The organism is Lactobacillus acetotolerans DSM 20749 = JCM 3825 (genome assembly GCF_001436775.1).
GTDB lineage: Bacteria > Bacillota > Bacilli > Lactobacillales > Lactobacillaceae > Lactobacillus > Lactobacillus acetotolerans.
Genome location: NZ_AYZC01000002.1, coordinates 1 through 57,671, shown reverse-complemented (window position 1 = coordinate 57,671; position 57,671 = coordinate 1). Strand labels below are relative to the sequence as shown.

Here is a 57,671-nt window from a genome sequence, read left to right as displayed (position 1 = left end):
GCTCTATCCTGACCAATTACGTATTGGTCAAGTTGTTTTTTGATTTCCATTGGCTTTGGTAAATTACGAGCCTTTTTAAGAGAATCAACCCGTAACTCATCGTCAATTATTTTTTTAGACAAGTCAACACATTCGTTACAGATGTATACACCGTTTCCAGCGATCATCTTTTTGACTTGGTCTTGCGTTTTACCACAAAAAGAGCACTTGATCTCTTTTTGATCTGTAAACTGTGTTACCATATTATTCCTCCTAATGTTTATCAAAGTTCAGGTTACCATAAAAAAGCCAACTATGAGAGATTTTTGTTTATAAAAATAAAAAGGTGGTTGCTTAACAACCACCCTGATTATTTAATTATGTTCAATAATTACTTTTTAGACTTTTTGCTGTCTTTTTTACTGGACTTCTTAGTGCTCTTCTTATCATCTTTTTTGTCGTCCTTAAGTTTAGACTTAGCGACTTGCTTTGCGCTATCAGTGATAAGATCCATAGCCTTACGTACAGTAATATCATGAGTCAACATGTCATCAGTTAAGGTGTTACGAACAACCTTTTCCTTCATGTTGTATTCTTTAGCAAGGTCTTTAATTTCCTTGTTCATTTCGTCTTTAGTAGCTTTGAGGCCTTCCTTTTTAACGATGGCTTCAAGTACTAAATTGGTTTTGACTCTTTCAGCAGCATCCTTACCAAATTGTGCACGTAATTGTTGTTCATTACTGTTAGTCAACTTGTAATAAGTTTGTGGGTCAATGCCTTGACGTTGCATGTTTCCTAAGTATTGATTCATTTGTGTATCAACATCTTCTTGAATCATAGCATCAGGAATTTTATCAACCGTGGCATTCTTTACAGCGCCTTCAATAGAGTCTTGTTGAATAGCCTCTTTAGCGTTGTTTTCTTTTTGATCCTTCAAGTTCTTCTTGATCTTATCTTTCAATTGATCAAGTGTATCTACTGAATCATCAACATCCTTAGCAAACTCATCATCTAATTTAGGAAGTTGTTTTGATTTAACTTCATGTAACTTAGTTGCAAAGTGGGCCTCTTTACCAGCCAAATCCTTTGCACCATAATTCTTAGGGAAAGTTACAACAACATCAACATCGTCTCCAGCCATGTGACCAATAAGTTGATCTTCAAAACCAGGGATAAATGAACCTGAACCCAATTCAAGTGAGTAGTCCTTAGCTGAACCACCATCAAAGGTTTTACCATTTATGGTACCTTTGTAATCGATGGTTACAGTATCACCCTTCTTAGCTTCACCCTTCTTAAGAACAAGTTCCGCATTTTGCTTACGACGCTTATCAAGTTCAGCGTCAACGTCCTTAGCGTATACACGGGTATTTTGTTTGGGAACTTCGATACCCTTGTACTTGCCTAATTTAACTTCTGGTTGAACTGTGACAATGGCCTTCATTGTCCAGTCCTTGCCTTTATCCATTGATACTGGTTGAACTTGTGGTTGACCAACTGCTTTAATTCCAGCTTCTTTAACAGCTGCAGAATAAGCATTAGGCAATACAAGGTTCAAAGCATTTTCATATAATGCTTCTTCACCATAATATTGATCGAAGATAACACGAGAAACGTGACCTTTTCTGAAGCCGGGTACACGTAAGTTCTTTTTTACTCTTCTAAAAGCCTGGTCTAAACCCAATTTAACTTCATTTTGTGAAATATCAAAAGTAAGTTCACCGGTAGTTTTACCAGTTTTATTCCATTTTACAGACATTAATTAAATACCTCCAATGTCAAGTTTGAGTTTGCTACTTGCATACTAAATTATCTTACCTTAAACGCTCATAAAAAACAAATTAAGGCAAAAAAAAGATGTACTTCTATGAAGAAGTACATCTTTTTAACTATATTTTAGAAACTAGTCAAGAATATCAGTAACCTGACCAGCACCAACAGTACGACCACCTTCACGGATAGTGAATTTAGTACCTTTTTCAATAGCAGCTGGCTTAATTAAGGTAACAGTGAATTCAGTGTTATCACCAGGCATAACCATTTCAGTACCTTCAGGCAATTCGATTTCACCAGTAACATCAGTGGTGTAGAAATAGAATTGTGGACGGTAGTCAGAGAAGAATGGGGTATGACGACCTCCTTCTTCCTTCTTCAATACATAAACTTGACCCTTAAACTTGCGATGAGTTTGAATAGAACCAGGTGCAGCTAATACTTGACCACGAACAACTTGGTCACGGTCAATACCACGAAGTAAAATACCAACGTTGTCGCCGGCTTCACCTAAGTCCAAAGTCTTGTGGAACATTTCCAAACCAGTAACAACTGATTTAAGAACTTTGTCTACCAAACCAACGATTTCAACATCGTCACCGATCTTAACAGTACCACGGTCAATACGACCAGAAGCAACAGTACCACGACCAGTAATAGTGAAGACATCTTCAACTGGCATTAAGAATGGTTTATCCATCTTACGTTCTGGCGTTGGAATATATTCATCAACGATAGTCATAAGCTTCATGATGGTTTCTTGTTCCTTCTTGTCGCCTTGTAAAGCTTTCAAAGCTGAACCACGAACAACTGGAATATCATCACCAGGGTAATCGTATTCAGTCAACAGGTCACGAACTTCCATCTCGACTAAATCGATAAGTTCTGGATCGTCAACCAAATCCGTCTTGTTTAAGAAGACAACGATGTAGTTAACACCAACTTGACGAGCAAGCAAAATATGCTCACGAGTCTGTGGCATTGGACCATCAGTTGCAGCAACAACTAAGATAGCACCATCCATTTGGGCAGCACCGGTAATCATGTTCTTGATGTAGTCAGCGTGACCTGGAGCATCCATGTGAGCATAGTGACGATATGGAGTCTCGTACTCAACGTGGGCAGTATTAATAGTAATACCACGTTCCTTTTCTTCTGGCGCAGCATCGATTTGTGCATAATCTTCAGCCTTTGCCAAGCCCTTTTCAGATAATACCTTAGTAATAGCCGCAGTTAAGGTTGTCTTACCATGGTCAACGTGACCGATGGTACCAATGTTTACGTGTGGCTTTGTTCTAACGTAATGTTGTTTTTTTTCTGCCATTAAAATGACCCTCCTGTAAATTTGCAAGAAGTCCGTCAAGATAAGTAACGGATAATTCTCTGTTGAATATTGTACTACTTTCACTGGCAAATGCCTAGTATTTAAATGCATAGAGCCATGCCAAATGAAAATATCATCTACTAATTATACTAAATACTTTTAAAATGTAAAGCTTTTCTGCTTAATTTATTGGGGTAAATTAGCATAAATTGCTTTAAATAATTTTTGATGACCTCTGCCGTCATGATTTTCCAAGTACGAAGATAAGTCACTAGCAAAACTGTCAGGCTCATCAACATATTTAGAAAGCTTGGGATAGAGGCTGCCTAAGACTAGGTTCACTTCACCAAGCACTAGTGGAAGTTGGCTTGGGCGGTTGTGATATTTACTCCCCATAGAGGAAACAATCTCCTGATAAATTGTCTCTTTCTCTAATAAAGAAGTGGCAGCGGGGACAAATTCCTCCTGGTTGCCAATTATCCAAACTTTAATTTTATTCTTCACACCTAAGCGCACTAAATCTTCACATAGAGAAAGACGAACCGCAAAGTTTTGGCTTGGATCCAGTAGCATACTTTGAGCAAAAGTTTTAAAGTTGACCAAATCAAGTTTGAGTAGTTGCTCATAATCTGCCTGGCTCACCTGCTTTTTAGTTTTAAAAGCCCGCATAATTTCCTGCTGAGTTTTAAGATCAGCAGGTTTCACTTTCACAGATAATTTTTCTCGACGTAAGTGTTCTAACTCAAGTGCCTCGATCAGAAAGTGGTTAGCCTGCAATATTTTACTGTATTCTGCAAAAATCCGCTCATCAGAAAAAAGATCAGGCTCCTCTTTAATCAAAGCGTATGCCTGATCTTCTTGTTTACTCTTAAGGTAAAGGTCACAAAGTTCAATAACTATTTCAGTTGGTTGGCTATCACGTAGTGCTTCTTCCAAATTCTGAATAGCTGTCTTAGTATCACCCTTTGCTTCGCTTTGCTTGGCAAGTTTCATCAAATTCTTTTGACTTAGAGATGTCATGCTTAATCTTTCTTATTATTCTTGTCTTTTTTAACAATTTTTTTACCAGTCTTATTTACTTCAACTGGATGCTGGTTGTTATTCTTTTTCTTGGAAGGTTCATTTTTATTATTGCGCTTCTGCATTGCACGGTGACGGTTTTGGTTAACTTCCATCACAACTGGCAACACAACCGGACGACGGTTAGTCTTCTTGTAGAGAAACTTCTCTAGATCATTTCTAACATCCTTCTTAAGCTCGGTCCAATCGAACTTCTTGTGTTCAAAGTTATTATTAATGGCTTTTTTAATTACTTCAATTGAATCACGCATTAATTGGTGGTTAGCCTTAATGTAGACGAAACCACGACTCGTAACCTGCGGCTCAGAGATAATCTTCTTTTTCTTTCTGTCAATAGTCACAACAGCAATGAGGATACCGTCATCAGACAGAACTTCCCGGTCACGCAAAACAATGTTACCAACGTCACCAACACCGGAGCCATCGATCATTGTATCCTCTCCAGGAACGGGGTCAGATAAGTAGAATCGCTTTTTCTTGAAATCATAATCCAAGCAATCGCCGTTCTTGGTAATAAAGATATTGTCTTTCTTTATTCCTGCCTTAATTGCTAAATCCTTATGAACTTCAAGCAAACGGTATTCACCAATTACCGGGATCAAGAATTTAGGTTTAATTGTATCAATTAAAAGTTGTAAATCACGGCCTGTTGCATGACCACTAGTATGTTTATCTTTACCCAGTTGAATTACGGTACCGCCTGCGCGATAAACCATATCACTGGTTTGGGCAACCATTGTTTCAACGGCATGAGACGGAGTGGTTACAATAAAGACCAAATCACCCTTATGAATAGTAATCATACTGTGGCGCTTCTTAGCCATCTTTTGCAGCGAATTTAAGGGCTCACCCATCTGACCGGTCTCTAAAATCACAGTCTTATTATCTGGGGTATTCTTTAAGTCCTTAACCCGCATTAACAGTCCTTTAGGTACCTTTAGGTAACCTAATTTCATCGCAGTCCGAACTATCTTGCCGACGTCTCGCCCTGTTAAAAGAACCCGTTTGCCGGTTGCATCAGCCGCGTTTAAAACTTCCTGCACCCTATTCAAATTAGAAGCCTTTGAAGCAACAATAATTCTTCCGGTTGCATTTCTAAAGACACTGGTTACATACTTACCAATATCCTGCTCTGAAGCATTTGGAAATGAAGATTCAGCATTAGATGAATCACTAAGGAGGGCTAATACACCCTTTTCTTCAATTTCTGCTAAACGATCCATGTCTGTACGATAATGCGGAGCAGCAGATGGATCAAACTTAAAGTCACCGGTGTAAACTACCTCACCGGCTGGTGTATGCACATCAATTCCTAATGATTCTGGAATTGAGTGGGTTGTATGGAAGAATGAGATATTCGCATTCTTAAAATCAATCTCAGTATCTGCGTCAATAACGTGGAAGAGACTGTTCTTACAATGTTTATTTTCACGTTTTACCGTAATCTTTGCGAGCTCAATAGTAAGTTTTGAACCAAATACCGGAATATCATATTTACGTAAAATATATGGTAAAGCCCCAATTGAATCCGCATGCCCATGCGTTAAAAAGATCCCAACTACACGGTCACCGTACTGTGCAAAGAAATCGAGGTCAGGGATAACAACATCGATTCCAAACAAAGAACTATCTGGATATTTCAGCCCAGCATCAAGGACAAAAATTTCATCGTTGACTTGAACTGCGAACATATCTTTTCCTTGTTCACGTACGCCGCTCAAAATCATAATTTTAATTTGATCAGCCATTTTATTTCCTTTTCTATCTTTAAATATTTAATTTATTTGTTTTAATTGTTAAATTTATGGATCTTAACGATCACAACGTAAAAAGAATCTTAATCAATTTTAGCATAAAGCAAGTAATTATGACAAAAACAAAAAGCCAGCCCAATAAATGGGCTGGCTTCTTGTTTATTAGTTTGAAGATTAACGACGTAAACCTAATCTCTTAATTAAATCACGGTAACGATTAATATCATTATCCTTCAAGTAACGAAGTAAGTTACGACGGTGACCAATTTTCTTAAGTAAACCAACGTAAGAATGGTGATCATGTGAGTGATTCTTCATGTGATCAGTCAAGTTATTAATGTCTGTAGTTAAAAGAGCAACTTGAACTTCTGTTGAACCAGTGTCACCTTCATGGGTTGCATACTTCTTAATAATGTCATTTTTTTCAGTTTTTGAAATTGCCATAATTAATTTCACCTTTCAATAAATAATTGCCGTTAACAACGTTAGCCGTCAGGTGTGAGCGAGCAAACAGCGTTAGCGGTTCACAACAATATAATATGATACAGACTATTTTTTAAAAAAGCAAGTATAAATTACCTTGCATCTCTCATTATTCTTAAGTATAATCAATTAAGTAAAATTAACGATTATTGGAGGTGAATTTCATGCCACAAATCAAATCAGCTATTAAACGTGTTAAGACTCAAGATGCTGCTAGAAAGCGTAACGCTGCTCAAATGAACAAGTTAAGAACTACTGTTAAGAAGTTCAAGGATGCTCAAGCAGCTGGTGCTGAAGACGCCTCCGAATTACATGTTGCTGCTGTCCGTGCATTGGATAAGGCTGCTTTAAAAGGCTTAATTCATAAGAACAAGGCCAACCGTGACAAGAAGCGTTTAGCTAAATTAGTTAAGTAATTTATTAACTATAAATAAAAGCCAAGGAACAAATTAATTTGTTCCTTGGCTTTTTTGCTTTTTTCAAACATTTAAAACAAACATTTTCAGGAAGTTATTGGCATGATAAGTACCATTCTTATAGTTATAATCTAACTTAATGGCTGCTTCCAAAAGTTCTTCTAATTTTTCTACAGATATTTTATTTCTTAAAGCTAATTTCACACGGTACGGATGAACTCCTAATTCTTTGACAATTTGCGGTTCATTTCGTCCCCTTTTAGCTAAAATTTTAACCACAAGAATTAGCTCAATTTGATTTTCAAAAACTGCCAATAACTGTATGGGATTACTCCCTTCACGCAGTTGATTATCTAATCGTTCTGCAGCTTCCCGATAGCTATGCTTTAACGCAGATTCTAAAATAGCAAAAACATTTTGTGCTAGCGACAAATCAATATTTTGTTCAACCAGCTTTTCGGTGATCTTATTATCTGTGGCTGCCATTTTTAATTTATTATAATTACTCAAAATAGTATCCATTACCTGATCACTGCGTTGAACAAGTAATTGCAAAGCAGGCTGAGAAATAGTATATCCCTCTGCTCCAATTATTGACTTAGCAATTGCTGTAACTTCATAGGTCTTTATTTTAGTCTCTACCACATTAAAATTACTGAGTACTGTTTTAGTTAGCTTCTTTCGCCGATCAAGTTTGTTGTACGAAGCAATTATTATAACTACGTTGTCACTGCCTTGAATATGGGCAAAAATTCTTTCTAATTGGTCAAATTGCTTTTTCATTTTTTTAGGTGCTTTAGAAGTTAAAAAGAAAGGATTCTTCACAACAATTAATTTTTGACTGCTAAACAAACTTGATTCTGTTAAATCCGCAATTAAATTATCTAATCCATCAGTTTCGCAGTCGACTGTTATTCGGTCTAATTCCACAAACTTCTTTTCATGAGCATATGAATGGGCTAAATAATCATTTAAGAAACTATCCTCACCCCAAATTAAGGTTTGAGGATTATTGTTATTCGTATTTTTAAATAAGGAAAGTAAAGTCATTGATCATCCACCGCTAAAAAATGTTTAAATTCTGGTTTTGTAAAACCACCGTAAGCCCAGCTAATCATACCACAGTCCTGAGTTGAAACCCACGGTATCTGCTGCTTTTTCAGCGTAGCTAAAGTTTCCGGATGCGGGTGGCCAAAGCGATTTTTTCGTCCCGCAGAAATAAAAACTTCCTTAGGTTGTAAACTCTTTAAAAATTCAGGATTAGAGGAAGTCTTACTACCATGATGTCCTAATTTAAAGTAATCTACCTGTATCCCAATTTTATTCATAATCTCTTTTTCACCGTCTTGGCCTAAATCGCCGGTGAACATCCACCGTTTATTAGCTAATTCAAATGCCAAAGACAAAGAATCTTCATTCTTCCCCTCACCAGCCTTAAACGGATAAATAACTGAAAAGTTGATTTTAGGTTCTTTTACCTGCATCCCCGCTAATAATTCAACTAATTTCGTATGCCTGATCTTGCCATCAATTCTTTTTTGAAAAGACGGATTGGCAATTAATCCCTGTGCCATATATAATTTTTTTACTTTAACCTGTTCAAGTAATGGCCCCAAATCACCAACGTGATCTGCATCTTGGTGTGACACAAATAATCCATCTATCTGACTAATCCCCTGTGCTTTTAGAAACGGCAACGTAATCTTGTTGACTTGCGGAGTTATTTTTTTACCCGTAAAGTTCAACTTACCACCGGTATCAATCATATAAACCTTACGTGGAAACGGTGTTGTAATAAGAATACTGTCTCCCTGACCAACATCAATAAAAGTTACTTGTCCTTTTATCGGAAAGTGGATCAAGCAGAAGAATACTATATAAATGCATAAAGTTCCGATAGCTATTTTCCGTTTAAGTTTTTTATTTTCTTTCTTTTCATTCACAACAATAAGAAAAATTGCCGTGATAAATAAAAGTAATAAGCATTGCCACCAACTTATTTTGCCAAATGTGAAAAGCCCAATCCTGGTTGCGGAAAGCTCGCCAATTAGCTGCTCACCGTTTTTTAAAATTAATTCTAAGAAATTAGCGCCACTGGGCGTAAGTTTAAATAATATTAAATTAATAAAAGTTACCGGCATTACCACCCAGTTAAAGTACGGCACAATAAGCATATTAAAAATAACCGTAAGCAAATTAAATTGGAAAAAATAGAACAAAAGTAGTGGCGTTAAAAGCAAATTCAACGCAACAGATTGTTTAAAACTAGACAACTTATTGGTTAACTGCAAGCCAAAAACGAGCACATAACTTAAAATTGCACCTACACCCATAAATAAGCGCGGATCAACTAACAAATGCAATAAACAGGTAAGCCCTAGTACATCAGCCTGGACAATTTGCCATTTCTTAAATCTAAATAATTTACTTAAAATATAACTCAAACTTGCCCGAATAAATCCAGCCTGGCCATTACTCAAGAAAATACCAATTAATAAAATAAAGAAGCAACAAAGAAAAGTTTCTTCTTCGGTAAATTTTAGCCAAAAGCAGACCGCACTAACCAGCAAAGTATAAATTCCGACGTGCAGACCGGAAATACTCAATATGTGGATCACACCCAGATCCCGATAATTATTAAGTATCTCTTGATTATCTGTTGAAGGGTTTTCAGCTAAAAGCAATTCACTACTGAAAAAAGCTAGTATTCGCGGCATTTTCTTAAAATAAGATTGTAAGTTAAATCGAAAACTATGCAATTTATCAATTAAATTATTAGGACCCGTTATTAAATCGTAATGCTGCAATTTAATCTTCTGCGAAATGTTTTTGCTGGCATAATACTTTCGGTAATCAAACTCACCATAATTAGTTGCCGGCGTTATCTCAGTTACATCCCCAGCTATATTTGTTAAGAACAGTGTTCGCCCTTGCTCTATTAATTTCTCATCATCTTTAGAAACATTCCCGGAAACTAAGATCTTATCTTTTCCAGCACTCCCGGTGGCAGACATCCAACCGTCTTTAAGCTTAACTTGATCCGGATAAACTTTAATGACCGTATCTTCTTTTAAGGAGAATGCATCTTTCCTATTATTGAGATTTACGCTAATAAAGCCAACAGCAAGCAAGCCAAAGACAATGAATTTCAGAGTATTATATTTTCGCAATAATAAAAACAATAAGTAAGCTGCAATAATTATAGCCGTTAATTTTTGTAACTTCGCATTAGATTGATAAATTAAGAAACTCAAATCTACTAATAAAAGCGCGGTTAATAAGAAAAAGCCCGGACTAAATAGCTTAGATTTCCAATTGATCTTTGAGGGCTGCAAAGGTCTTCTCTCCAATACCTGAAACTTGTGTCAAATCTTCTATTTTCTTGAATTGACCATTTTCTTCACGGTAAGCAATTATCTGTTCCGCTTTTTTCTCTCCAATACCATTTAATTTTTGCAAATCAGCGGCAGCCGCAGTATTTAAATTAACTTTTTCGCCACTTTGCCCACTAGCGCCAGAACCTGTAGCGGAAGCAGAACCATTAGCCGAAGCAACAGTTGTTGCGTTATCAACTTTCTCACCTTTATACGGGATATGAATTTTATCTTGATCTTTAAGCAATAGTGCCCTGTTGACCGCCTTTAATTGTGCTTTTTTAACTGTACCACCAGCTGCTTCGATTAATTCCTGCAACCTTGCACCATTTTTTAAGGTATATACACCCTGATTTTTAACCGCACCAGAAATATCACAAGTAACTGTTTTAGATTTATTTTCTTCTGCCTTACTTGCCACGTTTGCACCTTTAGCTGAAGAAGTTGAAGAACCGACTTTTTCCGTTTTTTCATTGAGCACGTTAGAATTATCGGTCTTGCCACTATCCCCCTGTTTAAACCAGAATAAAAGAACGAGCACAACTAAAGCAATAAGAAAATATTTTTTCTTTTCTATCACGAAATTTTTAATTTTATCAAAATCCACCTTGATCACCTCATTATTAAAGTACGCAAAAAAAGCTCAGACCTTCGTCTGGGCTTTCTAAAAATATAATTAATAATGACTCTTCAAATACTTAAGCGCATCTTCAAATGAGCTCACTGGTACAATCTTCATCTTAGTATGAATCTGTTTAGCAGTCTTCTTGGCAACCACGTAATTCGTCGCAGATTTTTTCACACCGGTAGAATCAGTCGGGGCAAAGAATATTTCTGCACCGGCTTTACTTGCAGACACAACCTTTTTATCGGCGCCACCGATAATTCCAACCTGACCATTGGGAGCAATTGTGCCTGTACCCGCAACTTTATGACCCTTAGTCAAATTGTGATTAGTAAAGACTTCATAACTGGTTAACGTAAACATTAACCCGGCAGAAGGGCCGCCAATTTGTCCCGCATTAATAGTTAATTTAGGTTTAGTTGTGACTTTAACGTGCTCAACTAATTGAATACCAATACCAGCCTTATTTGTTCCTTCAACGTGAACAATTTTTCCTGTAAAAAGTTTCTTTTCATCATTACGTAAAACTGAAATGGTAACCTTTGAACCAATTTTCTGTTTTTGCAAATAGGTCATCATTCCTTCAGTTGAGTGAAAATTGTGACCATTTGCTCCCAGGACAGTATCGCCCACCTGTAGCTTATTCTTAAAGCTAGAGTGCTTCTGTACATTTAACACATAAACACCCTTATAGTTTAACTTAGGCTTAAGACCAGCCTTTTTTGCCGCATAGTAAATGGCATTTTGCTGGCTGGTATCCATAAACCAGCCCTGCAATTCTTGATACTGGCTACCAGTCTGCCCGCCTAGTAATTCAGAACTAGGAATCCGGGTATCAAATTTTCTGGTGTAACTCCACAAATATTGGGCTACCGAAGCCGGCCTACTAGTCTCGCTTACAGTTACTAAATAAAAATTATTGGGCTTTTTATTCTTAGATTTAATAAATTGCCCAACAGGTACAGCTTCACCAGGGCTTTCAATATAATAATTTGTTGGCCAGCAAGCAACAACTGTCACCACGACCAAAACTATGAGGGCAATTAGCCAATTACGAGCTTTATTCCTGTTCTGTTTAGCCTGTTTCGTCTCATTTTGCATGGTTTCGTCGCATCTTTTCTTTCAGTGCTCGGGCAGATTTTTCAGGTAAAAATGCACTCACATCCCCAGAAAATTTGGCTACTTCTTTGATCATGCTGGACGCTACAAAACTATTTTTTGAAGCAGTAAACATTAAAACCGTTTGGACATCTGGATCCAACTGCTTATTTATTCCTGCAATTTGTTGCTCATAGCGAAAATCATCACTATTTCTGACCCCGCGCACAATCACGCTAGCCCCCAGTTCGCGGGCAACATTAACCGTTAAAGCATCAGGTCGTTTCAAGACCACAATTTTGGGATTACCTTTCAGAGCATCCTGAACCAACTTAACCCGTTCATCAGCACTAAATATATACTGTTTGGCAGTGTTGGTCATTACGGCGACATAAACCTTATCAAAAATTTGCGCTGCTTTTAAAGCAACGTCAACATGCCCATTAGTAATTGGATCATAACTACCCGGAAAAAGTGCAACTGTCATTAGTTTCCTTTCCGATAAATTCTGACAATAGTTTTACCTAAGTGATGATCTTTAATCAAAGAAAAATCAGGTATCGCACCTAATTCAGTTTCATCATCAGTTTCAGCCACCACAATTGCCTTCTCATTTAAAAGATTTAATTCATCCATTTTTTTCATATCAGTCGCAATTTTCTGCTTTGCATACGGCGGATCTAAAAAAATCAAATCAAACTTCAAAGCTTTTTTTGCAAAATAATTTAATGCAGTATTACTAGACATCTTATAAACAGAAAAACGCTTATTTTCCTTAGTCAAAGCCACATTTTTGCGAATAACTTCCACAGCTGCATAATTAATATCTACAATCGTGGCATGCTCGCAGCCCCTAGAAACTGCTTCAATTCCTAAAGCACCACTGCCACCATAAAGATCTAATACTTGTCCGCCATTAAAAAACTGACCTAAACTATTAAATAAAGATTCTTTGACTTTATCACTAGTAGGTCTCGTTTTTCTGCTTTTCAACGTATATAAGTTACGCTTGGCATATTTACCTGAAATAATTCTCATTACAGTTGATCCTTATTCTTTTCCTGCACTTTTTGCAACTTGTCTTCAGCTTTTTGTGCTAAATCAGTAATTTGTTGCTCAATATGATCACTGCCTAAATCGATACTCTCTTCTTTAGAAGATTCAACTTTAACCACAAACGGTAAGCTACTTATTTCATTAATTATTTGTTTAGCATCTTTTTTATCAACGTATAAAATGCAGTAACGTAACTTCTTTGAAAAATAGACAATATCACCAAAATGCCGTAACTTGTACTGATCACTAGCTGGCTTGAGGTGGACAATTAAGCCTAACCTTTTAGTTATACCAGTATTTTCTAAATCTTGATTAATACTCATGCGACCGTATCTTCGGCCTCCCTTTTAATCTTTTCATTAGCTGCAACGTTTAGGACTAATCCGATTGACGCTGTTAAAACAATCATCGACGAGCCGCCATAAGAAACAAACGGCAACGTGACCCCCGTGATAGGAAGTAGTCCCAAGACGGCACCTACGTTAAATAGTGTCTCTGTAAAAATAATAGTCGTTACACCAAAACAAATCAAAGCATTGAATTGAGTAGTAGCATGTATACCCACTTCCATAATGCTCCACATCAAGTAGAACAACAGGCCAACGATAAAGATGGCCCCTATGGCACCAATTTCTTCGGCTGCAACAGCCAAAATAAAGTCGGTATATGGTTCTGGCAGATAGCCACGCTTTTGCATGCTGTTACCTAACCCTACACCAAATAAACCACCGTTATGAATTGCATAATAGGAGTTAACCAGTTGGGCACCACCCTTTCGTTCGAGCTTAAAGGGATGCATGAAAGACATCAGCCGCTGAAATTGATAACTGTCTTGCAAAAATTTAGGATTCCAAGATATAACAATGAAAAATACCAGGAATACAATTAGGGCAATTCCCACCAGCCAGCTCAAAGCGATTTTCGTTGGCACACCAGATACGGAGAACATTACCAAAACAATCATGAAGAGAATGGCCGTACCACCAAAATCTGGTTCAACAATAACCAGGCACATCATAAATGCTGAAAGCAATGCTGGATGTGATAAATTTTGCCAAATGTGCCCCTTTTGAAATTTACCGTCACGGCGGTTCAACACATAGGCAAGGTAAATGACCAGTGCCAATTTAGCAATTTCAAGTGGTTGAATGCTAATAAAGCCTAAATTAATCCAGCCAACGGCACCATTAACAGCCGCACTAGACCCCTTAATAACTTTCAAAACCACCAAAAATGCTAAAAGGAAAATACTAATGGCTAAGAACCAGGCAACAAAACGCCTACTTTTGAAAACATTAAGCTTTAACGCAAACATTGGGATGCCAAAAAGGGTAAAGGCTACAATAGCGTAAATAGCTTGCTTAATTCCATAAGTAGCCGGTTTAAAGCCATTAACCAGTAAAATATCTGAACTTGCTGAGTAAACTAAAATTACCCCAAGAATTACAAGCAACAAATATGGTATTAAAATGTGATAATCCAAATAATGAATTTTTCGCCGCACTCGAGCCGTCTCCTTTTGATTAAATAAGTATCTTAGTCATTATAAAACAAAAAAGCCGCCACTTCTATCAAGAAATGACAGCTTTTAAAGTTCATTCATTAATTGTGTTTACGTCTCTTATCAGCCTTTTTACGTTCTGAAGTATTCAAAATCTTTTTACGAAGACGGATAGACTTAGGGGTTACCTCACAATATTCATCATCATTTAAGAATTCGATAGCACTCTCGAGCGTTAACTTCTTAGGTGCTTTAATCGCAGCGGCATGGTCTTTACCAGCAGCACGAGTGTTAGTTAAGTTCTTACCTTTAATAACGTTAACGGCAATATCCTTATCACGAGAAGATTCACCAACAATCATACCTTCGTATACCTGAACACCGGCACCGATGAATAATTCACCACGCTGTTCAACTGTTTGAAGTGAATAAGTGGTTGATTGACCCCTACTAATAGAAACCAAAGCACCATTTAAACGACCAGGCTCCCAGTTCTTAACAACTGGCTTATACGCTTCAAAACTGTGGTTCATAATACCGTAACCACCGGTTTCAGACATAAATTCATTGTTGTAACCAATTAAACCACGTGATGGGATTAGGAAGTCCAAACGGGTTTGACCGTTTCCAGTAGATTCCATATTCTTCATTTTACCTTTTCTCTTTGAAAGAGAATCGATAACTGAACCAATATATTTATCCGGTGCATCTACCTGAACAGATTCAAATGGTTCACACATCTCACCATCAACTTCACGGTAAATAACCTTTGGACGTGAAAGTTGTAATTCAAATCCTTCACGACGTAATTCTTCAACTAAAACAGAAAGGTGAAGTTCACCACGTCCTGAAACAGTCCAAGCATTTAATTGATCAGTTGGTTCTACCTTCAAAGAAACATCGGTCCGTGTTTGACGAATCAAACGGTCTTCCAGCTTCTTTGGGGTAACCTTATCTCCTTCTTGACCAGCAAATGGTGAATCGTTAGCAACGAAGTCCATTTGCAAAGTCGGTGGATCAATCTTAAGAAGTGGCAAAGCTTCTGGATGATCCTCCGAAGCAATTGTTTCACCAACATAAATATTATCGATACCACTAATAGCGATAATATCCCCGGCTTTGGCTTCTTTAATTTCAATTCGTTTCAAACCAAAGAATCCAAACAACTTGGTTACACGGAAGTTTTGCGTTGAACCGTCACGCTTCATAACGGTGATGTTGTCGCCAACTTTAACTTTACCACGATAAATTCTACCAACACCGATACGACCCACGTAGTCATCCCAGTCAAGCATAGTAATCTGGAATTGAAGCGGTTCGTCAGAATTATCAATTGGGGCTGGAATATGCTTGATAATAGTGTCAAAAACAGGCTTCATAGTGTGCTTTTGTTTCTTAGGATCTGGATCATATGATGAAGTACCGTTTAAAGCAGATGTGTAAACAACTGGGAAATCAAGCTGTTCATCATTAGCGCCTAATTCAATGAAGAGTTCAAGAACTTCGTCCAAAACTTTCTTAGGACGGGCACCGGGACGGTCAATCTTGTTAATAACAACAATTGGCTTAACTCCGGCTTCCAAAGCCTTTTTTAACACAAAACGGGTTTGTGGCATGGTGCCTTCATAAGCATCAACTAACAAAAGCGCACCGTCAACCATATGCATGATCCGCTCAACTTCACCACCGAAGTCTGCGTGTCCAGGTGTATCCAAAATATTAATGGTAGTATCACCATATTTAACAGCGGTATTCTTAGATAAAATGGTAATACCACGTTCACGCTCAATTGCGTTTGAATCCATAGCCCGGTCTTCCAAGTGCATATGCTCTGGCAACGTATCAGACTGTCTTAGTAATTGGTTAACTAAGGTAGTCTTACCGTGGTCGACGTGGGCAATAATAGCGATGTTTCTAAGATCGTTTCTTCTTTTTTCTGACAAAAGTATTCCTCCCCACTCCTCAATAAAAAAACTGTGACCTTGTCACAGTTTCGGCGGCGCTTAGAGCGCTGATCGAAGTGTTTTACATTCGTATAGTTACGTTAAGTGATTTTACCACCTAACTATATACCGGTCAACGCTTAAACCTCAGTAAAGTTTTTTTATTCAATATTCATTAAAAATTAAGTCAAGTGGTTCAAGTTATGTTAAAAATATATAGTAAAGACTTTTTATAAAGGAGTAATTCAATTGATTTTAATGAAAGATATTATCCGTGATGGTAATCCAATATTACGGGAAGTAGCAAAACCATTAACTTTCCCACTAAGTGATCATTATAAAAAATTAGGTAATGATATGATGGAATATTTGATTAATTCACAGGATCCTAAAATTGCCAAAAAGCACCAATTACGTGCCGGCGTCGGTTTGGCTGCACCGCAAGTAAATGAAAGTGTGCAAATGGCTTCATTATTAGTACCTGATGACAATGGCAAAATAATTTTTAAAGAAACTTTCGTTAATCCAGAAATAATTTCTGAATCAGTTAGGCAAGCTTGTTTAAGTGAAGGTGAAGGATGCCTAAGCGTTGATAAAGTAATTAATGGTTACGTACCGCGTCCAGATAAATTAACCATCCACTACTACACATTAGATGGTAAAGAAAAAACTATTCACTTAAAAGATTATCCAGCCATTGTTGCTTCACATGAAATTGAGCACTTACATGGCCACCTCTTCTATGACCGCATCAATAAGAAAGACCCATTTAAGTTAAGTGACGACACGATCGTTATTTCTTAATACTTTTATTTTTTTACTTAATTTAAAGCTGCCAGTCGATACTGACAGCTTTTTAAATTATGTTTATTTACATATTTTAATAGGTAAAGCATTTGAACTTGTTTCTATACTTGTATCTATAAGTATGATAGAATTTTTACTAGCTGTTGAATATTTTTTAGTATTCACAATAAGAACGTTTTTAAACAATTAAATAAGGAGAATACAAATATGATCTACAAAGTTTTGTATCAAAAAGACAAAATTGTCAGTCCCCGAAGAGAAACAACTAAAACTCTCTATATAAAGGCTAACAATTTAGTAGATGCTAGAACAATGGTTGAAAATAATACCCCCTACAACATTGAACTCATCCAAGAATTAACGGGTAATTCTTTACAATATGAAAAAGAACACGCTGATAATTTTAAATTAACGTCGTTCGATCAGAAGAAGTAATACAGAGTGCGAATAAAAAATAATGAAGTAGCCGTTTTTGCAATCGGGGGGTTGCATGAAATCGGTAAAAATATGTACTGTGTCCAATACCAAGACGAAATTATCGTTATGGACTGTGGGATTAAGTTCCCAGAGGACGATCTTCTTGGTATCAACTACGTAATTTCTGACTATTCTTACTTAGTTAAGAACAGAAAGAAAATCAAGGCTTTAGTTGTGAGTCACGGGCACGAAGACCACATCGGTGGTATCCCATTCTTACTTGAAAAGATTCCTGAAATTCCAGTATACGCAACCCCATTTGCATTAGCCCTAATCAAAGGCAAACTGGAAGAACATGGGATTCTTAAGACAACTGAACTCCATGAAGAGCACGAAGATACTGTTCTAAAATTTAAGAAATTAAGTGTTTCCTTCTTTAGAACCACCCACTCTATTCCTGATACGTTAGGAATTGCAGTTCACACACCACGCGGTACGGTTGTATTCACTGGAGACTTCAAATTCGATTTGACACCAGTAATGAACCAACCAGCACCGAATTTTCAGAGAATTGCTCAACTTGGAAAAGAAGGAGTACTTGTCCTTCTCTCCGATTCAACTAACGCCGAAATCAGTCAATTCACTAAATCTGAACGTTTCGTCGCGAAATCGCTGCATGATATGATCACTGGTATTCACGGAAGAATTATCTTTGCTACTTTTGCCTCCAATCTTTACCGTGTATCTACGGCGATTCAAGCGGCAATCGACACCGGCAGAAAAGTAGCCATTTTCGGACGAAGCATGGAGAACGGTGTTCAAAACGGGATCGACTTAGGATATTTAAATGTTCCTGAGGGCTTGATCGTTGATGCAAACGAAATTAACCATACGCCTCCCGATAAAGCAATGATTCTGTGTACCGGCTCTCAAGGTGAACCATTAGCTGCCCTTTCTAGGATCGCTAATGGTACCCACAGACAAATTAGTTTGCAGCCGGGTGACACCGTGATCTTTTCTTCTAACCCAATTCCAGGTAACACATTGAGCGTTAACCATTTGATTAACAAGTTAATGGAAGGCGGGGCTCACGTTATTCATGGACGGGTAAACAATGTCCATACTTCTGGACACGGTGGTCAAGAAGAACTTAAGATGATGGTTCGGTTAACCAAACCTAATTACATGATCCCTGTCCACGGTGAATACAGAATGCAGGTTATCCATACTAAACTTGCTCAAGAAGCTGGCGTTAAGCCTAATCACACCTTTGTCTTAGATAATGGCCAAGTGGTCTGCTTTGGACCAAACGGAGCTAGAATGGCTGGACGTATTCCTGCTGGTGATGTTTATGTTGATACTTCTGGTACAGCTGATGTCGGAAACGTGGTTGTACGAGACAGACAGATCCTTTCCGAGGAAGGTTTGGTTGTTGCTGTAGCAACCGTTGATTATAAGCACAAACGTGTTTTGGCTGGTCCGGATATTCTTAGTCGGGGATTCGTTTATATGCGTGAATCAACCGATTTAATTAGTCAGGCTCAGAAGCATATTTACCACGTTCTTAGAAATGAAATGGCTAAAACAAATAAACCAAAAGAAAGCGTCATCCGTAAAGCAATCATCGAAAATCTTTCAGACTTCTTATATTCGAAGACTGAAAGACGTCCGATGATCTTACCTATGATTATTGAAAAGAAATAATAAAAAGCCCTAACGGGCTTTTTATTTTTAATCGTGAACATGGATAATAAGATAAAAATACACCTTTTAGTTAATGAAATAGCCGGCAACGGCAATGCAAAGAAAGCTTTTAAAAAAATAACCTCCTTATTAATCAAAGAGAACATCGATTTTAGCTTTCAGAAAAGCAACTATGCGGGTGAACTAATTAATTTAGCAAAAGAATATGCTAATAGAAAGCATTCGGATAATGAAGTATTGCTCGTAATTGGCGGGGATGGATCACTTAACGAAGTGTTAAACGGCATTAAACGTTCTACTTGTCCTGATACCCCAATTTCATATTTACCTTCTGGAACAGGCAATGACTTTGGCCGCGCTTCAGGTTTAACCAATAAACCTGAAAAGTTGCTTGATAACTTAAAAAACAATTTGACACCTAAACGAGCTGATTGTGGTTCATTTAAATTTCCTGGACATCCCCAAAATACTTATTACTTCGCTAATAACTTTGGTATTGGCTTTGACGCATACGTGGTTCAACGCAGTAACAAGGCGAAATTAAAGAAATTTTTAAATGCGATCAAGAGTGGCAAGCTAATTTATGCTTTCAATGTCATTAATGCTTTAAAAAATCAAGATACCTTTTCTGTAGATATTCAAAGTAAGGGGAAAAGTTTTCATTATGATGATGCCTACTTCGTAACTACCACGAATCATCCTTACTTTGGTGGCGGGATTCCAATCTTGCCAGAAGCCAATATTTATAGTCGTAAGCTCGATACAGTCGTGGTGGAAAAGCCCAACCTAAGAAAGTTTATCAAGTTATTCTTGCACCTATTTAAAGATGGTTCACATATCAATGATCCGCAATTTCATTATGTAGAAGCTGAAAAAATCCATGTTAAAACCCAAAGACCTGAATTTGCGCAGGTTGATGGCGAGGTTATTCCTAAGCGCCCCTTCGGCGTTAACTTCGCAGTTAAGCATTTTAATTTATTAATATAATAGGTATATTATTATCCAGCAAAAAGGGCTTGAGATTTAATTCTCGAGCCTTTTTATTTTATTCTAAATAAGAAATAGCAACTTGCAATTGCGCTAGCTTTTCCACTGCTTGAGCAATATCTACCTTAGCAGTTTGCACAGAAATTTCAGCTGAACTTTGATCAAATTCAAAACCAGCACCTAAAGCAATTTCTTCAGCGGTTTGGTAAAGATCTGTATCCGTCACTCCTGGATCCAACTTAAACAATATATGCCCGTCATCACCAATTTTATAAGTATCATCTATTTTTTGAATAAAACAATAAACGGTGTCACCATAAGCATCGATTTCAGTTGTTGCAACTTCAAGCGTGTCTGCACTCATAACTTCAATTTCAGTATGATCACTGACCCAGTTGCCAATTGCATTTTTAACAAATTTTATTTCATTTGAAGTATCTTTAACCATTATTTTGCCTTTAATTTTATACCCTGCATCCCTATCATCGGATCAATTTGACCAGAATAAATCAATTCTGACGTCAAAATATAATCTTTAGGCTGCTTCTTCTCTTTTACTGATTCGTTCTCTGCTGCTTTATCTTCAGTTCCTTCTTGCTCTGAATTTTGTTCACTCATTCCTAATTGTTTACGCAACTTCGCCGTTAACCCGGTTTTACGATCATTGCCAGGTGTATTAAGTGCCATAACGTAAGCCCTGGGATCTCCTACTAAAACCAAATTCTTCTCAGCACGGGTTACCGCAGTATAAAGAAGATTACGCTTAAGCATTACATAATTTTGCATCGTCAAGTTTAGAATTACCAACGGAAATTCAGAACCTTGCGACTTATGAATTGTAATTGCATACGCCCTCGTTAGATCAATTAAATCTTTTTTACTAAAACTGACCTCGCGCTCATCAAAGCTTGCGATCAAACATCTTTTAGAATTTTGCACATCGATTCCTACAATTTTACCAATTTGTCCATTATAAATATCCCTTTCTGGATTATTTTGTAACTGCAGGATTCGATCGCCAATCCTAAAGATTTCATCATGAGCAATTATATACTTACTATCCTTTTTAGGTGGATTCATGATTCCTTGAATCACATTGTTCAAGTTATTAACGCCGCCGTCTCCGTGATACATTGCACCTAAAACTTGAATATCGTCTTTAGAAAACCCCCGTTTTAATGCCAGTTTAACAATTTGGCTAATAGCTTGACTGATTAAGCTCGGTTGACACTTAATAAAAGAATAGTTCTTAGTCTTCTTAAAAATATTATCTTGATCTTTATTGTCATTAATATCATGAGCTAAGGTAATAATCGTCGAGTTTTCACCTTGACGGTGAATTCGTTTGAGAACGGTCGTTGGAAAAGCCTTGGATTTAATTAAATCACTAAAAACATTCCCAGCTCCTACAGAAGGAAGCTGGTCTTTATCGCCAACAAATACAATGTGCCGGGTTTGGTTAATATTCGATATGAGTTGCTTAAACAGAAACATATCAACCATAGACATCTCATCAATGATTAAAATTTCCCCATTTAACTCATTTAAATCATCAGGGTTATTTTCACCAATCCCTAAACCTAAAAGCCTGTGAATGGTTTTAGCAGTAATCCCCGTAATTTCTTCCATTCGCTTGGCAGCCCTTCCCGTTGGTGCCGCTAGAAGGAATGGTGGATCACTACTATAAAGAGCAGAAGCTGGAATATCTGCTAACTCACGCAATGCAAGCAAAATTCCGTTTATAATTGTTGTTTTCCCAGTACCTGGTCCACCAGTCAGAATTGAAATTGGGTGAGTCAATGCATTTTCAATAGCTGCTTTTTGCGTTTCATCATATTTGATCTTTAAACGCTTCTCAGCTTCCTTAATAGCCGCTTCCACGTCCTTAGGATCATACTGTTCGTTCTTATCTTGCTCCTGCCTCTTCTCAACTAAATTTTTCATTATCCGGGCAATATCTGTTTCGGTCTGAAAAATATTTTGCAAAGCTGCATTTTCACCATCAACGACGATCTTTCCTTCATGTTGAAGATCATTTACACAGTTAGCAATCGGATCAAATTTCTTAATATTCAGAAGTTTGCTGGCATCGGTCAGAAGCTTGGCTAGTTCGACGTAAGTATTCCCCTTACTACTTAATTCATCAATTAATATTTGAAAAATTGCACCCTTAATTCTTCGGGGATCCTCAGAGGTAATACCTAATCCACGACCTAATTGATCAGCTCTCTTAAAGCCATAACCGGTAACTTCTGCCACTGAAGCATAAGGGTCTGCCTGTAACTTCTTTAAGGTATCGCCATGATAAAGCTGGTATAACCGTCCAGCGACTTTTTTATTAATTCCAAATTGTGCCAACTTTAGAATAATTTCTGAATACGAATCGATTGAATTGACTCCAGACAAAAGGGTATCTTTTTGCTTTTGGGTTAAAGACAAAGTATCAATTTTAGATGGTTTCTCTTTTAAAACAGATAAGGCATTCAAACCAAGTGCATTAATAATTTTACCAGCAGCTTTTTTACCAATTCCTGGAAATTTATCAGAACTTAAATATCGGGTCAAGCTACCCTCTTCGTGTGGCAAAATTTGTTTATAGCTGCTGGCACGAAATTGCAGTCCAAACTTGTTATGCATAACAAGCTTCCCTTCAAAATGGTAACTACCGTTTACCTGAACGTCTCCAAAACTTCCGGTAACCTTAATTTCATCCCTAGAATAGCCTTTTAATTCGCCAACGATTTCAACGTCCAAAATTTTATATAAATCCTGATCATTTTCAAAAACGATCCCGTTTATTTTGCCTGTAAATTCAACCATTCTTTTTTCCTTTGCCACTGAGCATCTTTAAGATTGATGCATACTGATTTTTGGCAGTTTGATAATACTTCTTATCCATTTTTTTAGAACGAGTAAAATATTTCTCAGCACGGTCACGATTATAAGCAAAAAGCGTCACCCCGAGTAAGAAATTAACTTTCGCTGACCGCTCTTCCTCAGGTATCTGGGTAAAGTTTGTTTTAGCTTGCTTCATATCCCCAAGGCTCAGCCAAATATCACCCAGAAGTTCCCTAACGCGGTTATCTACTTGCTTAACGGTTAATGCAAATGCAAGAGCTTTTCGTTTCTTACCTAACTTTAAATACACCAATGCTTTTTGGTATAAAACCAGATCATCGTTAGGAATCTGATCAAGTAAATTCAATGCCTTATCAAAATCGCCCTGCATGTAGTAACAAACAGCTAAGTTGTAATCTAAATCACGCGGTTTTTCTACCAAATGTTTAGCTTCTTCAAGTAATTTGGTTGCTTGGTCTGGGCTGCCTTGTTCTAAAAGATAAGTAGATAACTGCAGATAATTATCAACATTCTTAGGATGAGCATCAATTTGTTTTATCAATAAGTGAATGGCGCGGTCAGTTTTACCCGCGTCATATAATTTAGCTATTTTTTTATTCATTAGAGTGAATCCGTCTTTGATAATTTTCGGCCTAAATAATCCGTTTCATCCCAAACAACCGGGTGGAAAGTTTTACCACCGTCTTTTGTTTCTAAGATGCTCAAACTGGTATTGCTTAAACCGCCACGTTTACGTACATCTTTTAGAGAATAGCCTAATAATCCGCCCATAATTGCTGAAAGAGCTGCACCATGGCTAACAGCCAAAACTTTATCATTTTCGTTAGGAAAGCGGTGTGCTACTTCACGGGCAAAGTTTTTCCCTCGTTGAATAACGTGTTCGTAAGTCTCGCCATGAAGTTCCGTCGGATCATACTTTTCGGGATGATGCCAGAAATTATCGATTTGTTTAGGAAATTTCTTTTTTGCATCAGCAAATTTCATGCCTTCCATATCGCCAAGGTTAAACTCACGTAATCTTTCGTCAATAATAACGGGTAAATTAGCATTCATTGCATCATCAATTCCCTGTGCAGTATTAAAGGCACGGTCGAGCGGACTAGCAAAAATAGCTCGAAATTTGGTACCCTTCAAATGCTTACCCAGCTTCTTTATATCTTTTAAGCTTTGGGGCAATAATGGTGAATCTCCGTGACCACCCTGAAAACGGCTTGCCAGGTTCCATTCGGTTTTCCCATGACGAACAAAATAAATTTGCATTAGCAGTTATCTCCAATCACTTATCATTTGAGAATATTGTAACAAATAAACAGCTTTTGATTAACTGCCTAAGACATACTTCCCGATTGCCTCAGCTACTCCACCTTGATTATTATTAGCTGAAGTAATTACGTCACACTGCTTTATCATCCTTGGGTTAGTATTCTGCATGCCAACACCAAGGCCGGCGGCTTTGATCATTGCTAAATCGTTAAAATTATCACCTAATGCCATCGTTTCCGTTGGTTTAACACCTAAATTTTTAGCTAAACGCAAAAGCCCCGCTCCTTTATTCACACCAGAATGATTAAATTCCAAGTAACGGTTAGAGGAATAAGATACATCCAAATCATCCGTTTTTTTACCTAAATCAGCGGCTACCTTACGTAAATAATTCATATCAGTATTTTCATAGAGTACTTTAGCAATTTCCTGTCCCTTTAAGAAAGAAATATTTTGCTCATTAATAATCTTAAAGTGGTGCCGGCCAGTTAAATAATCTATTTCATCAGGAGCTGGTTTATAAACATAGAGCATATCTTTCGTGTAAACATGAATACAAACATCATAGTTCAAGCCTAACTGGTAAAGCTCATTCGCTTTATCAAAACTGAGTCCCTGAAAATACATAATCCGATTACTTTTATTTTCAGTAATGCAAGCACCATTAAAAGAAATAACATACTGATTAGGCTTATCAAACAAACCAATTTCTTTCAGAGTTTTCGCAACTGAGACATAACCCCTGCCTGTCGCTGGCACAAATTTAATTCCCTTTTGCGTAATTTTTTTGATTGCCTCCCGATTTCTTTTTGGCACGTGGGTATTGCTGTCAAGTAAAGTTTCATCCAGGTCACAGGCAATAATTTTATACATTTTAAGCTCTTTTCTATCAATAATTTACTTGCTTAGTTTAGCATTTAAAAAATCAAAAGAAAAAGAGGAAAATGCAGCATGCATTTTCCTCTTTCTTAAAAAATTTCATTAATTAAACTAATTGCAACTTTTTATCATTTTGGTAAGCACAATCAATATTGCCACCGCCCAAACACTCTTCACCATTATATAAAACAAGCGCCTGTCCTGGCGTGACAGCACGTGCAGGATCATCAAAATAAACGGTTGCAGTATTGTCTGCTGCATGGTACTCAACGGTCACCGCTACATCTGGCTGACGGTAGCGAAATTTGGCACTGCAATGAATTTTAAAATCATGATCAGGCTGACCAGTAAAAAATGACATATCACTTGCTTTAAGCTCAGTAGCATAAAGCAGTTTACTATCGTAGCCCTGCTCAACGATCAATTCATTCTTTTTCATGTCTTTACCAACAACAAACCAGGGATCGGTAGATTCTTTGGTTGAACCTAGACCTAAACCCGATCTTTGCCCAATGGTGTAATACATTAATCCGGCATGTTTACCAACAACTTGGCCATCTGGGGTTACCATTTTACCTGCCTTAGCCGGTAAAAACTCACTCAAGAATTTTCGAAAGTTTCTCTCTCCAATAAAGCAAATCCCAGTCGAATCTTTCTTCTTTGCAGTTGCTAAGCCACTTTTTTGGGCTATTTCACGTACTTTGGGCTTAGTTAAATCAGCTAATGGGAAAATAACCTTGCTAATTTGCTTTTGGTTAAGTTGACTTAAAAAATAAGTCTGGTCCTTATTGCCATCCTTCGGCCGCAACATATGTGTTACACCATTTTCATCTGTTACTGTCTTTGCGTAATGACCCATTGCAATATAATCAGCATCCAGGTTCATTGCAAAATCTAAAAAGGACTTAAATTTTATCTGACTGTTGCACATTACGTCTGGGTTAGGGGTTCTACCTTTTTTATATTCGTTCAAAAAATATTCAAAGACCCGGTGCCAATATTCTTTTTCAAAATTAATTGAATAATACGGTATACCAATTTTATCAGCTACCTTTTTAACGTCATCATAGTCTTGAGTAGCGGTACAAACACCAGAATCGTCGGTGTCATCCCAATTTTTCATGAAAACACCAACAACATCATAGCCTTGCTGTTTGAGTAAAAGTGCTGAAACTGATGAGTCAACACCCCCGCTCATTCCAACAACAACCCTAGTTTTCTTTGTCATCCAATCAATCCTTTACTTGAACGAGAATTTTACGCTCCTCAAAATCCTTTAAAATATAGTTTAAAAGTTTTACTGTAGGAGCCAATTGCCTGTTTTTAAAAATATTTACTTTTTGCAAACCATTGCGATCAGTTACAACCATCGTTAAATGCGATAATTGCTTATTAATAGTCATTTTAAGTTTTGTCGGTGCATTATAAGGGGAATCATTATACAACGGATGTTCGTAATCAAAATTACCCCTCACCGTCTTTGTAAAACCTGCATCCATCAAGGCATAAAGCTTGATGTCAGGACTCAACGTAAATTTACGATTATCACCATTAATTACAACTGTATTTGCCATAATTTACCTCACTTATTTATAATAAGTTAATTTAATTTCGAAAGCAATTATTTATCCTTTGCTTGAAATTTACCTGCAATTTTAACCAATTGATCTGCAAAAGAATTAACCTCTTCATCAGAATTATACCGACCAAAAGAAATTCTGATCGACTCATTTATCCTAGGAGAATCTTTACCAAAACAAGCAATTAAAACATGTGATGGTTCTAGTGATCCGGCGGTACATGCAGATCCCGCAGAGACCGCATAACCCGCTAAATCTAAATTAGTCTGTAAAACCGCAGTAGAAATGCCGTTAAGCCGTAAATTTAATACGTGGTAAGATACATTTTTACCCCGACCACCATTAATTTCGTATTTAATACCCGCAGAATCAAGTTTTTGTAAAATAATATCTTGAAAATGCTTGTATTTGGCCTGTAAGTCTTTTTTACTGATTGCCGCAATTTCACTAACCGCTTCACCAAAACCAGCAATTCCAGGAACGTTTTCTGTGCCGGCACGACGCTTAGTTTCTTGTTCGCCACCTAAAATTAGGCTGGGAATATGAATGTTTTCATTTTCGTATAAAAATCCTAAAAATTTGGGGCCATTAATCTTATGTGCAGAGGTCGATAATAAATCGATGTTCATCTTCTTAACATCAATGTCAATATTCCCTATCCCTTGGACGGCATCAACATGAAAATATGCGTTGCTATTTTTTACTATCTGGCCAATCTCTTCAAGGGGCATAATACTGCCAACTTCATTGTTAACAGCCATGATGGAAACAAGAATGGTATCCGGAGTTAAGGCTTTTTTCAAATCACTTAAAGAAATATGACCCGTTTCATCGACATCCAGATAAGTGACTTTGTAACCTTCACTTTCCAATCGTTTCATCGGGTTAAGTACTGATGGATGTTCAATTTTAGTCGTAATAATATGCTTTCCAATATTCTTACGGCTATATGCAGTACCAAAAATTGCAGTATTGTTGCTTTCTGAACCACCAGAAGTAAAAATAATTTCGTTATCCTTGGCATTAATCGCCTGGGCAACCTGCTGGCGTGCTTTATTGATAACACTACGGGCATGACGGCCAATTTCGTAAGTGCTTGAAGCATTACCAAAATCATTTTTCATTTCATCGGTAATGCAATCAATTACCTTAGGAGACATTGGCGTAGTTGCAGCATTATCCAAATAAATTTCCGACATGCTTAATCCATCTCTTCAATATAATCACAAATTAACTTTGCAGCTTTAGCACCAACTTTTTTAACAAAACTGTCAAAATCATTATCGGCATTCTCATCACCATTATCAGAAATGGCTCGCATAGCAATTAATGGCTTCTTAAAATGATATGCAACTTGAGCAAAAGCCGCACCTTCCATTTCTACACCGAGTGCATCAGGAAAGTTATTTTTAATCGGTACCTTCTGCACATCTGATGCAATAAAGGAATCACCCGTTACGATTAAACCTTCTTTATAATTAACGCCCTTTTCTTTTAGGTATTTACCAAATTGGGCACGTTCGGGTGAATCCAACTTAAACCTAGCCGGTTCGTGGGGAATTTGCCCCTCCACATAATCACCGGCTAAAGTATTGTGTGCATCATGATAAGTAAAACTATTCGGCAAAATCAAATCTTCACGATGAACATCTTTATTCATCGACCCAGCCGAACCCGTCATAAAAATCATGTCTACGTCAACACTGGTTAACAAGTTCGCTAAATTCATAGCCGCTTGAACCTTACCGATTCCACTCAGGCCCAGGTAAATATCATTACCGTTAACAGAAAAATGCTCGAATTCTGTCGATCCGAACATTTCTTTTTTCCCTGAGTGAAAATGCTTACCGTAATATGCTGCCTCAATTTCCATTGGGACAATAATTGCTATCTTCATTTTTACCCTCAACTATTCTACAAATGAAACAATGCTAATAATACTAGAACAATCAAAATAAACACTATCAGAATAGCACGGTCTAACCTTTTTTTCAGTCTTAGACCCTTATCCTCAGATGGCACTTTATCATCAACTTCAGAGCGCTGAAGATTTTCTTCATTGTCTTCTCTTAAAGGACGTGCATCTTCTGGATTTCGTTGAAAATCTGAATTAACATCTACATCTTCTTGTTCATCATCATTAAAAGCTGATTTAAATTTATCAAAAACGTGTCCACGCTTTTTTTTAGTGTGCTTTTTTCGATAATCAGATCGTTTCTCAGTCATTATCTTCCTTTGTTTCTGCGCCTGTTAACAGCATATTTTCCCATACACTAATTGCATACGCAGTTTTTGCATCCACAATTTTTCCTTTTGCAGATAGCTTTTTTAATTCCTCTAAATCATACCAGTGACTAGTTAAAAATTCATCGGAATCAAGCGACCTTTTTTCTTGCAACTTAGTCAACGTATCACAATAAAACAGGTATAGTTTTTCATTAGTAAAACCAGGAGATGAATAAATTTCCGTAATTTTCTCCCAATAATCGGCATGGTAGCCGCCCTCTTCGTTTAATTCCCGTTTCATTGCGTCAAGCGGACTAGCATCCGTAGGATCAATCAAACCCGCTGGAATTTCAAGCGTAAGCTGCTTAATGGGTTCACGCCACTGTTCAACCAAAAGCATCTGCTGCTTTTTATTAATGGCAATAACAGCGGCTGCTGGTTGGTGGTTTACAATTTCTCTCGTCGAAGTCTCACCGTTAGGTAACTTTATGGTCCTAACAGAAAGATCAATCAAGCGACCTTTGAAAATTGGTTTGGAAGAAATTTCTTTTTCTTTTAAACTCATTTAATCCCTCTCTTTTGAATCAGCTAAGTACACATTTACACACTGCAGGCCGTTCTTTCCTTGAGCAAGTTGATAACTTACCCTTTGACCTACCTTGAGGCGCTTATAGCCTTCTTCTTTAATGGCAGTATAAAAAACAAAGTATGATTTATGATTTTGATCATCATCAATGAATCCATAACTGCTGTCACTATCAAATTGTTTTACAGTACCTAAACGCATTATTTCTCTAATCCTTCTTGAACTGCCTCTGGGAAATTATCTTTAACAATGGCTGCACAACGACCGCAAAGCATCGGGAATTCTGAATCTTTACCAATATCGGTCTTAATCATCCGACAACGTGGGCAAATCTCCCCTTCAGCATGCTTGATAACAATTGCCGCATTAGCATATTGCTTAGCATCTGCAGGAGCCTTCCCATCAGCAATGGTTAATTTAGATACGATTAAAATTTGTCTGAAATCAGCATCTAAATCATTAAGCATTGCCTTGGTTTCTTTATCTGGATAGATAGTTACCGCAGCTTCAAATGACTTACCAATCAACTTCTTGTTTCTTGCATCTTCTAATGCTTTCAATACATCAGTACGAAGATTCATAAACTTACCCCAATCATTAAGTAATTGATCATGATTAGCGTAGTTTTCAATCTTAGGCATATTTGCAAGTTGAATATAATCTTCTTTTTCGTTTAAGAAGCCCCATACTTCTTCCATCGTATGCGGTAAGATTGGCGTTAAAATTTTATCTAACTTAACAGCTGAATCATAGATAACCGTCTGCATTGACCGGCGAGCATGGCTATCTTTACTTTCAATATACAGAACATCTTTAGCAAAGTCTAAGTAAAATGCAGATAAATCATTTGAGATAAAGTTAAAGGCCTTCTTATAAACAGTCGTAAAGTCAAATTTATTATAAGAAGCAATACAGTCTTTAATCAAATCATTCAACTTAACTTCCATATATTGATCAATTGAACGTAAATCTTTATAAGCTACCCGATTTTCTGCTGGATCAAAGTCGCTAGTGTTAGCAAGCATATACCGGAAAGTATTCCTGATTTTACGGTAACTTTCTGAAGTTTGCTGCAAAATATCATAAGAAACGGAAACGTCCGATGTAGTATCAACGGAGGCTACCCACAAACGAATTATCTCAGCTCCCATACGTTTGATAACATCGTTAGGTGAAATTACATTACCCAGTGACTTAGACATCTTATGTCCTTTATCATCCAGTACAAAGCCTTGGGAGAAGATTCCTTTATATGGTGCCATGCCAGTTGTAGCAACTGAAGTAATTAAACTAGAGTTGAACCAGCCACGGTACTGGTCACTACCTTCAAGGTAAAGGTCAGCTGGAAAATGTAAATTCTTCCTCTGTTCCAGAACTGCACGGTGTGAAGAACCAGAATCAAACCATACATCCAGAATATCTTTCTCTTTTCTAAATTTCCCATTTGGTGAGTGTTTAGAAGTGAAACCATCTGGCAGTAATTCTTTCGCGGTATGAGTATACCAGGCATTTGACCCCTCTTTTGCAAAAATTTGTGCAATATGTTCAATCGTTTCTGGAGTAACAATCGGTGTATCATCCTCTGCATAAAAGATTGGAAGTGGGACTCCCCAAGCACGCTGACGTGAAATTACCCAGTCGCCACGATCTTTAATCATGTTGTAAAGACGAGTTTTACCCCAAGAAGGAATAAATTTAGTCTTATCGATTTGGTCTAAGATCTGTTGTCTAATCTTATCAATTGAGGCAAACCACTGCGTGGTTGCCCGGTAAATTACCGGTTTCTTTGTCCGCCAATCATGGGGATAGGCATGGGTAAAGAAGCCAAGTTTAAGTAAGTTACCGGATTTCTTTAATTTTTCACTGACGACTTTGTTAGCATCATCATAAAACATGCCAACCAAATCTGGATCAGGAACATCCTTTGTAAAACGTCCTTGAGCATCAATAGGACTAAATACTGGTAACCCATAACGCTGTGCAACATTAAAGTCATCTTCACCAAAACCTGATGCAGTATGAACTAAGCCAGTACCATCGTCAGCAGTAACATGCATTGCGTTCATAACTAATGAATCTTGGTCATACAGTGGGTGTTTGGCAACCATCCGGTCCATGTCTGTTCCTTTCATGTGCTGGACAACCTTGTAATCTTTCCAACCCAAATCTTTAGCAACAGCTTCAAGGCGGTTAGTACCGATTACATAGCGTTTATCGCCAACTTTAACTACTGAATAATCAAATTGGGGGTTAACAGTAATACCCTGGTTTGACGGAATTGTCCACGGAGTTGTTGTCCAAATTACAAAGTAGGTATTCTTTGGATCTAAAATCCCCTTACCATCTTTTACTGGAAATGCAATATAAATTGATGGCGACTTATCATTATGATATTCAACTTCCGCTTCTGCTAAAGTTGATTCACTTGATGGAGACCAGTAAACAGGCTTTTTACCCTTGTAAATATAGCCTTTTTCATACATCTTACCAAAAATACGAATTTCTTCAGCTTCGTACTTCGGCTGTAAAGTAATATACGGGTGATCCCAATCAGCCATAACTCCAAGACGCTTAAAGTCCTTCATCTGCTTCTTAATTTCTTTTACAGCATAGTCTTTACAAAGGTTACGGTATTTGACCCGATCCATCGTTTTACGATCTACACCCTTTTTAGCAAGTTCTTGCTCAATTGGAAGGCCGTGAGTATCCCATCCTGGTACAAACGGAGCATAGTAACCATTCATATTCTTAAACCGAACAATAATATCCTTGGAAATTTTGTTCATGGCGTGACCCATATGAATATTGCCGTTTGCAAACGGAGGGCCATCATGTAAGTCAAAATGAGGTTTCCCCTCATTTAACTTTAATCTTTGTTCATATAATTTATTTTCTTCCCATTTTTTCTGCGACTGGGCCTCGCGTACAGGAAGGTTTCCCCTCATTTTAAATTTAGTTTTACCTAAATTAAGAGTTTTCTTGATTCTCATTCAATTATTCCTTTCTAAAAAACCCTCGTCCTAAAAATTAGGACGAGGTTATTCGTGGTACCACCTAAATTGAGCTGTTAAACCCCACTTAATATTACGTATCGTGTAATTAACGTACAAACTCTTAGACAGCTGATCAACCGTTAAGCTCTTTTGTTAGCCTTCCACCAACACTAACTCGCTGTTATTGCTTTTCAGTTTTACTGTCAGTTTATATTTTTATTAGTTATTATCCTTGTTGTCATCAGGAAATATTATTTTAGCTCCTGAATTGTTTTTCAACTTGGGTTTTGCATTTAATGTCTCATGACTTGGACTATCACCTGTCATTGGCTTAGGTTCATCCACTGAGTCTACGTCATCTGAGTCATCACTGTCAACTCCATCGATATCATCTTCACTAGCTGACGGAATTGGTTCTGAGCCATCAGGTGGATAAAAACGGTCAGTATGGAAATATCTGTCTAAAGCATGTTGCCATCCCTGATCATTTAAATCATCAATTTGGCTTTGTAATAATTTTTGAACGTGTTTACGAAATTGACTAACTTCTTGCTTTAATCGCTTGTAGTCACCCTTTAATACATCCTGTTGTTGCTTTTGATAATCAGTATCAATAGCCGCTTGATTTCTAGCGTCATCTATAATCTTTTGTGCCTTTTCTTTAGCGTCTGTTACAGCTTCTTTAGCTGACTTATCCATTTGATTATATTTATCAACTTGGGCTTGCAACTTATCTACTTTATCATTAAGCTTTACAACTTTATTCTTTAAATCAGATGTTTCATCTAAAGCATCGCCATAATCACTAACAACTTTATCAAGAAAGCCATCTACTTCACGGCGATCATAACCTTTAAACCCGCGATGCTTAAATTCTTTATTATGAATATCCATTGGGGTTAACTTCTTTACCCGTGTCTTTTTGTCTGCCAAACTTTTAGCACCACCTTATATTTACCTTTTCTAGTCGCTGAAATGTCCATAATTTTAATCCTACCAAAATGTCTAAGACTAAGGACATCCCCTACTTTTACTATTATATTAGAATCTTCCGTGCCATGCCAATTTATTTTAACTAATTTATTTTTAATTGCTTTTTTTATTTGACTCCGGCTATTCTTACTTAAACCAGCTAATACCGCATCAATCCGCAGTGACGCAATTATTTCCGTCTTTTGAACACTATCATCTTCAGGAATAAGAACATTTCGTAGAGGAATTTCTTTTATCTTCACTTGCGTTCGGCCAACACGTTTAATCTGTTCTAAGAAAAAATTCTTTAGCTCAGTTTTGGCAAAAAATTGCCACTTACCGTTACCATCAGTGATAATATCACCAAACGTATCAGTTTCAACCCCGGAATTAGCTAACGTACCAAGAATAGAACTATGACTTAATTTAACAAATTTAGCAGGATATACAATTTCAAACGCGGATACTTGATAATCGGATGGACGTAAATTTCCCCACTCTTCACTTAAGTAAACGCGCATCTTTTCCGCATCTGCAAAACCACCGAATTCTTGAATGAAAGCGTCGTTACCCGCAACTGTTTTCAAAATATCCCGTTGTCCAGGATCTAAGAAATCAGTTAGTATTGCACCATGCTTAAAAACAATGCGATTAAAAAAACCGACCATCTTATCGACTGTCGATTTCTCTTCTTGTTCAAAATATGGATAGAAGCTACTTGCTTGTCGTTTTTTCATCAGCCTATCAACCTAAACAAAATATTTTGAATCCATTGAAGTGCATAATCTTGAATAAAATACAACACCAATAACCCAATTAACGCAGATAAATCTATGCCGGTTGAATAGGCTAATTTTTGAATGGGTCCTTTTCTGAAAACATTCAAATAAGGATTTACAATTTTATCAAGCCATTTACCAATTACAGAATTTCGTAAAAATGGTACCCAACTCATAATTGCGTCAATCACAATGAAAATACAATATAGCCAAATAATCCAATTAATTACGTATATAACGTAATAAATAAAGTTTGCCATTAACTCAAATTATCTTTCTTATCTACTAAATCACTGATTTTACCGTCAGTAACAAATTTAGGTGGGGTTGCCAAAAAGATTTTATCACCAATTCTTTGAATTTCACCGTTAAGTGCGTAAACAGTTCCAGTAATAAAATCAACTATTCTTCGAGCAGAACTATCATCCATTCTGCTAAAGTTAATGATAACTGCTTTATTGCTCAGTAAATTTTGAGCAACATCTTTAGCATCTGAGTATACACGTGGTTCGTATAAAACAATCTTACTCTTGGAAGAATTCATTCCAGATTTAATTGAAACTACTTTGTCCCGGTTAACGTTATTCATTGGAACATCATCTTCATCCTCAGTTTCTTGATCTCCGGTGTATTCCTCATCATCGGTCATATCATCTTCATTTGAAATACCAAAAAACTTACCTAATTTATTAAAAGCCATGTATTCTACCTCCTACTAGTTTTCGCCACGATGCTTAAAGAATGGAATATCATCATTATCGTCATCGCTTTGAGCACTGGTTTCAATTTGTGAAATACTGTTTTGATCATCATCAGATGAATTTAATTTATTCTTGTCAGTTTGTGAATCATTTGAAGTATTCCTTCTTGAACCTTGATCATTATCATTCAAACCCCAAACACTGGTTGGATCAACCATTGTCTTGTGTTTTGGAGCTGATTCTTCACTAGATTTTTGTTCTGGTTTTTGATCCTCTTTTTCGGGTTTAGTTTGAGGAGCAGTAGTTACTTTTTTTTCTGCTTTTTCAGGCCTATTACTTGCCTTAGCTTTAACCTGATGACTATGTCCAGGAAGTTGCTTTGAAGCTTCTTCTTCAGCCTTTGAACTGATGCCAGTTGCAATAACAGTTACCACGACCTCATCACCTAAATTAGGATTAATTGAAGTACCAAAGATAATGTTAACGTCATCACCAGCTGCTTTTGAAACTATTTCTGATGCATCTTGAGCTTCAAACAAAGTTAAGTCAGGTCCACCGGTAATATTCAGCAAGACTTGTTTTGCACCATCAATTGAAACTTCCAGCAATGGAGAAGAAATTGCCAGTTTAGTAGCTTCAACTGTTCTGTTTTCACCACTGGCTCTACCAATCCCCATAAGAGCAGCACCTTGATTGGCCATAACTGTCTTAACATCGGCAAAGTCTAAGTTAACGTAGTCAGTTGAAGTAATTAAATCTGAAATACCTTGTACACCTTGTTTTAATACGTTATCGGCTTCCTTAAAGGCATCCATCATGGGTGTCTTCTTATCAACCATTTCTAACAAACGGTTATTTGCTATGATAACTAATGTATCAACATACTGCTTTAACTGAGTAATTCCTTCAGCAGCGTTTTTTGAGCGTTTTGGCCCTTCAAAACTAAATGGGCGTGTAACTACGCCTACTGTTAAAGCACCCGTTTCACGAGCTACTTTTGCCATTATAGGAGCAGCACCGGTACCAGTACCACCGCCCATTCCGGCAGTGATAAAAATCATATCTGCACCCTTAAGTGCATCTTCAATAGTTTGTTCACTTTCCTCAGCAGCTTTTTGACCTACTTCTGGATGTGAACCAGCACCTAAACCTCTAGTCAATTTAGGTCCTAATTGAATCTTATTCTCAGCCTTATTACTATTTAATGCTTGCACATCAGTATTGGCTGCGATGAAAGAAACACCTTGTACGCCGTCATCGATCATTCGATTAACAGCATTACCACCGGCACCACCGACACCAATTACTTTAATGACAGCATTTTTATTGTCGTCTGAATCGAACGTAAAATCCATCTAATTAACCACCTTTAATCAAAGAACTTTTTAAAGAAATTCTTGATGCCCTTACTTTTATTTTGATTATCATTCTTTTGTCTATTCTCTGGAGATCTTTCACTTCTGGGCAATTTATGTCTATTATATGCTTCTTTTGTTTCAGTTTCACTAGCAGTAACCGGTCTTTTAGAAATTTTGCTACTTTCTTGAACTGGCTCCTCAAATTGCCCTAAAACTTCATTACCATAAATTGCACTATCAACCAAAAAGTCAATATCAGACATCCTATATGCATAATTAACGATCCCATAAGCTGCAGTATAAATAGGATTACGCATCCCCATTTGATCAGGTTGATAAATACGTGTTTTAACTCCTAATCTATCCGCAACTAAAGCATCAATTCCTTGAAGCAAACTGCTTCCACCTGTAATAATAACACCACCAGGTAACTTTAAAGCACCATGTTTTGCTAAACCTTTACCGAGGCGGTTAATTATTTGCATTAACCTAGCATTAATAATTTCACTAAGATAAACTTCATCAACCATTTTTTGGCCATATGAACCAACACTGTTAACGGCAAATTGATCTTTTTTAGAGGCAAGTTTAGGATCAGCAAAGCCGTAGTCCAATTTTATCTGTTCTGAGTCTTTCTTAGAGGTACTGAGAACAACTGAAATATCATTACTGATATCACTACCACCTTCAAGATCAATATTGGCATATTTAATTTGACCATCATGAATAACTGTGGCAGTGGTTACTCCACCACCAAGATCAAGAATGATTGACCCAAATGTTCTTTCACTTTCATCCAAAGCCACACTGGCAATCGCAAGTGGAGTTGGAACAAAGAAATTATTTTGGTAACCAGCTCTTTCAATAGCTTTCTTAATATTATGAAGTGGGCTAGCAGGAGCAGTTAACAAAATGCCACGAACAGCTAATGAATGCGCAATCATTTTTCGTGGATCATCAACATCAGTTTTACCATCAATCAAGAAACTACTAGGTAAAAATACAATTGGTTCACGTTCATCTTTTACCGCAGATTCAATTGCAGCCTGTAGAACTCTTTTTACATCTTTATTGCCAATTTCTTGACCATTATCACCAACATTGATCAAATCGCTAGTGGTCTTTAACTGCAACATACCAACTGGGATACCAGTTACTACACGATAAATAGTTGTATTCGTCTTTTCTGCAATTTCCTTTAATGCACGGCTAATTGCGCTAGCCGTTTGATCAATATCAACTATTTTACCATGCCGCATTCCCTTATTAGGAATAGCAACGGAACCAATTACTTTGCCTGAATCGGCTACAACTGCTTTCACACTCGTGGTACCTATGTCTAGTCCCACCAGAAGATTTGAATTGTCCAAAATTAAGCCCCCATATATTAACTGCCTTGAAAAATTTTAACATAAAAAGTGTTTAAATACAGCTTATGAAATGCCATAAGCTTTCTTTTCACTTGATGTAAGTGGTCTACTAAAAGCTCCTACTTCTAAATCAATTAAACTATTTTTATCCGCTTTAGATTTAATCTCATTATAGTATTTCAGCTTATCGTTAAGTGTAGAAATATTTCCAATAACTACATTACCATCTTTCATCACAAGAATTATTTGTGAACCACGACGAGTATTCCCACTAAGCAGTTTCACTTTATTTTTAAAATCCTGTGGAAAACCATCAAATAGTTCAAGGTCTTTTTCTAATGAAACCATGTGATTATATCCAACGAAAAATGGCTTATCCTGATCAACTTTAGCCCATGGCAAAGACCTACTTCCAACTTTTCCATCAGCTAAAATTTTTCGGTAGTTACTACCTTCTTTAATATAACCAATTGTTGGATATTCATTAACTTTTAAAACTAGTCGATTAAAATGATTTAACTTAACTCCAACATTTTGAATTTCATGATATTTATCGCCTAATCGGTGACCTAAATTCTTCTGGTGAAATAAGTAATCAAAAACTTTATCACTAGCTTTGATCCCAGAATTTTCTACAACTTGTTCAGGCGGTAAATCAGCAACTCCTTCTACTTGAACACTACCAACATCGGCTAAAGGTGATATGTAATAACCTAACCCAATAATAAAAAGCAATGAAATAGTAATAATCAAACCTAATCGCCGAACTAAAGAAATTTTACGTTCAGCATGTAAATTTGCGAGTGAGGCAGAAACTTTAGCTTCCTTTTTATTATTTTTATGTTGATTAGATTGATGATTTAAATAAGGTGATAATTCTTTTTTAGGATCAATCTTAGTCACTCGCTTTTTGGGCATCTGTCTCACCTACTTTCTAGCGGGAAATTTCTTCCATAACTTTAATTACCTGATCTGATGCATTTGGAACACCCAAAGCTTTGGAAGCTTTGCTCATTTCTTCAGCATATTTTTCGTCTAACAAAATATGATCAATAGAGGAAATAAAGTTATTGGGATTCAAATCATTTTCAGGAATAACCAATGCAGCACCGGCCTTCTCAAGATCAACCGCATTCTTCATCTGGTGATTATGCGTTACGTTAGGACTCGGAATTAAAATTGCGGGGACGCCTAAAGCCGTAAACTCAGCAATGCTAGTTGCTCCAGATCGAGAAACTACACAGGTCATCTCTGGTAAAAGTGCAGGCATATCTTGAATATACGGTAAAATTTTAATATTTTGACCATAATCGATATCCTTTAACTTCTTCTGAACTGCGTCATAGTAATAGGTTCCTGTTGCCCAAATAATTTGGTATGGTTTCTTCTTTAATTGCAACAGTGATTTAAGCATTATTCTATTAATTGCAAGTGCTCCACGAGAACCACCAAATACGAGAACAGTTGGAATCTTGGGATTTAATCCCCACTTACTCTGCAAATCTATTTCTTTTTCATGTAAACTAAGAACCTGCTGTGAGCGTGGGTTACCCGTTTTAACCAATTTTTTCTTCTCTGAAAATTGATTAGCAGCATCATCAAATGTGTAACAAATCTTGTCAACGTAGTGACCCAAAAATTTATTAGCCACACCAACTACTGAATTAGATTCATGAATCATAGTTGGAATATGCATTTTAGCAGCTTCATAAACCATAGCACCACTTACGTAGCCACCGGTACCAACAACAACATCTGGTTTGAAATCACGTAAAATTTCTTTAGCTTTTTTGGTAGCACGGATAAATAATTCAATTGTTTCAAAATTCTTTAATAGGTGTTTGCGATTAAAACCTTGAATCCGTATTGTCTTGAAATTGACTCCTGCAGCAGGGACAATTTTTGACTCTAAGCCTTTTTTCGTACCAACAAATAGAATCTCATCGTTTGTTGAAATCTTGCGTTGTTTTAAACGTTCAATAATTGCCATAATTGGATAAATGTGGCCACCAGTGCCGCCACCTGTAAAAATAACTCTCATTTTATTTAGTCTTCAAATCCTTAACAAAGTTTACAAAATAATCTCCACGTTTTTCAAAAGTCTTGAATTGATCCCACGAAGCACATGCGGGTGAAAATAATAGAACATCCCCCGGTTTGGTTAATTCATATGCTTTCGGAACGGCTTCCTGCAGAATGTTTTCAATCACAATATCTTTAATACCAGCCTTTCTGGCAGCATCTGCCAAAAGGTATTTGGTTTCGCCATATAAGACAATTGCCTTAACATATTTTTTTAATACAGGAACCAGAGTATCAAAGGTAAAACCACGGTCAAGCCCACCGGCAATTAAAACCACAGGAGAATCAAAGGAAGAAATCGCAACCTTAGCGGCTTCAATGTCGGTTGACTTTGAGTCATTATAAACTTTTCTTCCATCTAAAGTCATAACATATTGCAAACGGTGTTTGGCACCAGTAAAGGTGCTAAGAACAGCTTGAATATCCTCATTATCGGCACCCATTAACTTAGAAATAGCAATGGCTACTAACGCATTTTGTTGATTATGAACTCCCGGTAACTTTATGTCAGAAATTTTCATAATCTTTTCTTTTTTACTCTCAAGGTAATTCTTGCCAATGAAATAATCAGCATTCGGATCTTTTTCTGAAAATGTTTGAATTTTAGCCTTAGTCGTAGCTTTTTCTTTGGCTAAAATATTTTTTTGGTCAAAATTAGCAATGAAATAATCATCAGCGGTTTGAGTTCGGGTTACATTTAGTTTTGCATTCACGTAATTAGCAAATGTTTTGTGGTAGTCCAGATGAACGTGATTATAAATATCCACAATTGCAGCAACCTTTGGATCGATATCAGTTACTCCCAGTAATTGGAAACTAGAAATTTCTACAACTAAAATATCATCCTTTGTAGCTTTGGGGACAACTTCTGAAATAGGTACACCAATATTACCAACAGCGTAAGCGTGATGACCCGTCTTCTGTAAATGCCGATCAAGAATCCTTTGGGTAAGCATTACCGTAGTGGTCTTACCATTTGATCCCGTGACACAAACATAAGGAGCATCGCTAACACTTAAAGCAATTTCAGGTTCAGTAATAATCGGTATTTTTAATTCTTCTGCTTTTTTAACCATTGGGTTTTCATAAGGAATACCCGGATTTTTAACAAAATAATCAAAGTGCTCTTGATCAAGTAATTCTACCGGATGATGTCCGCCAATAACATGAACTCCAAGCTTTGCCAGCTTTTTTGCATTAGCATTATTATTCAAATTAGCTTTATCATTCAAAGTTAATTTTGCACCTAATTTAAGTAATAATTTACTTACAGCGAAGCCACTCTTACCAAGACCCAAAACTAAAACATTTTTACCTTTATACGTGTCGATCTGTTTCATCTTTTATCTTATTAACCCCAAATTATTAAATACAAAATACTGCCAATTAAGCCAACTATCCAAAAGACAATATCTACTTTCCACTCAGACCAGCCTAACATTTCAAAGTGGTGGTGAATAGGTGTCATTTTAAAGATGCGCTTACCAGTTGTTTGGAAAGAAATAACTTGCAGAATTACACTGGCCGTCTCACAAACAAAGACGATCCCAACTAGTAACAGCGACCATGGTCTATTTAAGAAAATACTTACAGCAGCAAGACCACCACCTAGAGCCAATGAACCAGCATCGCCCATAAAGATCTTCGCAGGCTTATGGTTAAATATAAAGAAAGTAATTAAACCGCCAATTACACTCATACAAAAAACAAGAATAGCAAAATTATTTTGCTTAAAAGCCAAGTAAGCATAAGTTCCATAAGCAATGATAGATAAACCTGTTGCTAATCCATCTAGTCCATCTGATAAATTAACCGCGTTAGAAAAACCAACTAACCAGAGAATAATGAAAACAGTAAATAACACAACATTATTTACCACCCCTATAAATGGAATAAATAAACCAAACTTGAAATTATCAGATGCAGCAATCATTACGATTACAATTGCAATGATAATTTGCAACGATAATTTTTGCCAAGCACGAAGTCCTAGGTTTCGTTTGTAGTATAACTTAATCCCATCATCAAGGAAACCTATGATTCCATAACCTAGAAGACTGATAAGTAAAATCCAAACAGTTTTATTTAATTGATGCTGCCACGCTGTTACCCAAACAGTAGAAATAGTTGCGGCAAGGATAAAAATGACCCCGCCCATCGTGGGTGTTCCATTTTTCTTTTTATGCCACTTTGGTCCTTCATCACGAATTTCCTGTCCTTCATGGTGTGAACGCATAAAAATAATCAACCATGGTAAAAAGATTGCGGTTAAAACTAACGAACTAACTAATGCAATGATGCTAAATGGCATAATGCTACTCCTTTAAATTAATTTTTATTCTTGCACCGGACTTCAACACGGCACCTGGTTTAATACTCTGACTCTGTACATTGCCATTTCCTTTAACACTAAGTTTTACGTCTGCCAAACTGGCAAATTGATGCAGATCATCAAAGGACCAGCCTTTCATATTCGGACACGTGATCTTACCCGACGTTAAAACAAATATATGGCCACCAGACTCCTGTTTTTGCCCTTCTTTATATAATTGATCGGTTACCTTTTTACCACTACCAATTTTTACAATTGAAAGACCAACACTTTGTGCTTTCTTCTCAGCTGCTGAATAAGACATACCCTTTAGTTTAGGTACCGTAACAGTTGTCGAGTCATTTTCCGTACTCTTAGACATTAAAATGACCCTGCTCATTACTGGCTTGAAAATTGAAGATAAAATTGTTTCAGCGGGTTTAGTCATGCGCCGCGGCTGCTTTATCGTTAAGTAAATACAATAGCGGGGATGATCTGCAGGGGTTACACCGACAACAGAAAAGATATAATTACTATTTCCTTTCAGGTATCCTCCACCCTTAGGATTAGCAATTTGTGCAGTACCAGTTTTAACGGCGATACTATCACCACTCATCTTGTAAGCATATCCTGTACCAATCTTCTTATTTAATACCCGTTTCATGTTATCAAGTACAACCTTACGGGTTGAAGGTGAATAAACAGGTTGTCCTACTTTTTTAATTTGGTAACCGTTTAGTGTTTTACCATCTGAATCAGTAATTTTATCTACATACTGTGGTTTAACCATTTGCCCATTATTAGCAAGACTGCTGTATGCCTGCATCATTTGCATAACGTTCACATTGATGCCTTGCCCAAAACTGGTTACAGCTTGATCAATTGGTGATTTAAATGCAATTAATCCTGGTTGTTCTCCTGGCAAGGTAACACCAGTTTTCTTACCGATATGGAATCTATTCAGATACTCACGCCAAGTTTTTGCACCCATTTGGCGTTCAATGTGAACAAATCCGGTATTACTCGATCTTGGAAATGCCTGTGAGAACGGGATACTTCCCCAACCACTTGTCTGCCAATCATGGATAGTTGTGCCATTAATAGTCACTGACCCAGAATTGTAATACTGGTTGGGATGATAGTTACCACTATTAACGGAGGCAGACAAAGTTAAGACTTTAAATACAGAACCTGGTTCAAAAGAATCTTGAACCAAAATATTACGATAAGATTTATTCAAATCCTTTTTTGTTTGCGGATTAAAAGTCGGACGCTGAGATGCAGCTAAAATTTTACCAGTCTTCATATCTTCAACTACGGCAGTTAAATCAACTGGATTATATGTCTTTTGCACATCCGTCATTCTATCTTCCAAATAGTTTTGCAGTTGCGAATCAATTGTTAAGTATAAATCATTTCCGTTTTTAGCTGGCTTATAATTTTGTTCATTATTTGGTGTTTGGTAATTAGATGCATCTACCGAAGAAATTTGGTAACCATCTTTCCCCGATAAAGTGTTATTATACCAAGCTTCTAATCCCATTGTTCCAACTAAATTCTGCGTGCCAGTTTTCTTATCATATTCAGGTTGGGCTAAACCAACCGTATGGGAAGCAAAATTACCATTTGGATAGAGCCGCGCCGGCGTTTCTAAGAACTTAATGCCAGGAAGTTTCATTGCATCAATCTTATCTTTTTGGTCTTTGCTTAATCCACTACCAGCGGTCCCAAATTGAACTTGAAATGCTTTCTTCTTTGGATTTAAGTATTTCAAAATTTTACTGGTCGAAAGTGGTAAAACTTTTGCCAACTTACTAGCAGTCTTCTTTTTATTTAGCACATACTCTGGTTTATCTTTGTAGTTAATTGAAGATTTATCTAAAATCGCATAAACAGTATAAAGATGCGAATCTTCTGCAACTGCTAAACCATTACGATCATAAATAGTACCACGCGTAGCCTTTAAAATTTGGTTGCGTTTATATAATTGTTCAGTACGTTTAGATAGATCCTGGCCATTAACAGTCTTTGATATACCTATATACAAAAATCTAGCTGCAAATACAAGAAAAACCAAAGCCACAGCTAATTGGAGAAATCTCCCCACCGTAAAGCGGTAGCCGTGGGCTTTGGATCTTTTTAATTTTAAATTACTAATGTTTTTCTTCATTAGTGAATTGTCCTAATGTTTTTTTCAATCAAAGTTAACCCTTTATCACGTGCAATTTTATTCATTCTTGCACTTGAAGTTAACTCACCAATTTCTTGACGCAAATCGGTAACTTTATTTTGCTCCTTGGTAACTGACTGTTGAACATTGGTCAGCTCGTGCTGAGCCGAAGTTGCAGAAATACTAGAAGAAACTAAAAATGTCATCATACCTAAAGTTATGACGGTTCCTAGAATAAGCAAAGTTTTTTCTAAACCTGTCCAAGCGACTCGGTGAGGATCAAGAACTATTCTTTGTCTGCGATTAGGCTTAGTCTGTTTATTTGGTTTAAATTCTACTCTTCTTGCCGAACTATCAGCCATTGCATTTCCCTCTTTATACTTTCTCCGCAACTCGTAGTTTTGCACTGTGTGAGCGGTTGTTGTTATCCAACTCTGATTGTGAGGCCCTAATAGGTTTACGGTTAACCAAACGAAGCTTCGGCTTTAAGCTATCAGGAATCATTGGCATCCCCCGTGGGACTTCAACCTCAGAATACTTCTTAAAAATATTTTTCACGATTTTGTCTTCATCAGACTGAAAAGTAATTACACTTATTCGACCTTGAGGACGAAGTAACTTGACTGCTTCCTCAAGAGATTCTCTCAATACATCAAGTTCATCATTTACAGCCACCCTAAGAGCTTGAAAAGTTTTCTTAGCTGGGTGTCCTCCAGTCCTTCGTGCAAATGCTGGTATTGCATCTTTAATTACATCCACCAATTTAAACGTAGTTTCAATTGGTTTCTTTCTTCTTCTCTCAACAATTTGGTGAGCTATTTGACGAGAAAATTTCTCATCACCGTACTTATACAAAATATTAGCTAAGTCCTTTTGACTCAAATTATTCACTAATTGGTAAGCATCAAGATCTTGACTTTGGTCCATCCGCATATCTAACCGGGCATTAAAACGGTATGAAAAACCGCGTCCTGCCTGATCAAATTGTGGTGAAGATACTCCTAAGTCATAATATATTCCATCAATGCCAGTTGTGTAACCCAGCTTAACCAAATTACTTTCCAAATGACTAAAGTTGTCATGTACAAGTTTTAACTTAGGATCACTATCAGACTTCAATAAACTAGCAAAGTTTAACTTTGCAGATTTTATTGCGTATTCATCTTGATCAAAACCAACAAGCGTACCTGAATCAATTTTGCTAAGCAAATATTTAGCATGTCCGCCGCCACCAAACGTTGCGTCTACATAAAGACCATCGTTTTTTGGTTTCAAATTATCTATAGTTTCGTGTAGAAGTACACTGGTGTGTTTGAATTCCATAATTTACAGTTCAATATCGTCCAAATTTTCTGCGATGTCATCGTAGTTTTCATTAGCTTCTTTAGCAAAGCTATCCCAACGCTCCTTCGACCAAATTTCTATTCGGTTAGAAACGCCCACGATAACACATTCTTTCGTAAGCCCGGCATGTTTTTTTAATGTCGTGGTCAGATTAACACGCCCTTGCTTGTCGAACTCGCTTTCCATCGCACCAGAATAAAATAAACGCGTAAAATTACGCGCATTTCTCTTAGTCAACGGAAGTTTCGCTAATTTAGCTTCAATTTCCTGCCATACATCTATTGTATAGCCAAAAATGCAGCCTTCCATTCCGCGAGTAAACACCATCTTATTACCAATCTGATCGCGAAGTTTCGCTGGTATAATTAAACGTCCCTTGCTATCAAGATTGTGATGATATTCACCCATGAACATGGTCTAGCCCCCTTCCAAAGAATAATTTACCACAATTCACCACTTCCTACCACATTATGTGGAAAAAAAGATTATATTTTTATTATTTCTTACTTTTTTCTTATTTATATAAAAGCAAAAAAGCCTTAAATTCAGATGAATCTAAGACTTCAAAATTATAAATTAAACATAAAGATTGGTGGGGATTATTTTATCATAAAGAAAAGCAGGCCAATATACCAAAATAAAGTACAAGCTGTTAAATAGTTCCACAATTTTCGAATTGTCTTACCTAACGAAATGTTTTTATTTTTAATTGCGCTACTAATTGCCACAATAATCACTAGAATAAAATAAATAAAAAAACCATACGGTAAAAATAATGGTAATTTTAATTGTAAAGTAATTAAGCTACAACCTGCAATAAAGAAAAATGGCAACACATCATACCCACGAAATTGTGCTCTTGGGAAAACTTTATTGATTAAAAACGCAAAAGCTAATCCAATAAACGGAATTAAAAAAATTAAAAACATATTTCTCCTCCATGATCTTTATTCTAACCCACTCTGCAATTGAAAAAAACTATTAACAAGGATAAAATATCTTCAAGTAGGAGGGTTGCTAATGGCACGTAAAAAGAAAAGATCTAGATTTCAAAAATTAACAATTTTTATGGCTTGGTTAATGGCCGTGATTACTTTATTTGGTGTAATCGCAGGAACCATAGGAGCTTTAGCTAACGCAGGAATGTTTAATTAAAGAAAAGCGTGAGATTAAAAATCTCACGCTTTTTTATTACCTTATCTATAAGCATCAAGGTTAATCATAAATGGATAATCCCGGGCTAAAGTGCCCCATACCCAATAGGTTAAAACTGTAAAAATTAATGACCAAATTACAGTAGGAATTAAACTAATAAGCATTAAATGATCAGATATAGAAATCATCCCTACCATACTTAAAATAAGCCAACTATAAATACTTAGTATTATTACTCCTAACAAAACCACAAGTAATCTTGCCCAAAACACTTCTGGTAAAAATCTTGCAACCTTTTGGCATGCCCAACAAATTAAAGGTAAAAATACAGAATAGATTCCTATAATTCCGAGAAAATAAATATCAGCTACAATCCCCGTTCCTAAAGCAAGCCAAATTTCTTTTTCGTTTGTATCGTCAAATAAAGCAATTAGCATTATTCCAATTGGAACAAGTAGACAGGCACTATTGTAACTGCCATAAACCATAAATTGGTGCAGATAAAGAGAGATACTTCCATCCAAAATTAAAGCAACTAACAGTGCTATTGCCAAAATCCATTCTCGCAAAATACGCATTAACCTGTCACCTTCCTTTGAATGACAGTAACTACTGATGGATCATTAACTTCCCCAGCTGGATTAATTTTAATTAAATCAGACAAACCAAACGTATCATGCGTAGTAGAAGATACAGTCCCAATGAGTAATCCTTTAGGTGAATTGCCACCCATTCCACTGGTATAAACCTTGGTTCCCTGTTTCAATTTATTGCTATCAACAACCTGAGTAAAGGCTAAATTATTACCTGATATCACAGTTATAATCCCATGAACATTTTTGCCATTTGCGGCTTTCGCTTGAACAGAAAAACGGTTAGCTGATTTATCAGTAGTGGTAATAAGTTCGATTTTTGAAGAAGCTGCATTTACTTCAACAACTCTCCCAATAACACCACCGCCACACATTACGGCCATATTCTTGCGTATGCCTGCTGTGGATCCTTTATTAATCACAAGTAAATCAGACCAACTATCAGGTGATCGAGAAATAACGGAAGCATTAACCATGCTATAACTAGTTAAAGTACTTTTTAATTTTAAGGCAGATTTTAATTGTTTATTTTCTGCTTCCAAGCTAGCATTTCTAGATTTAGTCTGTCCTAAATCAGTAACTTGATCTTTTAAGTGATTATTTTCTTCTTGCGTATTTAAAATGGAATGTGCACTATTTAATCCGTTTGAGACAAGGCTAACTGGTACGTCAACAACTCGTGCACCAACAGCTACAATGTCATTACCAAAACTTTGAATCAAAAGTGGTGTGTTACGCTTTCTGCGTAAATTAACGCTGATTCCCAATACTGCTAAAACAATAATTATAATAATAAATGTTGTTAATAATTTTTTATTTTGTAGAAATTTCTTCATACAGAACTGATCCTAAAGAAAAAACCGGCCATAGCCGGCTTTTATTATTATTTACGACTCTTACGCATTGTTTCAATATTTTTAAGAGATTCACCGGTACCAATTGCTACACAATCAAGTGGATCTTGCGCAATAAATACTGGAACTTTTGTGGCATCAGAAATTACATTTGGTAAATTCTTAAGTAAGGCGCCACCACCAGTCAAAACAATACCATGATCAATAACATCGGCTGCAATTTCAGGAGAAGTTTGTTCCAAAGTTTCTTTAATAGCAATGATGATATCCTGAACAACATCTTGAATAGCTTTAGCTACATCTACTGCCTTAATATCAACTGATTTTGGCAAGCCAGTAACTAAGTCACGACCACGAATATTCATAGATTCAATATCTTTAGCTTTTTCAACTGAAGCTGAACCAATTTGAATTTTAATGTCTTCAGATGTTCTCTCACCAATCAATAAATTAAAATTGGAATGAACATAATTAGCAATGGCGGTATTAAACTTATCACCAGCTTGACGAATTGAGGTAGAGGAAACAATCCCTCCTAAAGAAATAGTAGCAACATCGGTAGTACCACCACCAATATCAACAACCATTGAACCGGTTGGATCCATAACTGGAAGTCCCGCACCAATAGCTGCAGCGAATGGTTCTTCAATAACAAATGCTTCACGGGCACCTGCAACACGGGCAGCATCAATAACTGCACGTTTTTCAACCTCAGTAACACCTGATGGAACACAAATCATTACTGAAGGCTTTGAATTACCCACCGTCTTTTCCATAAAATATTTAAGCATTGCTGCTGTTGTATCATAGTCAGCAATAACACCGTCCTTCATTGGACGAATAGCCTTTATGCTAGCTGGTGTTCTACCAATCATTTCTTTAGCTTCTGAGCCAACGGCAATGACTTTACCGGTGTGAGTATTCTTTGCTACTACAGAAGGTTCCCTTAAAACAATTCCTTTACCTTCCATATAAACAAGAGTATTGGCCGTACCTAAATCTATGCCAATATTTTTTGTACCTAATCCAAACACGAAAATCTCTCCTTAATTATTGCAGTCTTTAAATCTTGAATAATTATAGCATAAACTCAGCCTAAAACAGATCTTCACCGGAATTTTAATGAATTTAAAACAATTCATTCTCCTTCATACTTAAATAATGACCTTTACCAACAATAAAATGATCTAAAAGTCGAACCTTCATTAATTTTGCTGCCTTGTCCATTTCTCTTGTTAACATAAGATCACTCTGTGACGGGAAAAGTTTGCCACTCGGATGATTATGCACAATGAACATCCCTGCACATGCGTAGATCATGGCCCAGCGAAAAACTTCGCGTGGATGTGCAATCGTCTTATCTAAAGTACCTACAAAAATTCGTTTTTCAGCAATAATATGATTACTATTATCGATATATATAGCCCAAAATTCCTCCTGCTTTCGTCCCACTAATTTATCAGCTAAATAAGTGCCTACTTCATTACTCGAAGTAAAAACTGACTCACGATCAGGCTTTGAGAATCTTAGGCGATCGATCAATTCTTCGATAATTATTGCAATATCCTGGTCACAATCGGGACCAGTGGTGTATTTAAGTACATCATCAAAATCAGTAATTCTTAACTGCGTTATTTTCTTCTTTAATTGATTAAAATTGGTTATACCCAATTCTTCAAGTTGATTAACTAAACTTAATACCAATTCCATATCGGTATTTACTAAGTAATGATTTGATTTTGCAATTTTCATTAAAAATCGCTCCCTTCATTACTAAATACGTAAAAAGGGTTAAATCTTTTTAAGAAAATCAAAGAAATCTTTACAGATCATTACTGCATTCTTTCTATCTTTATCTGAAGCTGGCATTAAATCGGGAACCATCACACACTTTAGATTAGCATTTTTAGCTGCTTCGACGCCAGTCGATGAATCTTCAAAAACTAAAATCTGCTTTTTAGGTATTCTCAATTTTTTTGCAGCTAAAAGATAAATATCTGGGGCTGGTTTAGCTTTTATATGATTTTTTTGTACATCATTGTAACTTAAATGAAAATTAAAATAATTACGAATCCCAGTAGCCCACATTGCATGCTCGATTACATCCTCATAATTACTAGAAACAATCGCCATCGGTAAATTTAATTTTTGAAACTTATCGAGAGCTGCCTGAACTCCAGGCTGTAATTTTAATTTTCCTTCATCAGTCCATTTCCAAACCAAATCGTCAGTTCGTTTAACAAACCGATCCCGTTCTTTGCTTGTTTTAAAATATTTATGATAAAAATTTTGCATATCTTTTTCAGTTGCGCCGTACAATTTTAGATACGTGTTTTTGGGCGTGTCTAAATTATCTTCTTTGGCTGCCTGAATATTGGCTTCCCAGTATAGACGCTCCGAATTAATCAATAATCCATCCATATCAAGAAGTATACCGTTAATATCATCATCAATACCCTGAACTTGCATTTGCTTCCCCCATATTTAGAATTTCGCTAACCAGGTAAAAAGATCCGGTGACAAGCAAAATATCATTATCCTCACTCGCATCTTTCAATTCGTCAAAAGCTTTTTTCCAATTTGCTTCATACGGATACTTTTTTTGAACAGCAACAGGAAAATCTGCTTTTTTTGCAACCCTTGGATACGATATTGTCGTAAGCAAAAGCCTGTCCGCTTTATCAAATAATGAAAATACTTGTTCTAAATCCTTATCCTTCATCATGGTAATCAAAACTCTGACTTGACCGTCTCTTATTTTCTTTTGCTTATGCACAAATTCAAGTAAATTTTTCACTGCCTGAATATTATGCGCACCATCCAGGATAATCATTGGATTTTCCTTTAACAACTGATAACGTCCAGGAATTTTCGTCTGATTAACCGCTTGCTCAATCAAAGCGTTCGATAAAGGTAAATGTAATAAAGAAAACACTTGGACTGCAACTGCAATATCATAACTTTCCACCTTCGGATGGGATATGAAAGACAAGGTTTTGTTCTTAACTTTATAAACGACCCTTTTATCATCAGAAACAATGAAATTTCGTCCTAATAAATAGAAAGGTGCATGTTCTTGCGCAGCTTTTTTCTCAATAATGGGTAAAACAGTCTTAGGAATATTTCCTCCAACCACTGGTCGATGAGACTTGATAATCCCACTTTTTTCATGAGCAATATCTTGAATTGTTGGACCGATAATCTTTTCATGATCAAGCCCAACTGTAGTAATTACACTTACTTCAGGCGTAATTACGTTGGTCTTATCATGCTCGCCACCAATTCCAACTTCGATTACAGCATAATCACATTTCTGCTCTGCAAAAAAAGTAAAAGCCATTACTGTTTCATATTCAAAGGTAACCAAAGAAAAATCGGGATCATTTCTTTTAATCTTAGTTATCGCTTTTTCAACCTGATTAGCAACTTTTACCAGATCAGAATTACTAATATTTTTACCGTTTAATTGAATCCGCTCATTAAATTCAAATACATAAGGTGAGACAAAAAGACCAGTCTTTTGACCGGCCTTTCTGAGTAAATTACTTATATAGTAAGAAGTAGAACCTTTACCATTAGTGCCCGTTACGTGAATCGTCTTTACCTTATTTTGGGGATTATCCAGCACATCTAAAGCACGCTTAACATAAGATAAATCACCTTTGGGGTGCAATTTAGGCAGCGAATAAAGGTAAGAAATTACATCTTTAGCATTAGTAAAATTCACACTACTTACTTTCTTTCAATTCTTGAATTCTTTCACGAACCCCAGTAAGTTGACTTTCGTAATCTGCTTTTTTTGCTTTTTCTTTGTTGACAACTGCTTCTGGAGCATGAGCAACAAAGCCTTGGTTAGAAAGTTTCTTAGTTGAGCGCTTAACTTCAGCTTCAAGATCCTTTTCTTCTTTCTCCATTCGCTTAATTTCGTCATCGACGTTGACTAATTCAGTTAACGGAACAAAAATTTGGGCACCAGGAATTACCGCAGTTTTAGCGAATTTGGGAGCAGCAACTTTTGCAGCAACCACTAATTTCTTAGGATGCAAGAAGTTTTCAACATAATCTGCATTATCATCTAAAACATGCTTATCTTTTTCATCATCTAATTGAATCATGATATCAATTGGTGAAGACATTGGAGCATTAACCTTCATCCGAATGTTACGAACGGCTTTGATTATTTCAATTAAGAAGGCCATATCCTCGTTCGCTTGCCTGTTTTCAAATTCTTTATGAGTTTCTGGATACTTGGCAACCATAATTGACTTGCCGTCATGTGGCATCGATAACCATAACTTTTCCGTTACAAATGGCATAATTGGGTGCATTAACCGTAAAATTTGATCAAGGATCCAGATCAAGTTGGTTTGTTTTCTTGTCTTTAATTCCTTATTATCACCGTTTAAAGCAACTTTAGAAATTTCAATGTACCAGTCACAAAAATCATTCCAGATAAAGTTATATAGTTCACGACCGGCTTCACCAAACTTGTATTCATCAAACAGACGAATAACTTCACCAACTGTATGGTTAAGACGATCAAAAATCCAACTATCAGCTAGGTCAAACTTAGATGTGTCAGGCATATGAGCAGGTTGTGCATCTTCAGGTAAGTTCATGATTACAAACCGAGATGCATTCCAAATCTTATTGATAAAGTTCCAAGCAGCACCCAATTTCTTAGGATCATAACGACTATCCTGACCAGGAGCCGTACCGTTTAACAAGAACCAGCGAAGTGCATCTGCACCGTATTTATGAATTACATCCATTGGATCCACACCGTTACCAAGGGACTTGCTCATCTTACGACCTTGTTCATCCCGCATCAAACCGTGCAGAACAACATCATTAAATGGACGCTTATGAGTAAAGTGCAAACTTTGGAAGATCATTCTGGATACCCAAAATGGAAGAATATCATAACCAGTAACTAAGGCATTAACTGGAAAGTAACGTTTATAATCCGGAGCATCAGTATCCGGCCAACCCATGGTTGAAAATGGCCACAATGCACTTGAAAACCAGGTATCTAAAACATCTGGATCTTGGCGCCAATTTTCGATGTCTTTTGGTGCTTCTTCACCGACATAAACTTTACCGGTTTTCTTATTATACCAAGCAGGAATACGGTGTCCCCACCATAATTGCCGAGAAATTACCCAGTCATGAATATTTTCCATCCACTGTTTAAAAGCATGTTCGAATCTTGCCGGAACAAAGTTTATCCTGTCATCAGTATCTTGATTCTTCAAAGCAGCATGTGCTAATGGCTTCATCTTAACGAACCATTGCGTTGAGAGTCTTGGCTCAACTTGAACACCAGAACGCTCAGAGTGACCAACTGAGTGAACAATTGGCTTGACTTTAATCAAATAACCCTTGTCTTTAAGGTCCTTGACTAATGCTTTACGACAATCGAAGCGGTCCATGCCCTCATATTTGCCGCATTCACCATTCATCGTACCATCATCGTTCATCACATTAATCCGCTTTAAGTTATGGCGGTTACCAACGGCAAAGTCATTTGGATCGTGAGCTGGAGTGATTTTTACCAAACCAGTACCAAATTTAGGATCAACGTGATGATCTTCAATAATCGGAATATGGCGACCAACAAGTGGCAGAACTAATTCTTTACCCACAATCTTTTTATATCTTGGGTCCCCTGGTGCAACAGCAACAGCCGTATCACCGAACATGGTTTCTGGACGAGTAGTTGCAATATCAACGTAACCCGAACCATCAACAAATGGGTACTTAATGTAGTAAAAGGCACCCTTATCATCCTTATGAATAACTTCAATATCACTTAAAGCAGTTTCCAGCTTCGGATCCCAGTTAATAATATACTCGCCACGATAAATTAAGCCTTCATTATAAAGTTGAACGAAGACTTTACGAACAGCTTTAGAAAGGCCTTTATCAAGGGTAAATCTTTCCCTTGAGTAATCTAGAGAAAGGCCTAGTTTTGCCCATTGAGCCTTAATTATGCTAGCGTATTCATCTTTCCAGTCCCAAACCTGTTTGACAAAAGCTTTACGTCCCATTTGGTGACGGTCTTTACCTTGTTCACGCAATTTGGCTTCAACTTTAGCTTGAGTAGCAATACCAGCATGGTCCATCCCTGGTAGATAAAGGGTGTCATATCCCTGCATCCGTTTGAAACGAATCAAAGTATCCTGAATTGCGGTATCCCATGCGTGACCTAAGTGCAATTTACCAGTTACATTTGGTGGCGGAATAACTATTGAATACGGGTGGGCTTTTTTATTACCTGATGGTTTGAATAAGTCTTCATCAAGCCATTTTTGGTATCTGCCCTTTTCAACCTTATTAGGGTCATATTTAGGTGCTAAATCTGTCATTTAAAAATCCTTCCAATAAAAAAGTCCTAGACAATATTGTCTAGGACGATTTACCAACCGCGGTACCACCTATCGTTAAGCATATAAAATATACTTCACTTAATAGCGGTAACGGTGCTTATGAAGTGTCCGGATTAACTTACTAATATTTTCAGTTAATCAGCCAATCAAGCTACAAATTAACTTTCGGCCTCTCAGCATTTCGGCGTTTCTCTGTTAATAAAGTTAATACCTCTTGATTAATGCTTTGTTAAAAATTATAGCATTTTTATTAAAGTAAATCAGCATCTTCTTGAGCTTTATCCTCTAAAAATTTCTGGTTTGGATAGATTGGTGTAACTTTAATACCATCCATTGCCCTTTGGATCAAACCTTCGGCATCTAATCTTTCTTCATATTTACGAGCCTTTTCTACCTTTGGTTTGGTCTTAGGTCTTGGTGGGGCAAAAATGGTGCAACAATCTTCAAATGGTTTAATCGAAAGTTCGAATGTACCAATTTTTCTTGCCCGATCAATAATTTCCGTTTTATCCATCGTAGCGACAGGACGAATAACCGGCGTAGTAGTCACATCATTAATTGCAAACATTGATTCCAATGTCTGTGAGGCCACTTGCCCAACAGATTCACCGTTGAAAATGGCCATACTACCACGCTTAGCACGGATACGATCAGCTAATTGCAGCATGAATCGTCTTTGGACAGTCATTAAATATCCTTCAGGGATCTTTTCCTTAATGGTTTCCTGAATTTCAGCAAACGGTACGGCAATAAAGTTAATCCTACCAGCATAATTAGCAAGAATGCCGGTTAATTCTTTTGCCTTTGCTAAGGCCTTTTCAGTAGTATACGGCGGACTAAAGAAATGAACCATTTCAATATCTACCCCGCGCTTTAAAGCTAAGTAAGAAGCAACCGGTGAATCAATTCCACCAGAAAGCATCATGACAGCTTTACCACCAGTACCTACCGGCATCCCACCAACGCCATGTAAAAGTTGGTTGGAAATATAAATAGCATCTTGACGAACTTCAATCCTAAGAACCATATCTGGATGCTTCATTTCAGCCTTTAGGTTATCCATATGATCAAATAAGTAATCCCCTACCATTGAGTTCAACTGGTTAGTATCGTACTTAAATTGGTGGTCACTCCGTTTGGTATTAACCTTAAAAGTCATCCCATCCTTAAAGGTTTCTTGCATCATTTCCAATGAAATTTTTTCAATATCAGCTAATGTCTTTGGTACCTTAATTGTCGGTGAATAAGTTTGAATTCCAAAAACTTTTTTCAAGCGCTTATCTATTTCTTCAAATGGCGCACCGTTTAAAACAATGTGCATCCGATCGTGCCGAGGATAAATCTTAACCTGTGGAAAATCACGCAAAACTTTAGTAACATTGCCAGCAAGGCGGCCAATAAAGTCTTTCCTGTTCTTTCCCTTGGTTGATAATTCCCCATAACGAACCATAACTTCTGTATATTTCATTAAAGTTTATTCTCCCAAGTGATTAATTTTAGCAAAATGATTATAAATTTTATCAAAAACAGTGATAAATTGTTCAGCCTCTTTCATTGTGTTGCTCTCATCAAAGCTCAAACGAATTGCACTAGTAGCAATTTTATCATCAACATGCATTGCAACCAAGGTGCCAGCTTCATCTACTTTAGTTGAAGCACAAGCAGATGTAGTCGATACATAAATATCGTGTTCTTCTAAGGTATGAACTAAAGTTTCACCGCGAATTCCTTCAAGGGCAAAACATAAAATATGAGGTGCAAAACCTGAATTTACTGGTGAAAAAATAGTGATACCTGGCTTCCCTTTTAGATAAGCAACTATCTTTGCTTTGATTGCGGCTTCACGAGCGGCTTTCTCAGGTTCATCTTTTAAGAGTAAACGGATCGCCTTCGCCATACCAGCAATAGCCGGTAGATTTTCTGTACCTGAACGCAGGCCCTTTTCTTGCCCACCACCATCATGCAATGGTGATAACATCTTACCCTCTTTTTTATAAAGAATGCCAATGCCACGTGGTGCATGAAATTTATGTGCCGATAAACTTGAAAGATCAACCCTTGGAGTAAATACCTTACTCCAAATATTTTTACCAAGCGCCTGAACGTTGTCTACGTGAAATTGAACCGTAGGATAATTTTCAAGTAGATCACTAATCTCATCTATTGGTTGAATCGTACCAATTTCATTGTTTACACCCATAATCGAAACCAAAGTGGTATCCGAATCTAGAGCATGACGTAAATCATCAACGTTAACCCGGCCCTCTTTATCTACAGGAAGACGAGTTACCCGGTAACCTAAATTCTCTAAACTAGTAAAACTATTGGCAACTGAAGCATGCTCAACACTAGAAGTAATAATGTGTTTCCCAAATTCACGCTTTTGGACAGCCGTGCCCTTAATTGCAGTGTTATTAGATTCAGTTCCACCGGAAGTGAAAAAGATTTCGTCTTGCTTTGTACCAAGCAAATCTGCAATTTGCTTACGCGAGGTTTCTAGCATTTGGTGTGCTCGGTCCCCCATCTTGTGCAAACTTGACGGATTACCCCAAATATTTTGCGCAACTTTATCATAAGTTGCTAAAACAGACGGATATATTTTTGTTGTTGCACTATTATCAAAATAAATCACAAATTACGCCCCTTTAAAAAGCGGTCAATTTTTTGACCGTCTAATGACTTATAAATTGTAGCCTAAATACGCCGTAGCTTCAATTATTTACTGCTTTTATCATATATTTATCAACTAATTACTATAGATTTAATTATTTTCTTTTTAGCATTAACCAAAAATTTTTTCATGATATTTGCTCCATAATTTTAAAAGCAACAAAACAGACTAACCTAGTGTTGGATTATGAATCGACGGATTCATGATCCGGCACT

General features: G+C 36.8%; 58 protein-coding genes (1 of these 58 running past the window's edge). 6 read left to right on the top strand and 52 right to left on the bottom strand.

The window, feature by feature from the left end; all coding sequences use genetic code 11:
* From clpX to rpsO, 6 genes are all read right to left on the bottom strand, one after another.
* A protein-coding gene (gene clpX / locus FC77_RS00935) for an ATP-dependent Clp protease ATP-binding subunit ClpX (protein ID WP_056969621.1) crosses the window boundary here: on the bottom strand, positions 1–242 show its 5' end (the start). It extends 1,039 nt beyond the left edge of the window; 242 of the gene's 1,281 nt are visible here — the first part of the coding sequence; the start codon lies at positions 240–242; its stop codon lies off the left edge, out of view.
* A gap of 128 nt (positions 243–370) precedes the next feature.
* Positions 371–1,738, bottom strand: a complete 1,368-nt coding sequence (gene tig, locus FC77_RS00930) for a trigger factor (RefSeq protein ID WP_056969620.1) — start codon at positions 1,736–1,738, stop codon at positions 371–373.
* 144 nt (positions 1,739–1,882) lie between these two features.
* Positions 1,883–3,076 carry an elongation factor Tu gene (gene tuf / locus FC77_RS00925; RefSeq protein ID WP_054681243.1) on the bottom strand — a complete coding sequence of 398 codons (1,194 nt, stop codon included), beginning with the start codon at positions 3,074–3,076 and terminating at the stop codon, positions 1,883–1,885.
* A gap of 186 nt (positions 3,077–3,262) precedes the next feature.
* Positions 3,263–4,096: a tetratricopeptide repeat protein gene (locus tag FC77_RS00920; RefSeq protein WP_054681245.1), complete on the bottom strand. Its 834-nt coding sequence runs from the start codon at positions 4,094–4,096 to the stop codon at positions 3,263–3,265.
* A gap of 2 nt (positions 4,097–4,098) precedes the next feature.
* On the bottom strand, positions 4,099–5,904 hold the full coding sequence (locus FC77_RS00915; protein WP_056969618.1) for a ribonuclease J: 1,806 nt from the start codon (positions 5,902–5,904) through the stop codon (positions 4,099–4,101).
* Positions 5,905–6,084: 180 nt separating this feature from the next.
* Positions 6,085–6,354, bottom strand: a complete 270-nt coding sequence (gene rpsO, locus FC77_RS00910; RefSeq protein WP_056969616.1) for a 30S ribosomal protein S15 — start codon at positions 6,352–6,354, stop codon at positions 6,085–6,087.
* Positions 6,355–6,557: 203 nt separating this feature from the next.
* On the opposite strand from rpsO, the gene rpsT reads away from it, so the two are divergent.
* Positions 6,558–6,809, top strand: a complete 252-nt coding sequence (rpsT, locus tag FC77_RS00905; protein ID WP_054681247.1) for a 30S ribosomal protein S20 — start codon at positions 6,558–6,560, stop codon at positions 6,807–6,809.
* Positions 6,810–6,872: 63 nt separating this feature from the next.
* Here rpsT and holA read toward each other — a convergent pair whose 3' ends face one another.
* The 9 genes from holA to typA all read right to left on the bottom strand — a co-directional run bounded on the left by holA (position 6,873) and on the right by typA (position 16,406).
* Positions 6,873–7,859, bottom strand: coding sequence for a DNA polymerase III subunit delta (holA, locus tag FC77_RS00900; protein ID WP_056969614.1), 987 nt, complete (start codon positions 7,857–7,859; stop codon positions 6,873–6,875).
* Positions 7,856–10,144 (bottom strand): DNA internalization-related competence protein ComEC/Rec2, encoded by a 2,289-nt coding sequence (locus FC77_RS00895; RefSeq protein WP_056969612.1) that lies wholly within the window; start codon positions 10,142–10,144, stop codon positions 7,856–7,858. Before FC77_RS00895 ends, holA begins: the two co-directional genes overlap by 4 nt.
* Complete coding sequence (locus tag FC77_RS00890) at positions 10,113–10,790, bottom strand: helix-hairpin-helix domain-containing protein (protein WP_056969610.1); 678 nt, start codon at positions 10,788–10,790, stop codon at positions 10,113–10,115. Before FC77_RS00890 ends, FC77_RS00895 begins: the two co-directional genes overlap by 32 nt.
* A 69-nt stretch (positions 10,791–10,859) precedes the next feature.
* A complete protein-coding gene (locus tag FC77_RS00885) occupies positions 10,860–11,909 on the bottom strand; it encodes a SepM family pheromone-processing serine protease (protein WP_056969609.1) in 1,050 nt (349 codons plus the stop codon).
* Complete coding sequence (gene coaD / locus FC77_RS00880) at positions 11,899–12,393, bottom strand: pantetheine-phosphate adenylyltransferase (protein WP_056969606.1); 495 nt, start codon at positions 12,391–12,393, stop codon at positions 11,899–11,901. The genes FC77_RS00885 and coaD overlap by 11 nt, the downstream gene beginning before the upstream one ends.
* A complete protein-coding gene (rsmD, locus tag FC77_RS00875; RefSeq protein WP_056969604.1) occupies positions 12,393–12,944 on the bottom strand; it encodes a 16S rRNA (guanine(966)-N(2))-methyltransferase RsmD in 552 nt (183 codons plus the stop codon). Before rsmD ends, coaD begins: the two co-directional genes overlap by 1 nt.
* Complete coding sequence (locus FC77_RS00870; RefSeq protein WP_056969602.1) at positions 12,944–13,285, bottom strand: YlbG family protein; 342 nt, start codon at positions 13,283–13,285, stop codon at positions 12,944–12,946. Before FC77_RS00870 ends, rsmD begins: the two co-directional genes overlap by 1 nt.
* Complete coding sequence (locus FC77_RS00865) at positions 13,282–14,466, bottom strand: FtsW/RodA/SpoVE family cell cycle protein (protein WP_054681248.1); 1,185 nt, start codon at positions 14,464–14,466, stop codon at positions 13,282–13,284. Before FC77_RS00865 ends, FC77_RS00870 begins: the two co-directional genes overlap by 4 nt.
* Before the next feature lie 98 nt (positions 14,467–14,564).
* A complete protein-coding gene (gene typA, locus FC77_RS00860; RefSeq protein WP_056969600.1) occupies positions 14,565–16,406 on the bottom strand; it encodes a translational GTPase TypA in 1,842 nt (613 codons plus the stop codon).
* 249 nt (positions 16,407–16,655) lie between these two features.
* Between typA and def the strand changes: the two genes are divergently transcribed.
* The 4 genes from def to FC77_RS00840 all read left to right on the top strand — a co-directional run bounded on the left by def (position 16,656) and on the right by FC77_RS00840 (position 20,321).
* Entirely contained in the window at positions 16,656–17,210 is a 555-nt protein-coding gene (def, locus tag FC77_RS00855) for a peptide deformylase (protein WP_056969598.1), read from the top strand.
* Positions 17,211–17,420: 210 nt separating this feature from the next.
* The gene (locus FC77_RS00850; protein WP_054681250.1) at positions 17,421–17,648 is read left to right on the top strand and encodes a DNA-dependent RNA polymerase subunit epsilon; all 228 of its coding nucleotides are present in this window, start codon (positions 17,421–17,423) and stop codon (positions 17,646–17,648) included.
* A 6-nt stretch (positions 17,649–17,654) separates the two neighbouring features.
* Entirely contained in the window at positions 17,655–19,334 is a 1,680-nt protein-coding gene (rnjA, locus tag FC77_RS00845) for a ribonuclease J1 (RefSeq protein ID WP_056969596.1), read from the top strand.
* A gap of 39 nt (positions 19,335–19,373) precedes the next feature.
* Positions 19,374–20,321, top strand: coding sequence for a diacylglycerol/lipid kinase family protein (locus FC77_RS00840; RefSeq protein ID WP_056969594.1), 948 nt, complete (start codon positions 19,374–19,376; stop codon positions 20,319–20,321).
* A 58-nt stretch (positions 20,322–20,379) separates the two neighbouring features.
* Here FC77_RS00840 and FC77_RS00835 read toward each other — a convergent pair whose 3' ends face one another.
* The 28 genes from FC77_RS00835 to FC77_RS00700 all read right to left on the bottom strand — a co-directional run bounded on the left by FC77_RS00835 (position 20,380) and on the right by FC77_RS00700 (position 46,723).
* On the bottom strand, positions 20,380–20,769 hold the full coding sequence (locus tag FC77_RS00835; protein WP_056969592.1) for a DUF1828 domain-containing protein: 390 nt from the start codon (positions 20,767–20,769) through the stop codon (positions 20,380–20,382).
* Positions 20,769–23,141 (bottom strand): SF1B family DNA helicase RecD2, encoded by a 2,373-nt coding sequence (recD2, locus tag FC77_RS00830; RefSeq protein ID WP_056969591.1) that lies wholly within the window; start codon positions 23,139–23,141, stop codon positions 20,769–20,771. Before recD2 ends, FC77_RS00835 begins: the two co-directional genes overlap by 1 nt.
* Positions 23,134–23,781: a tetratricopeptide repeat protein gene (locus tag FC77_RS00825; RefSeq protein ID WP_056969590.1), complete on the bottom strand. Its 648-nt coding sequence runs from the start codon at positions 23,779–23,781 to the stop codon at positions 23,134–23,136. The genes recD2 and FC77_RS00825 overlap by 8 nt, the downstream gene beginning before the upstream one ends.
* Entirely contained in the window at positions 23,781–24,440 is a 660-nt protein-coding gene (locus FC77_RS00820) for a histidine phosphatase family protein (protein ID WP_056969588.1), read from the bottom strand. The genes FC77_RS00825 and FC77_RS00820 overlap by 1 nt, the downstream gene beginning before the upstream one ends.
* 60 nt (positions 24,441–24,500) lie before the next feature.
* Positions 24,501–25,316, bottom strand: coding sequence for a Cof-type HAD-IIB family hydrolase (locus tag FC77_RS00815; RefSeq protein ID WP_056969586.1), 816 nt, complete (start codon positions 25,314–25,316; stop codon positions 24,501–24,503).
* A 112-nt stretch (positions 25,317–25,428) separates the two neighbouring features.
* Positions 25,429–26,550 carry a tRNA 2-thiouridine(34) synthase MnmA gene (mnmA, locus tag FC77_RS00810; RefSeq protein ID WP_056969585.1) on the bottom strand — a complete coding sequence of 374 codons (1,122 nt, stop codon included), beginning with the start codon at positions 26,548–26,550 and terminating at the stop codon, positions 25,429–25,431.
* A gap of 4 nt (positions 26,551–26,554) precedes the next feature.
* Positions 26,555–26,896 (bottom strand): DUF1831 domain-containing protein, encoded by a 342-nt coding sequence (locus FC77_RS00805; protein ID WP_054681252.1) that lies wholly within the window; start codon positions 26,894–26,896, stop codon positions 26,555–26,557.
* A 47-nt stretch (positions 26,897–26,943) separates the two neighbouring features.
* Positions 26,944–28,101, bottom strand: a complete 1,158-nt coding sequence (locus tag FC77_RS00800; protein WP_056969584.1) for a cysteine desulfurase family protein — start codon at positions 28,099–28,101, stop codon at positions 26,944–26,946.
* Between the two features lie 2 nt (positions 28,102–28,103).
* On the bottom strand, positions 28,104–28,799 hold the full coding sequence (locus FC77_RS00795) for a 5'-methylthioadenosine/adenosylhomocysteine nucleosidase (protein WP_056969582.1): 696 nt from the start codon (positions 28,797–28,799) through the stop codon (positions 28,104–28,106).
* A 17-nt stretch (positions 28,800–28,816) separates the two neighbouring features.
* Positions 28,817–29,128, bottom strand: coding sequence for a hypothetical protein (locus FC77_RS00790; RefSeq protein ID WP_056969579.1), 312 nt, complete (start codon positions 29,126–29,128; stop codon positions 28,817–28,819).
* Positions 29,121–29,693 carry an NUDIX hydrolase gene (locus FC77_RS00785; RefSeq protein ID WP_056969577.1) on the bottom strand — a complete coding sequence of 191 codons (573 nt, stop codon included), beginning with the start codon at positions 29,691–29,693 and terminating at the stop codon, positions 29,121–29,123. Before FC77_RS00785 ends, FC77_RS00790 begins: the two co-directional genes overlap by 8 nt.
* Positions 29,694–29,915, bottom strand: a complete 222-nt coding sequence (locus FC77_RS00780; RefSeq protein WP_056969576.1) for a cold-shock protein — start codon at positions 29,913–29,915, stop codon at positions 29,694–29,696. It abuts the gene before it with no gap.
* Positions 29,915–32,704, bottom strand: coding sequence for an isoleucine--tRNA ligase (gene ileS, locus FC77_RS00775; protein ID WP_056969575.1), 2,790 nt, complete (start codon positions 32,702–32,704; stop codon positions 29,915–29,917). Before ileS ends, FC77_RS00780 begins: the two co-directional genes overlap by 1 nt.
* Positions 32,705–32,926: 222 nt before the next feature.
* Positions 32,927–33,640, bottom strand: a complete 714-nt coding sequence (locus tag FC77_RS00770; protein WP_054681253.1) for a DivIVA domain-containing protein — start codon at positions 33,638–33,640, stop codon at positions 32,927–32,929.
* Entirely contained in the window at positions 33,616–34,416 is an 801-nt protein-coding gene (locus FC77_RS00765) for a YlmH family RNA-binding protein (protein ID WP_056969572.1), read from the bottom strand. Before FC77_RS00765 ends, FC77_RS00770 begins: the two co-directional genes overlap by 25 nt.
* Positions 34,416–34,718 carry a YggT family protein gene (locus FC77_RS00760; protein ID WP_054681254.1) on the bottom strand — a complete coding sequence of 101 codons (303 nt, stop codon included), beginning with the start codon at positions 34,716–34,718 and terminating at the stop codon, positions 34,416–34,418. Before FC77_RS00760 ends, FC77_RS00765 begins: the two co-directional genes overlap by 1 nt.
* Positions 34,718–35,158 (bottom strand): cell division protein SepF, encoded by a 441-nt coding sequence (locus FC77_RS00755; RefSeq protein WP_054681255.1) that lies wholly within the window; start codon positions 35,156–35,158, stop codon positions 34,718–34,720. The genes FC77_RS00760 and FC77_RS00755 overlap by 1 nt, the downstream gene beginning before the upstream one ends.
* A gap of 15 nt (positions 35,159–35,173) precedes the next feature.
* On the bottom strand, positions 35,174–36,514 hold the full coding sequence (ftsZ, locus tag FC77_RS00750; protein ID WP_056969570.1) for a cell division protein FtsZ: 1,341 nt from the start codon (positions 36,512–36,514) through the stop codon (positions 35,174–35,176).
* Positions 36,515–36,528: 14 nt separating this feature from the next.
* Complete coding sequence (ftsA, locus tag FC77_RS00745) at positions 36,529–37,887, bottom strand: cell division protein FtsA (protein ID WP_056969568.1); 1,359 nt, start codon at positions 37,885–37,887, stop codon at positions 36,529–36,531.
* 63 nt (positions 37,888–37,950) lie between these two features.
* Positions 37,951–38,805, bottom strand: coding sequence for a cell division protein FtsQ/DivIB (locus tag FC77_RS00740; protein ID WP_056969566.1), 855 nt, complete (start codon positions 38,803–38,805; stop codon positions 37,951–37,953).
* Between the two features lie 16 nt (positions 38,806–38,821).
* A complete protein-coding gene (gene murG / locus FC77_RS00735; RefSeq protein ID WP_056969565.1) occupies positions 38,822–39,928 on the bottom strand; it encodes an undecaprenyldiphospho-muramoylpentapeptide beta-N-acetylglucosaminyltransferase in 1,107 nt (368 codons plus the stop codon).
* A 1-nt stretch (position 39,929) separates the two neighbouring features.
* The gene (gene murD / locus FC77_RS00730) at positions 39,930–41,309 is read right to left on the bottom strand and encodes a UDP-N-acetylmuramoyl-L-alanine--D-glutamate ligase (protein ID WP_056969563.1); all 1,380 of its coding nucleotides are present in this window, start codon (positions 41,307–41,309) and stop codon (positions 39,930–39,932) included.
* Between the two features lie 11 nt (positions 41,310–41,320).
* Positions 41,321–42,280: a phospho-N-acetylmuramoyl-pentapeptide-transferase gene (gene mraY / locus FC77_RS00725; protein ID WP_056969561.1), complete on the bottom strand. Its 960-nt coding sequence runs from the start codon at positions 42,278–42,280 to the stop codon at positions 41,321–41,323.
* A gap of 4 nt (positions 42,281–42,284) precedes the next feature.
* Positions 42,285–44,450 carry a penicillin-binding protein gene (locus FC77_RS00720; protein ID WP_056969559.1) on the bottom strand — a complete coding sequence of 722 codons (2,166 nt, stop codon included), beginning with the start codon at positions 44,448–44,450 and terminating at the stop codon, positions 42,285–42,287.
* Positions 44,450–44,812: a cell division protein FtsL gene (gene ftsL / locus FC77_RS00715; protein WP_056969557.1), complete on the bottom strand. Its 363-nt coding sequence runs from the start codon at positions 44,810–44,812 to the stop codon at positions 44,450–44,452. Before ftsL ends, FC77_RS00720 begins: the two co-directional genes overlap by 1 nt.
* 13 nt (positions 44,813–44,825) lie before the next feature.
* Complete coding sequence (gene rsmH, locus FC77_RS00710; RefSeq protein WP_056969556.1) at positions 44,826–45,773, bottom strand: 16S rRNA (cytosine(1402)-N(4))-methyltransferase RsmH; 948 nt, start codon at positions 45,771–45,773, stop codon at positions 44,826–44,828.
* 3 nt (positions 45,774–45,776) lie between these two features.
* Positions 45,777–46,208, bottom strand: coding sequence for a division/cell wall cluster transcriptional repressor MraZ (gene mraZ / locus FC77_RS00705; protein WP_056969554.1), 432 nt, complete (start codon positions 46,206–46,208; stop codon positions 45,777–45,779).
* 185 nt (positions 46,209–46,393) lie between these two features.
* Positions 46,394–46,723, bottom strand: coding sequence for a DUF3397 domain-containing protein (locus FC77_RS00700; protein ID WP_056969552.1), 330 nt, complete (start codon positions 46,721–46,723; stop codon positions 46,394–46,396).
* Between the two features lie 91 nt (positions 46,724–46,814).
* On the opposite strand from FC77_RS00700, the gene FC77_RS07830 reads away from it, so the two are divergent.
* Positions 46,815–46,949 (top strand): DUF4044 domain-containing protein, encoded by a 135-nt coding sequence (locus tag FC77_RS07830; RefSeq protein WP_082137179.1) that lies wholly within the window; start codon positions 46,815–46,817, stop codon positions 46,947–46,949.
* A 41-nt stretch (positions 46,950–46,990) separates the two neighbouring features.
* On the opposite strand, the gene mreD is transcribed toward FC77_RS07830, so the two are convergent.
* The 9 genes from mreD to FC77_RS00655 all read right to left on the bottom strand — a co-directional run bounded on the left by mreD (position 46,991) and on the right by FC77_RS00655 (position 57,417).
* A complete protein-coding gene (mreD, locus tag FC77_RS00695; RefSeq protein WP_054681257.1) occupies positions 46,991–47,527 on the bottom strand; it encodes a rod shape-determining protein MreD in 537 nt (178 codons plus the stop codon).
* Entirely contained in the window at positions 47,527–48,378 is an 852-nt protein-coding gene (gene mreC, locus FC77_RS00690; RefSeq protein WP_056969550.1) for a rod shape-determining protein MreC, read from the bottom strand. Before mreC ends, mreD begins: the two co-directional genes overlap by 1 nt.
* A gap of 47 nt (positions 48,379–48,425) precedes the next feature.
* Positions 48,426–49,430, bottom strand: a complete 1,005-nt coding sequence (locus FC77_RS00685; RefSeq protein WP_056969548.1) for a rod shape-determining protein — start codon at positions 49,428–49,430, stop codon at positions 48,426–48,428.
* A gap of 94 nt (positions 49,431–49,524) precedes the next feature.
* Entirely contained in the window at positions 49,525–50,148 is a 624-nt protein-coding gene (locus FC77_RS00680) for a JAB domain-containing protein (protein ID WP_054681261.1), read from the bottom strand.
* Positions 50,149–50,187: 39 nt separating this feature from the next.
* A complete protein-coding gene (locus FC77_RS00675; protein WP_056969546.1) occupies positions 50,188–50,865 on the bottom strand; it encodes an HAD family hydrolase in 678 nt (225 codons plus the stop codon).
* A complete protein-coding gene (locus FC77_RS00670; RefSeq protein WP_056969544.1) occupies positions 50,846–52,123 on the bottom strand; it encodes a bifunctional folylpolyglutamate synthase/dihydrofolate synthase in 1,278 nt (425 codons plus the stop codon). Before FC77_RS00670 ends, FC77_RS00675 begins: the two co-directional genes overlap by 20 nt.
* Position 52,124: 1 nt before the next feature.
* A complete protein-coding gene (locus FC77_RS00665; protein ID WP_056969542.1) occupies positions 52,125–54,764 on the bottom strand; it encodes a valine--tRNA ligase in 2,640 nt (879 codons plus the stop codon).
* 271 nt (positions 54,765–55,035) lie between these two features.
* The gene (gene thiI, locus FC77_RS00660) at positions 55,036–56,253 is read right to left on the bottom strand and encodes a tRNA uracil 4-sulfurtransferase ThiI (protein ID WP_056969540.1); all 1,218 of its coding nucleotides are present in this window, start codon (positions 56,251–56,253) and stop codon (positions 55,036–55,038) included.
* A 6-nt stretch (positions 56,254–56,259) separates the two neighbouring features.
* Positions 56,260–57,417, bottom strand: a complete 1,158-nt coding sequence (locus tag FC77_RS00655) for a cysteine desulfurase family protein (protein WP_056969538.1) — start codon at positions 57,415–57,417, stop codon at positions 56,260–56,262.
* Positions 57,418–57,671 lie beyond the last annotated feature (254 nt).

Excerpts from the sequence above, each read along its gene's own strand:
- tig (WP_056969620.1), bottom strand. The coding sequence starts at position 1,738 with ATGTCTGTAAAATGGAATAAAACTGGTAAAACTACCGGTGAACTTACT.
- tuf (WP_054681243.1), bottom strand. The coding sequence starts at position 3,076 with ATGGCAGAAAAAAAACAACATTACGTTAGAACAAAGCCACACGTAAAC.
- FC77_RS00920 (WP_054681245.1), bottom strand. The coding sequence starts at position 4,096 with ATGACATCTCTAAGTCAAAAGAATTTGATGAAACTTGCCAAGCAAAGC.
- FC77_RS00915 (WP_056969618.1), bottom strand. The coding sequence starts at position 5,904 with ATGGCTGATCAAATTAAAATTATGATTTTGAGCGGCGTACGTGAACAA.
- rpsO (WP_056969616.1), bottom strand. The coding sequence starts at position 6,354 with ATGGCAATTTCAAAAACTGAAAAAAATGACATTATTAAGAAGTATGCA.
- rpsT (WP_054681247.1), top strand. The coding sequence starts at position 6,558 with ATGCCACAAATCAAATCAGCTATTAAACGTGTTAAGACTCAAGATGCT.
- holA (WP_056969614.1), bottom strand. The coding sequence starts at position 7,859 with ATGACTTTACTTTCCTTATTTAAAAATACGAATAACAATAATCCTCAA.
- FC77_RS00885 (WP_056969609.1), bottom strand. The coding sequence starts at position 11,909 with ATGCAAAATGAGACGAAACAGGCTAAACAGAACAGGAATAAAGCTCGT.
- coaD (WP_056969606.1), bottom strand. The coding sequence starts at position 12,393 with ATGACAGTTGCACTTTTTCCGGGTAGTTATGATCCAATTACTAATGGG.
- rsmD (WP_056969604.1), bottom strand. The coding sequence starts at position 12,944 with ATGAGAATTATTTCAGGTAAATATGCCAAGCGTAACTTATATACGTTG.
- FC77_RS00870 (WP_056969602.1), bottom strand. The coding sequence starts at position 13,285 with ATGAGTATTAATCAAGATTTAGAAAATACTGGTATAACTAAAAGGTTA.
- FC77_RS00850 (WP_054681250.1), top strand. The coding sequence starts at position 17,421 with ATGATCTACAAAGTTTTGTATCAAAAAGACAAAATTGTCAGTCCCCGA.
- FC77_RS00840 (WP_056969594.1), top strand. The coding sequence starts at position 19,374 with ATGGATAATAAGATAAAAATACACCTTTTAGTTAATGAAATAGCCGGC.
- FC77_RS00835 (WP_056969592.1), bottom strand. The coding sequence starts at position 20,769 with ATGGTTAAAGATACTTCAAATGAAATAAAATTTGTTAAAAATGCAATT.
- recD2 (WP_056969591.1), bottom strand. The coding sequence starts at position 23,141 with ATGGTTGAATTTACAGGCAAAATAAACGGGATCGTTTTTGAAAATGAT.
- FC77_RS00825 (WP_056969590.1), bottom strand. The coding sequence starts at position 23,781 with ATGAATAAAAAAATAGCTAAATTATATGACGCGGGTAAAACTGACCGC.
- FC77_RS00820 (WP_056969588.1), bottom strand. The coding sequence starts at position 24,440 with ATGCAAATTTATTTTGTTCGTCATGGGAAAACCGAATGGAACCTGGCA.
- FC77_RS00815 (WP_056969586.1), bottom strand. The coding sequence starts at position 25,316 with ATGTATAAAATTATTGCCTGTGACCTGGATGAAACTTTACTTGACAGC.
- mnmA (WP_056969585.1), bottom strand. The coding sequence starts at position 26,550 with ATGACAAAGAAAACTAGGGTTGTTGTTGGAATGAGCGGGGGTGTTGAC.
- FC77_RS00805 (WP_054681252.1), bottom strand. The coding sequence starts at position 26,896 with ATGGCAAATACAGTTGTAATTAATGGTGATAATCGTAAATTTACGTTG.
- FC77_RS00800 (WP_056969584.1), bottom strand. The coding sequence starts at position 28,101 with ATGTCGGAAATTTATTTGGATAATGCTGCAACTACGCCAATGTCTCCT.
- FC77_RS00795 (WP_056969582.1), bottom strand. The coding sequence starts at position 28,799 with ATGAAGATAGCAATTATTGTCCCAATGGAAATTGAGGCAGCATATTAC.
- FC77_RS00790 (WP_056969579.1), bottom strand. The coding sequence starts at position 29,128 with ATGACTGAGAAACGATCTGATTATCGAAAAAAGCACACTAAAAAAAAG.
- FC77_RS00785 (WP_056969577.1), bottom strand. The coding sequence starts at position 29,693 with ATGAGTTTAAAAGAAAAAGAAATTTCTTCCAAACCAATTTTCAAAGGT.
- FC77_RS00780 (WP_056969576.1), bottom strand. The coding sequence starts at position 29,915 with ATGCGTTTAGGTACTGTAAAACAATTTGATAGTGACAGCAGTTATGGA.
- ileS (WP_056969575.1), bottom strand. The coding sequence starts at position 32,704 with ATGAGAATCAAGAAAACTCTTAATTTAGGTAAAACTAAATTTAAAATG.
- FC77_RS00765 (WP_056969572.1), bottom strand. The coding sequence starts at position 34,416 with ATGAAAAAACGACAAGCAAGTAGCTTCTATCCATATTTTGAACAAGAA.
- FC77_RS00760 (WP_054681254.1), bottom strand. The coding sequence starts at position 34,718 with ATGGCAAACTTTATTTATTACGTTATATACGTAATTAATTGGATTATT.
- FC77_RS00755 (WP_054681255.1), bottom strand. The coding sequence starts at position 35,158 with ATGGCTTTTAATAAATTAGGTAAGTTTTTTGGTATTTCAAATGAAGAT.
- ftsZ (WP_056969570.1), bottom strand. The coding sequence starts at position 36,514 with ATGGATTTTACGTTCGATTCAGACGACAATAAAAATGCTGTCATTAAA.
- FC77_RS00740 (WP_056969566.1), bottom strand. The coding sequence starts at position 38,805 with ATGCCCAAAAAGCGAGTGACTAAGATTGATCCTAAAAAAGAATTATCA.
- murG (WP_056969565.1), bottom strand. The coding sequence starts at position 39,928 with ATGAGAGTTATTTTTACAGGTGGCGGCACTGGTGGCCACATTTATCCA.
- murD (WP_056969563.1), bottom strand. The coding sequence starts at position 41,309 with ATGAAACAGATCGACACGTATAAAGGTAAAAATGTTTTAGTTTTGGGT.
- mraY (WP_056969561.1), bottom strand. The coding sequence starts at position 42,280 with ATGCCATTTAGCATCATTGCATTAGTTAGTTCGTTAGTTTTAACCGCA.
- FC77_RS00720 (WP_056969559.1), bottom strand. The coding sequence starts at position 44,450 with ATGAAGAAAAACATTAGTAATTTAAAATTAAAAAGATCCAAAGCCCAC.
- ftsL (WP_056969557.1), bottom strand. The coding sequence starts at position 44,812 with ATGGCTGATAGTTCGGCAAGAAGAGTAGAATTTAAACCAAATAAACAG.
- rsmH (WP_056969556.1), bottom strand. The coding sequence starts at position 45,773 with ATGGAATTCAAACACACCAGTGTACTTCTACACGAAACTATAGATAAT.
- mraZ (WP_056969554.1), bottom strand. The coding sequence starts at position 46,208 with ATGTTCATGGGTGAATATCATCACAATCTTGATAGCAAGGGACGTTTA.
- FC77_RS00700 (WP_056969552.1), bottom strand. The coding sequence starts at position 46,723 with ATGTTTTTAATTTTTTTAATTCCGTTTATTGGATTAGCTTTTGCGTTT.
- FC77_RS07830 (WP_082137179.1), top strand. The coding sequence starts at position 46,815 with ATGGCACGTAAAAAGAAAAGATCTAGATTTCAAAAATTAACAATTTTT.
- mreD (WP_054681257.1), bottom strand. The coding sequence starts at position 47,527 with ATGCGTATTTTGCGAGAATGGATTTTGGCAATAGCACTGTTAGTTGCT.
- mreC (WP_056969550.1), bottom strand. The coding sequence starts at position 48,378 with ATGAAGAAATTTCTACAAAATAAAAAATTATTAACAACATTTATTATT.
- FC77_RS00680 (WP_054681261.1), bottom strand. The coding sequence starts at position 50,148 with ATGAAAATTGCAAAATCAAATCATTACTTAGTAAATACCGATATGGAA.
- FC77_RS00675 (WP_056969546.1), bottom strand. The coding sequence starts at position 50,865 with ATGCAAGTTCAGGGTATTGATGATGATATTAACGGTATACTTCTTGAT.
- FC77_RS00665 (WP_056969542.1), bottom strand. The coding sequence starts at position 54,764 with ATGACAGATTTAGCACCTAAATATGACCCTAATAAGGTTGAAAAGGGC.
- thiI (WP_056969540.1), bottom strand. The coding sequence starts at position 56,253 with ATGAAATATACAGAAGTTATGGTTCGTTATGGGGAATTATCAACCAAG.